At 62.6% G+C, this 57,091-nt stretch carries 49 protein-coding genes (1 of these 49 cut by a window edge); 25 read left to right on the top strand and 24 right to left on the bottom strand.

Annotated elements, in window-relative coordinates:
• The 4 genes from MKZ91_RS17235 to MKZ91_RS17220 all read left to right on the top strand — a co-directional run.
• On the top strand, positions 1-483 hold the 3' portion of the coding sequence (locus tag MKZ91_RS17235) for a hypothetical protein (RefSeq protein WP_336172293.1). The gene continues 456 nt to the left of window position 1, outside the view; the window shows 483 of its 939 coding nt (coding positions 457-939); its start codon lies off the left edge, out of view; its stop codon occupies positions 481-483.
• Between the two features lie 5 nt (positions 484-488).
• Positions 489-926 carry a hypothetical protein gene (locus MKZ91_RS17230; RefSeq protein WP_336172292.1) on the top strand — a complete coding sequence of 146 codons (438 nt, stop codon included), beginning with the start codon at positions 489-491 and terminating at the stop codon, positions 924-926.
• Positions 927-1,133, top strand: a complete 207-nt coding sequence (locus tag MKZ91_RS17225) for a hypothetical protein (protein ID WP_336172291.1) — start codon at positions 927-929, stop codon at positions 1,131-1,133. It begins immediately after the preceding gene.
• 178 nt (positions 1,134-1,311) lie between these two features.
• Complete coding sequence (locus MKZ91_RS17220) at positions 1,312-1,623, top strand: hypothetical protein (protein ID WP_336172290.1); 312 nt, start codon at positions 1,312-1,314, stop codon at positions 1,621-1,623.
• A 1,311-nt stretch (positions 1,624-2,934) separates the two neighbouring features.
• Here the strand turns inward: MKZ91_RS17220 and MKZ91_RS17215 are convergent.
• Positions 2,935-4,317, bottom strand: a complete 1,383-nt coding sequence (locus MKZ91_RS17215) for a tyrosine-type recombinase/integrase (RefSeq protein ID WP_336172289.1) — start codon at positions 4,315-4,317, stop codon at positions 2,935-2,937.
• A 103-nt stretch (positions 4,318-4,420) separates the two neighbouring features.
• On the opposite strand from MKZ91_RS17215, the gene MKZ91_RS17210 reads away from it, so the two are divergent.
• Positions 4,421-5,839, top strand: a complete 1,419-nt coding sequence (locus MKZ91_RS17210) for an aminotransferase-like domain-containing protein (RefSeq protein WP_336172288.1) — start codon at positions 4,421-4,423, stop codon at positions 5,837-5,839.
• 91 nt (positions 5,840-5,930) lie between these two features.
• Positions 5,931-6,512, top strand: coding sequence for an acyloxyacyl hydrolase (locus tag MKZ91_RS17205; RefSeq protein WP_336172287.1), 582 nt, complete (start codon positions 5,931-5,933; stop codon positions 6,510-6,512).
• A 43-nt stretch (positions 6,513-6,555) separates the two neighbouring features.
• Here MKZ91_RS17205 and MKZ91_RS17200 read toward each other — a convergent pair whose 3' ends face one another.
• Complete coding sequence (locus MKZ91_RS17200) at positions 6,556-6,723, bottom strand: hypothetical protein (RefSeq protein ID WP_336172286.1); 168 nt, start codon at positions 6,721-6,723, stop codon at positions 6,556-6,558.
• On the opposite strand from MKZ91_RS17200, the gene purL reads away from it, so the two are divergent.
• The 6 genes from purL (at position 6,710) to MKZ91_RS17170 (ending at position 13,348) form a co-directional block, all read left to right on the top strand.
• Complete coding sequence (purL, locus tag MKZ91_RS17195) at positions 6,710-8,941, top strand: phosphoribosylformylglycinamidine synthase subunit PurL (RefSeq protein ID WP_336172285.1); 2,232 nt, start codon at positions 6,710-6,712, stop codon at positions 8,939-8,941. The two genes, MKZ91_RS17200 and purL, sit on opposite strands and share 14 nt — an antisense overlap.
• Positions 8,942-9,175: 234 nt before the next feature.
• Positions 9,176-9,409, top strand: a complete 234-nt coding sequence (locus MKZ91_RS17190; protein WP_057248940.1) for a BolA family protein — start codon at positions 9,176-9,178, stop codon at positions 9,407-9,409.
• 6 nt (positions 9,410-9,415) lie between these two features.
• Positions 9,416-9,661, top strand: coding sequence for a hypothetical protein (locus MKZ91_RS17185; RefSeq protein WP_336172284.1), 246 nt, complete (start codon positions 9,416-9,418; stop codon positions 9,659-9,661).
• 238 nt (positions 9,662-9,899) lie between these two features.
• Complete coding sequence (gene grxD / locus MKZ91_RS17180; RefSeq protein WP_336172283.1) at positions 9,900-10,238, top strand: Grx4 family monothiol glutaredoxin; 339 nt, start codon at positions 9,900-9,902, stop codon at positions 10,236-10,238.
• A 477-nt stretch (positions 10,239-10,715) separates the two neighbouring features.
• Positions 10,716-11,954 carry a multidrug effflux MFS transporter gene (locus MKZ91_RS17175; protein WP_336172282.1) on the top strand — a complete coding sequence of 413 codons (1,239 nt, stop codon included), beginning with the start codon at positions 10,716-10,718 and terminating at the stop codon, positions 11,952-11,954.
• 101 nt (positions 11,955-12,055) lie between these two features.
• Positions 12,056-13,348: a multidrug effflux MFS transporter gene (locus MKZ91_RS17170; RefSeq protein WP_336172281.1), complete on the top strand. Its 1,293-nt coding sequence runs from the start codon at positions 12,056-12,058 to the stop codon at positions 13,346-13,348.
• A gap of 79 nt (positions 13,349-13,427) precedes the next feature.
• Here MKZ91_RS17170 and MKZ91_RS17165 read toward each other — a convergent pair whose 3' ends face one another.
• From MKZ91_RS17165 to MKZ91_RS17145, 5 genes are all read right to left on the bottom strand, one after another.
• A complete protein-coding gene (locus tag MKZ91_RS17165; protein ID WP_336172280.1) occupies positions 13,428-14,252 on the bottom strand; it encodes an inositol monophosphatase family protein in 825 nt (274 codons plus the stop codon).
• A complete protein-coding gene (gene ttcA / locus MKZ91_RS17160) occupies positions 14,249-15,133 on the bottom strand; it encodes a tRNA 2-thiocytidine(32) synthetase TtcA (RefSeq protein WP_336172279.1) in 885 nt (294 codons plus the stop codon). The genes MKZ91_RS17165 and ttcA overlap by 4 nt, the downstream gene beginning before the upstream one ends.
• 213 nt (positions 15,134-15,346) lie before the next feature.
• On the bottom strand, positions 15,347-16,294 hold the full coding sequence (locus MKZ91_RS17155; RefSeq protein ID WP_336172278.1) for a glutaminase: 948 nt from the start codon (positions 16,292-16,294) through the stop codon (positions 15,347-15,349).
• Between the two features lie 152 nt (positions 16,295-16,446).
• The gene (rpsD, locus tag MKZ91_RS17150; protein ID WP_327515093.1) at positions 16,447-17,064 is read right to left on the bottom strand and encodes a 30S ribosomal protein S4; all 618 of its coding nucleotides are present in this window, start codon (positions 17,062-17,064) and stop codon (positions 16,447-16,449) included.
• A 227-nt stretch (positions 17,065-17,291) separates the two neighbouring features.
• Positions 17,292-17,819, bottom strand: a complete 528-nt coding sequence (locus tag MKZ91_RS17145; RefSeq protein WP_336172277.1) for a MarR family winged helix-turn-helix transcriptional regulator — start codon at positions 17,817-17,819, stop codon at positions 17,292-17,294.
• A gap of 111 nt (positions 17,820-17,930) precedes the next feature.
• Here MKZ91_RS17145 and MKZ91_RS17140 point away from each other — a divergent pair, with 111 nt between their 5' ends.
• Positions 17,931-18,266 carry a cupin domain-containing protein gene (locus MKZ91_RS17140; protein WP_336172276.1) on the top strand — a complete coding sequence of 112 codons (336 nt, stop codon included), beginning with the start codon at positions 17,931-17,933 and terminating at the stop codon, positions 18,264-18,266.
• Positions 18,267-18,326: 60 nt separating this feature from the next.
• On the opposite strand, the gene MKZ91_RS17135 is transcribed toward MKZ91_RS17140, so the two are convergent.
• On the bottom strand, positions 18,327-19,844 hold the full coding sequence (locus MKZ91_RS17135) for an ATP-binding protein (protein ID WP_336172275.1): 1,518 nt from the start codon (positions 19,842-19,844) through the stop codon (positions 18,327-18,329).
• Between the two features lie 311 nt (positions 19,845-20,155).
• Here MKZ91_RS17135 and MKZ91_RS17130 point away from each other — a divergent pair, with 311 nt between their 5' ends.
• Positions 20,156-20,341, top strand: a complete 186-nt coding sequence (locus tag MKZ91_RS17130) for a hypothetical protein (protein ID WP_336172274.1) — start codon at positions 20,156-20,158, stop codon at positions 20,339-20,341.
• Positions 20,342-20,371: 30 nt separating this feature from the next.
• Here MKZ91_RS17130 and murI read toward each other — a convergent pair whose 3' ends face one another.
• From murI to MKZ91_RS17115, 3 genes are all read right to left on the bottom strand, one after another.
• Complete coding sequence (gene murI, locus MKZ91_RS17125; RefSeq protein WP_336172273.1) at positions 20,372-21,220, bottom strand: glutamate racemase; 849 nt, start codon at positions 21,218-21,220, stop codon at positions 20,372-20,374.
• On the bottom strand, positions 21,204-22,037 hold the full coding sequence (locus tag MKZ91_RS17120; protein ID WP_336172272.1) for an RNA methyltransferase: 834 nt from the start codon (positions 22,035-22,037) through the stop codon (positions 21,204-21,206). The genes murI and MKZ91_RS17120 overlap by 17 nt, the downstream gene beginning before the upstream one ends.
• Before the next feature lie 73 nt (positions 22,038-22,110).
• Entirely contained in the window at positions 22,111-24,087 is a 1,977-nt protein-coding gene (locus MKZ91_RS17115; protein WP_336172271.1) for an FUSC family protein, read from the bottom strand.
• Between the two features lie 381 nt (positions 24,088-24,468).
• Between MKZ91_RS17115 and MKZ91_RS17110 the strand changes: the two genes are divergently transcribed.
• Together MKZ91_RS17110 and MKZ91_RS17105 are read left to right on the top strand one after the other, a co-directional pair.
• On the top strand, positions 24,469-25,683 hold the full coding sequence (locus MKZ91_RS17110; protein ID WP_336172270.1) for an NADP-dependent isocitrate dehydrogenase: 1,215 nt from the start codon (positions 24,469-24,471) through the stop codon (positions 25,681-25,683).
• Positions 25,684-25,705: 22 nt separating this feature from the next.
• Positions 25,706-26,302: a demethoxyubiquinone hydroxylase family protein gene (locus tag MKZ91_RS17105; protein ID WP_336172269.1), complete on the top strand. Its 597-nt coding sequence runs from the start codon at positions 25,706-25,708 to the stop codon at positions 26,300-26,302.
• A 42-nt stretch (positions 26,303-26,344) separates the two neighbouring features.
• Here the strand turns inward: MKZ91_RS17105 and MKZ91_RS17100 are convergent, their stop codons facing one another.
• From MKZ91_RS17100 to recA, 4 genes are all read right to left on the bottom strand, one after another.
• Positions 26,345-27,340 (bottom strand): carbon-nitrogen hydrolase family protein, encoded by a 996-nt coding sequence (locus MKZ91_RS17100; RefSeq protein ID WP_336172268.1) that lies wholly within the window; start codon positions 27,338-27,340, stop codon positions 26,345-26,347.
• Between the two features lie 209 nt (positions 27,341-27,549).
• Positions 27,550-28,401 (bottom strand): AraC family transcriptional regulator, encoded by an 852-nt coding sequence (locus MKZ91_RS17095; protein WP_336172267.1) that lies wholly within the window; start codon positions 28,399-28,401, stop codon positions 27,550-27,552.
• A gap of 344 nt (positions 28,402-28,745) precedes the next feature.
• Positions 28,746-31,409 carry an alanine--tRNA ligase gene (alaS, locus tag MKZ91_RS17090; protein ID WP_336172266.1) on the bottom strand — a complete coding sequence of 888 codons (2,664 nt, stop codon included), beginning with the start codon at positions 31,407-31,409 and terminating at the stop codon, positions 28,746-28,748.
• 231 nt (positions 31,410-31,640) lie between these two features.
• On the bottom strand, positions 31,641-32,729 hold the full coding sequence (gene recA / locus MKZ91_RS17085; RefSeq protein ID WP_336172265.1) for a recombinase RecA: 1,089 nt from the start codon (positions 32,727-32,729) through the stop codon (positions 31,641-31,643).
• A gap of 318 nt (positions 32,730-33,047) precedes the next feature.
• Between recA and MKZ91_RS17080 the strand changes: the two genes are divergently transcribed.
• Positions 33,048-33,995: a carbohydrate kinase family protein gene (locus MKZ91_RS17080; RefSeq protein WP_336172264.1), complete on the top strand. Its 948-nt coding sequence runs from the start codon at positions 33,048-33,050 to the stop codon at positions 33,993-33,995.
• 31 nt (positions 33,996-34,026) lie between these two features.
• Positions 34,027-34,956: a pseudouridine-5'-phosphate glycosidase gene (locus MKZ91_RS17075; RefSeq protein ID WP_336172263.1), complete on the top strand. Its 930-nt coding sequence runs from the start codon at positions 34,027-34,029 to the stop codon at positions 34,954-34,956.
• Positions 34,957-35,079: 123 nt separating this feature from the next.
• Here MKZ91_RS17075 and cckA read toward each other — a convergent pair whose 3' ends face one another.
• Positions 35,080-37,713, bottom strand: a complete 2,634-nt coding sequence (gene cckA / locus MKZ91_RS17070; RefSeq protein WP_336172262.1) for a cell cycle histidine kinase CckA — start codon at positions 37,711-37,713, stop codon at positions 35,080-35,082.
• 267 nt (positions 37,714-37,980) lie between these two features.
• Between cckA and MKZ91_RS17065 the strand changes: the two genes are divergently transcribed.
• Positions 37,981-38,958, top strand: coding sequence for a histidine kinase (locus MKZ91_RS17065; protein ID WP_336172261.1), 978 nt, complete (start codon positions 37,981-37,983; stop codon positions 38,956-38,958).
• 114 nt (positions 38,959-39,072) lie between these two features.
• Here MKZ91_RS17065 and dksA read toward each other — a convergent pair whose 3' ends face one another.
• The gene (gene dksA / locus MKZ91_RS17060) at positions 39,073-39,492 is read right to left on the bottom strand and encodes an RNA polymerase-binding protein DksA (protein ID WP_034794589.1); all 420 of its coding nucleotides are present in this window, start codon (positions 39,490-39,492) and stop codon (positions 39,073-39,075) included.
• Positions 39,493-39,905: 413 nt separating this feature from the next.
• Here dksA and MKZ91_RS17055 point away from each other — a divergent pair, with 413 nt between their 5' ends.
• The 3 genes from MKZ91_RS17055 to MKZ91_RS17045 all read left to right on the top strand — a co-directional run bounded on the left by MKZ91_RS17055 (position 39,906) and on the right by MKZ91_RS17045 (position 43,148).
• On the top strand, positions 39,906-40,421 hold the full coding sequence (locus MKZ91_RS17055) for a SixA phosphatase family protein (RefSeq protein WP_336172260.1): 516 nt from the start codon (positions 39,906-39,908) through the stop codon (positions 40,419-40,421).
• Positions 40,422-40,569: 148 nt separating this feature from the next.
• The gene (locus MKZ91_RS17050; RefSeq protein WP_336172259.1) at positions 40,570-42,066 is read left to right on the top strand and encodes a YcjX family protein; all 1,497 of its coding nucleotides are present in this window, start codon (positions 40,570-40,572) and stop codon (positions 42,064-42,066) included.
• Positions 42,063-43,148 (top strand): YcjF family protein, encoded by a 1,086-nt coding sequence (locus MKZ91_RS17045; protein WP_336172258.1) that lies wholly within the window; start codon positions 42,063-42,065, stop codon positions 43,146-43,148. Before MKZ91_RS17050 ends, MKZ91_RS17045 begins: the two co-directional genes overlap by 4 nt.
• A gap of 16 nt (positions 43,149-43,164) precedes the next feature.
• On the opposite strand, the gene MKZ91_RS17040 is transcribed toward MKZ91_RS17045, so the two are convergent.
• Complete coding sequence (locus MKZ91_RS17040) at positions 43,165-43,956, bottom strand: molybdopterin-binding protein (RefSeq protein WP_336172257.1); 792 nt, start codon at positions 43,954-43,956, stop codon at positions 43,165-43,167.
• Positions 43,949-44,809: a cytochrome b/b6 domain-containing protein gene (locus MKZ91_RS17035; RefSeq protein WP_336172256.1), complete on the bottom strand. Its 861-nt coding sequence runs from the start codon at positions 44,807-44,809 to the stop codon at positions 43,949-43,951. The genes MKZ91_RS17040 and MKZ91_RS17035 overlap by 8 nt, the downstream gene beginning before the upstream one ends.
• A gap of 246 nt (positions 44,810-45,055) precedes the next feature.
• Here MKZ91_RS17035 and MKZ91_RS17030 point away from each other — a divergent pair, with 246 nt between their 5' ends.
• Positions 45,056-45,607 (top strand): hypothetical protein, encoded by a 552-nt coding sequence (locus MKZ91_RS17030; protein ID WP_336172255.1) that lies wholly within the window; start codon positions 45,056-45,058, stop codon positions 45,605-45,607.
• A gap of 100 nt (positions 45,608-45,707) precedes the next feature.
• Here the strand turns inward: MKZ91_RS17030 and folK are convergent, their stop codons facing one another.
• The 3 genes from folK to folP all read right to left on the bottom strand — a co-directional run bounded on the left by folK (position 45,708) and on the right by folP (position 47,562).
• Entirely contained in the window at positions 45,708-46,232 is a 525-nt protein-coding gene (gene folK, locus MKZ91_RS17025) for a 2-amino-4-hydroxy-6-hydroxymethyldihydropteridine diphosphokinase (protein ID WP_336172254.1), read from the bottom strand.
• On the bottom strand, positions 46,222-46,590 hold the full coding sequence (gene folB / locus MKZ91_RS17020) for a dihydroneopterin aldolase (protein ID WP_336172253.1): 369 nt from the start codon (positions 46,588-46,590) through the stop codon (positions 46,222-46,224). Before folB ends, folK begins: the two co-directional genes overlap by 11 nt.
• 120 nt (positions 46,591-46,710) lie before the next feature.
• Positions 46,711-47,562, bottom strand: coding sequence for a dihydropteroate synthase (gene folP, locus MKZ91_RS17015; protein WP_336172252.1), 852 nt, complete (start codon positions 47,560-47,562; stop codon positions 46,711-46,713).
• Between the two features lie 107 nt (positions 47,563-47,669).
• Between folP and MKZ91_RS17010 the strand changes: the two genes are divergently transcribed.
• On the top strand, positions 47,670-48,299 hold the full coding sequence (locus MKZ91_RS17010; RefSeq protein ID WP_336172251.1) for a DUF922 domain-containing Zn-dependent protease: 630 nt from the start codon (positions 47,670-47,672) through the stop codon (positions 48,297-48,299).
• Positions 48,300-48,746: 447 nt separating this feature from the next.
• Here MKZ91_RS17010 and MKZ91_RS17005 read toward each other — a convergent pair whose 3' ends face one another.
• Both MKZ91_RS17005 and MKZ91_RS17000 read right to left on the bottom strand, forming a co-directional pair.
• A complete protein-coding gene (locus tag MKZ91_RS17005) occupies positions 48,747-49,067 on the bottom strand; it encodes a 2Fe-2S iron-sulfur cluster-binding protein (protein WP_336172250.1) in 321 nt (106 codons plus the stop codon).
• A gap of 221 nt (positions 49,068-49,288) precedes the next feature.
• Positions 49,289-49,657: an Hpt domain-containing protein gene (locus MKZ91_RS17000; RefSeq protein WP_336172249.1), complete on the bottom strand. Its 369-nt coding sequence runs from the start codon at positions 49,655-49,657 to the stop codon at positions 49,289-49,291.
• A gap of 539 nt (positions 49,658-50,196) precedes the next feature.
• On the opposite strand from MKZ91_RS17000, the gene MKZ91_RS16995 reads away from it, so the two are divergent.
• Positions 50,197-56,841, top strand: coding sequence for a kinesin (locus MKZ91_RS16995; protein WP_336172248.1), 6,645 nt, complete (start codon positions 50,197-50,199; stop codon positions 56,839-56,841).
• Positions 56,842-57,091 lie beyond the last annotated feature (250 nt).

Genomic DNA, 57,091 nt, shown 5'->3' with positions numbered 1-57,091 from the left:
GAACATGAGCAGGAAGTCCGCAAGGCCTTGGTGAACTCAATGATGGCGAATGGTATCGACGTCGCATCCTTGCTCACAGGCGGCCACAAGCCCGCAGCAAAGGGCGATCCGATCCTAGGTAAGCAACTCAAGACCATCCGCGAAGAACTCGCCCTGTCGCCTGAGGAAGCTGGCAAGCTGGTCGTTAAGTTCGATCATGCAGCCCTGTCTAAGAGCGACGTGACAGGCATTGAGAGCGGGCGGATTGCCGACGTGGCCCTTGTCGACAGTTACACCGTCGCGTTGCGCGCGGCCAAGGCCAAAGCACGTGTCGCCCAGAAAATCGATGCGAAGATTTTCGAGGCGAAGGCCATCGAGCAACACGGGCAGCCCCTCACCGCAGGCGAAACGGCCACGATCGCCGCAAACGTCAAATCCAAATCCAAGTCCACAGCCAAACGCGGTGACCCGATCGCCGCAGCCACAACCCCAATTCAGGAGTGAATATTATGAGCACTACACAACCCGGCTACGTTGGTAAAATCGACCTCGACCGTGGCGTCACCATGAAACAATCCTACATCTCGGCCACTCGGGTCTACATGTACAAGGACGAGCCAGGTTCGTTCTACGATGACTTTGGGCGCTCGGTCAGTGAAGCCGTGGCAGCCGCAGCTGGCTTTGACGTCGTGGCCCTCGGACGGGTCAAGTTTTTGAGCGATAAGAAGGCACAATTCCAGGCTGAAATTGATGCCGCCCTCAAGGAGGCAGCTGGCTCGCTGACGGAAGAGGTCGTCGCCTCGTCAGAGACGGGCTTCACGATGTTGGGGCTCGGCGGCGGTCGATTTAAAATCGTTGACATCGACGGGACCATGATCTCGCCACGGCCCCTCAACAAGGAAGACGCTGACCGTCTGTTTGAACTCCTCACGCAGGAGGAGGCCTAAATGCGCTCGATCGACCGCAAGCTTCAGAAGGCCATCGACAACGCCGAGACAGCCGACGATCTGGCCGACGACCTGCTAGACCTGTTCGATGAGGCCGACGAAACCGACGCTGAAGCCGCAGCCCTTGCAATCGCCAAGCGCCTTCTAAACGCCGCTGACGAGGGCGACGACGATGACGATGACGCGTCCGGCCCTGAAGCAGCCTAGCGGCCAAAAGGCCCCGGCGTTTGTTTTCCTTTCTGCCGGGCCAAGGCTGACGGTGCTGGTCACATCGTTAGCCACGGTGGCCGGGGGGTCCGTCTCCTAGCTTTCCGGCCACCACCACCACCACCCACCCACGCATACACAGGCCGGTTTGTCCCGGCCCTTTGAGGAGGTCCCATCTATGGCCCATCTCACAAACGCCGAACGTCTGACCTCAACTCCAGTGTTGAGCGCCATAGCCGGATCGTCAGTGGTCAAGCTGCGTCAGCTTCCAGACGGTCGCCTCGTCCTCACATCCACGCTGATTGGGACACGTCAGGCTGAGATCGTCGGCGGCCCCTACCAACCCAACGCCAAGATGCGAGCGCTGGCCTTCAGCCGTTTCCACCAAGTCGTCAAAGCCAAGACCCCTCGCCGCCACTATGTGTACGACACGACGTCGACCGCCGACGCTCCACCTGCGTCCACGGCCAAGGCTCGCATGCAGCACTAGTCATATGCGTCCATGTTGGCGTGGCTCCGCCGACGTTGGCCAGCAAGGCCCCTTCGGAAAGAAAACCCTTATGGACATTGCGGCCAGAGACAAACGCTCGTCTGTGGCCGCGTATTTGCACCCGACTAGTCGTGTTAAGGATGTTAAGGGACTCAATGCCCTGTGACGCAAGGGTTTGGGGGCCTGAAAGTGGCCGGCAGACGCGCGCAGATTGACGTGGGCGGTCCCGGATGATCGCCCGGCCCTCATATGCTTCAGGCGGGACGTAGCGGAGCGTTCGGCGATGGGATGGACGCGTCACAGGGTCGAGGGCGAAGCCCGAGAGCGGTAGCGTGCCCTTGACGCTAGGCCAGCACAGCGGCGTCACTGGCTCCGCGTCCCGGCGAAGCCGGAGGGCCCACACCGACCCAAACGGCCAAAATCATAGCGTAAGAAATTTGGCGCATGGGCCATTCACGGCACAAGCGAAATACACAGCCAAAAAATCGTTATTGTTGTGCTACTTAGCCGCAGATTAACTCCAAGGGGCACGGCCCCGTCAGGGGCCACGGGTGCGCACCAAAGGCCCGGAAAACCGGGAAACTGTGGCCGGCCTCATGGCGCAAGGGCTTGGGGCATGTTTTGGGGCCTGTCACGTTTGGCTAAGCCATAGAAAACATTGAGGAATTTTGCTCGTGGCCGTTTCGGTATCAAAAAGGGGCCGCACAGAGGGGGAAAGTCGAACATTTTCAAATAGTTAGCGAAAAACGCCATTCTGGAGGCTGTTCAGTGTCCGTAAAGGGGGCCCAGTACCTCCCCCGCCACCGGGGCCCCTTTGGGGGGAAGCCCCGCCCCCTCCCGGCCCCGTCCACACCGGGCGACGACTACCCGGACACGGTGCCTTTTTTACCCGAGTGGCGCAGCAGGGTAAAACGAACGAGAAGCTAAATAATTGATATCACTAGATATACCTGCACCCGCCTATTTGACACATCGACAAATACACACCCGTGTCACGCCCCCGTCACGCTCCAATAACAACGGAGGACTTCGCGTGAGCTATGCGTCTAGCGCATGGTTTTATTGGGAGATATGCAAAGCGGACATGTGGTGGGGCCATTCCGCATTGACGTTAACGTCAATTGATCTAAATTACACAACACAGTCATATACTTACGACTAGATAAAACCGGCCCAATCACCGACCCGCCTGTATCTCTCTGCCGTGTCAGCTTCCACGCTGCCCTACGGGCCCGTCAATGACAAAGAAAAGGGCCGGTACGCCTACGCGCCCGACCCCATGAAACTCGCTGCACTGCCCGCTATGGCCCGTTAGGCGGTTATCTCGGCAAGGTACTGCCCCCATCGTTCAAGCGCTTCAATCCGCGCGTCGGTGAACTTGCTTTCCCGGTAAGCTTGGTCGCTATTCGATCCCACGGCGTGTTGCTGTATCGCCTTGGTCACATGCGGCAAAATGTGAAGTTCATTTTCCATGATATTGATGGCCGTGGCCTGTAGCCGTTTGTAAGTCCAAGGTTCAAGCGACGGCTTACCCGCCACGTGCGCGGCCTTGTTAGCCTTGGCATCTAGTTTGTCCTTCGGTCGCCAGTGCCGGTTCAATGGCCGCTTCTCGTTGCCACTAGGCTGGAACAGATAGCCGCTTGTCGTCGGCAGCTGGGCAATCAGCCACAGGGCCATTTCGCTCAACGGCACCATGTGATCGCCCATGCTCTCAACCTTCACGTCTGCCGCCTTGATGTGCCATTCCCGCTCCGCAAAATCGAACTGTCCATAGCGGGCGTCAAACGTCATTTCCGGGCGTTGGGCCGTGGTGAGGATCAACAGTGCCCCCAGCCCATACGGATCAGGATCAGCCATGACGGCCTGCCACAGGGCACGAATCTCCCACGGCTTGAGGAACCGGCTACCGGGCGTTTCGCGGTCCTGGGTCTTGCGCTTCAGCCCGGCAAACGGGTCCATGGTGACATAAGGCGTGCCGTTCGCCCCGTGCTCAGAGGCCCAGCTGCTGAAGATCTTGAGGGCGGAGCGGGTGCGGTTGCGGGAGACCTTCGGCATGCCGCTTAGGACGTCGTTAGCGTCGACCTTCGTAAGCACTGGCGTCCCGTCATAGCGGCTAAAGACCCTGCCCCGCCACCGGCCAAGCACGCCTTTGCCCGCGCCCCTTGGCTCCCAGCCGTCCATGCCGTCCGGCTTCAGGCCCAGCCAATAGGCCGTTTGCTCTTTGGTGGTCTCGCGGTTGGGCTGATACCACTGCATGAACTTCGTAAGTAGCTCCTCATACGTCCAACCGTCCGCCTTGGCGGCACGCTCCATATCGGTCGTGCCAGCTTTTAGTTCTTTGACGGCCATGGCCGGGTCGACCTTGCGCTTCAGCATCTTGCGGCAGACTTGCGCCAGTTCCTTCGCCCCGTCGAGGTCGAGCGGTTCACCAAAAACAGGCTCTACGATCGGTTGGGGGACATTCACATCAATGCTGCCCACCGTCAGGCTGAGGGGGCCGAGCGTGAGCTTGGTCGGCTTGTGGGTCACAGGGGAACGGTAACGATAAGCCCACGATTGATTGACACTGCCTTGCTTGTTCGGGGGCTGAGATATTACATACAAACCGGGACAATCCTTTATTCGTGTCTCGTCACGCTTACCGGATTGTCTCGCAAGCTTGGCACCTTCGATCGCTGCTTTCGATACGGTCATGGTCCCGGCCTCCTCGGGGTAAGATTGGGGTAAACAAATCTACCATTATGTGAGGCTGAAAGCACGGTAAAATAAGGGTTCTTGTGGAATTTTATCTGACACTATGACAAATTGGCTCCCAGACATTCAGCAGGGTCACGGTCCGCTCTATGCGCGGATCGCCGATCAGATCGAACAGGCAATCGGCAACGGCGCCCTGCCCGTTGGCGCGAAATTGCCCCCGCAACGCAATCTCGCCTATGATATCGGCGTGACAATTGGCACGATCGGTCGGGCCTACAATATTGTTCGCGAACGCGGTCTGGTGAGTGGCGAGGTTGGACGCGGTACCTACGTGCTCGATCATCCCGAAAGCCGGCCGCCGGAACAATCCGATCCCCTGACCACCTCCCTCGCCGGCACCCGTCCCCTTGTCGCGCCAGCCGGCAAGTTGCGGTTCGACAGCACCGCGGCACCGGATATTGGCCAGGGTACGGTCTTGAGCGAGTTGTTGGGCGAGATCAGCCAGGATCACCATGCCGACATTGCGAGCTATGCCCGCAACTTTCCGGACCATTGGTTCGAGGCCGGGTGCCAGTGGCTGGCGCGCGGCGGCTTTCGCCCTAAACCGGAAAACATCGTGCCGACGCTCGGCGCCCACGCCGCCGTCGTTGCCGTCATTGCCGCGGTGACGGCGCCGGGCGATCGCATTGCCTTCGAGACGCTCACTTACTCGCAGGTGAGCCGCAGCGCCGGTCTCATTGGGCGGCGCACGACACTTGTCGAAACGGACGAGTTCGGCATGATCCCCGAGGACTTTGAGCGTGTTTGCGCCCAGCAACACCCGAAACTCGCCTTCGTGATGCCGAGCGCCCACAATCCGACCGTCGCGATCATGCCGCTTGCTCGTCGCCAGGCGATTGCCGACATTGCCCGCAAATACGGCGTTTGGCTGGTCGAGGACGACCTCTATGGCGCCATGACCGGCGACCAGACGCCGCCCTTGGCCGAGCTTGCGCCCGAACGCACCTTTCTGGTCGGCGGTCTCTCGAAGTCGGTCGCCGCCGGCGTTCGCGGCGGCTGGGTCGCCTGCCCGCCCCATTTCAGCCAGCGCATTCGCATCTCCCACAAGATGGTGAGCGGCGGCCTGCCCTTCATCCTGGCCGAGCTTTGCGCCCGGCTCGTGCTCTCCGGTTCAGCGACGATCCTGCGCGCCAAGGGTATCGAAGAGGTACGCGCCCGCGAGGCCATGGCGCGCGAAGTCTTCGAGGGCATCGAGTTTACCTCGCACCCCTCAATTCCCTTCCTCTGGATGAAGCTGCCCGACCCCTGGCTGTCGGGCACCTTCAAGCAGGCAGCATTGCAGGAGGGTGTGCTCGTCGATGACGAAGACGAGTTCAAGGCCGGCCGCACCGACCGTGTCTTCCACCGTATCCGTATCGGTTTCTCCTCGCCCCGCGATCGTGCAGAGGTAAGGGGCGGCTTCCAGACGCTGAAGCGGCTGCTCGACAGCGGGCGCACCGGCTACGACAGTTTCGAGTGACGAACGAGATCCGCGGGGTGACTTTCGCTCAAGGCTACGCATCATACTTCTTTAGCAGTCTTGCGTATTTGATTCGCTTCAATGATTCCGCATGCCGCTATCGTCCTGCCCCGCCTCGACGCGTCGCATCGCATCTCTCCTTGTTGTCACGACCACGTTGACTGCCGCCGCCCCGGCGCTTGCCGCGGATGGCCTTTTCGACGAAATGCGTTTCGGTGTGACGACGTCGATCGCCAGCGGCGACAAGCAGGAAGACGGCGTGTTTCCATCGTTCACCGTCTATTTCGACCCGCTCGATGCCGATGGCGCGGCGGATCTTGGCGAGAAGCTGCTGCGTCCACGTATCTACACCGGCGCTGCAGTTGCGACGTCGTCCAACGGCGTCAATCAGGCTTACGGGGGCTTGAGCTGGACCTTCGACATGACCAAGCGCCTCTTCGTCGAGTTCGGCGCCGGCGGCACGGTTCATGACGGCGACCTCGACGATCCTGATGGCGACGGTCCGCAGCTTGGCTGCCGCTTCCTGTTCCGTGAATATGCCGCCGCAGGTGTTCGCCTCGACGACCATTGGAACGTCTCGGCCACTGTCGAACACGCATCGCATGCCAATCTCTGCGACGGTCCGAACAGCGGCCTGACGTGTGCGGGCCTCGCGCTCGGCTACAAGTTCTGACGAAGGCCGACGCACCGGCCTTTCGCAAATCCTCATGCGGGCATCAACCGCTGTTGATCGCCGGTATTTTTCTGTCGCGCCGCGCCGCAGCATAGGCTAAAGAAGCCGCAAAGCGCCCCCTGTTTCTGTTGCGGTTCGCACGCGCCATATCCTGCTCACGTGGATTGCGCGCCGCCCGAAGGATTTGACGGTCGACGATGACGATTTCCAACACCCGCCCCATCACCCCGGACCTCATCGCATCGCACGGGCTGAAGCCCGACGAATACGAGCGCATTCTCGGTCTGATCGGACGCGAGCCGACCTTCACCGAGCTCGGCATCTTCTCGGCGATGTGGAACGAGCACTGCTCCTACAAGTCCTCGAAGAAGTGGCTGCGCACGCTGCCGACCAAGGGTCCGCGCGTCATCCAGGGCCCGGGTGAGAACGCCGGCGTCGTCGATATCGACGATGGCGATTGCGTCGTGTTCAAGATGGAAAGCCACAATCACCCGTCCTACATTGAGCCCTACCAGGGGGCGGCGACCGGCGTCGGCGGCATCCTGCGCGACGTCTTCACCATGGGCGCACGTCCGGTGGCGGCCATGAACGCGCTGCGTTTCGGCGCGCCCGACCATCCGAAGACCCGCCACCTCGTCTCCGGCGTCGTTGCCGGCGTCGGCGGCTACGGCAATTCCTTCGGCGTCCCGACCGTCGGCGGCGAAGTCGAGTTCGATGCCCGCTACAACGGCAACATTCTCGTGAACGCCTTTGCCGCCGGCCTCGCCAAGAGCGATGCGATCTTCTACTCCAAGGCCGAAGGCGTTGGCCTGCCCGTCGTCTATCTCGGCGCCAAGACCGGCCGTGACGGCGTCGGCGGCGCGACCATGGCGTCCGCCGAATTCGACGAGTCGATCGAAGAGAAGCGCCCGACCGTCCAGGTCGGCGACCCCTTCACCGAAAAGTGCCTGCTCGAAGCCTGCCTTGAGCTGATGCAGACCGGCGCCGTCATTGCCATCCAGGACATGGGCGCGGCCGGCCTCACCTGCTCGGCCGTCGAGATGGGCGCCAAGGGCGACCTCGGCATCGAGCTCAACCTCGACAGCGTGCCGGTGCGCGAAGAGCGCATGACGGCCTATGAAATGATGCTGTCGGAAAGCCAGGAGCGCATGCTCATGGTGCTGGAGCCCGCCAAGGAAGAGGTCGCCAAGGCGATCTTCGTCAAGTGGGGCCTCGATTTCGCGATCGTCGGCAAGACCACCGACGACCTGCGCTTCCGCATCCTGCACCAGGGTGAAGAAGTCGCCAACCTGCCGATCAAGGAACTGGGCGACGAGGCGCCGGAATATGATCGTCCCTGGACGCCCGCCAAGACTTCGGCACCGCTCGCAACCAACGACATCCCGCAGGCGGACGTTGCTGAAGCGCTCCTCAAGCTGGTCGGTTCGGCCAACAACTCCTCGCGCCGCTGGGTCTATGAACAATACGACACGCTGATCCAGGGCAATTCGCTGCAGCTGCCGGGCGGCGACGCCGGCGTCGTGCGCGTCGAGGGCCATGCCACGAAGGCGCTTGCCTTCTCCTCCGACGTGACGCCGCGTTATGTCGAAGCCGATCCGTTCGAAGGCGGCAAGCAGGCGGTCGCCGAGTGCTGGCGCAACCTGACGGCTACGGGTTCTCTACCGCTCGCCGCCACCGATAACCTCAACTTCGGCAACCCGGAACGCCCTGAAATCATGAGCCAGTTGGTTCATGCCATCAAGGGCATCGGCGAGGCCTGCGCAGCACTCGACTTCCCGATCGTTTCCGGCAACGTCTCGCTCTACAACGAGACCAACGGCCAGGCGATCCTGCCGACCCCGACCATCGGTGGCGTCGGCCTCATCAAGGACTGGTCGAAGATGGCGCGCATCCGCTTTGCGGCCGAAGGCGAAACCATCCTTGTCGCCGGCGCGCCCGCCGGTCTCGGTTCGCACATCGCCCAGTCGGTCTACATGCGCGATGTTCACGGCCGCACAGACGGTCCGGCGCCGCATGTCGATCTCGCCCATGAGCGCAAGGTCGGCGATTTCGTCCGCGGCCTCATCGTCGATGGCCTCGTCACCGCCGTGCACGATTGCTCGTCGGGTGGTCTGGCGCTCGCGGTTGCCGAAATGGCGATGGCCTCCGGCATCGGCGCCACCGTTGACGCCGTCACCGGTCATGACCCGATCGCCACCTTCTATGGTGAAGACCAGGGCCGCTATGTCGTGACGGTTACTGCTGGCGCGCTCGACGCCGTTGCCGCCCGCGCCACGGCCGCAGGCGTTGCCCTGCCGGTCATCGGCAAGACTGGTGGCGATGCCGTCAAGCTCGGTGATGCCAAGGCCGTTTCGGTCGCAGACCTGCGTTCGGCGCATGAGGGCTGGTTCCCTGAATTCATGCAGGGTGACCTCGCCCCCGAAAACTAAGAAATCGATGACGGGAGCGGCTTTGGCTGGCTCCCGTCTCGTTCACACGCGTCTCTGAAGGCGCTGTGTGCGAACAATTGCGACCCCGTCATCGGATGGTTTCGCTGTCCACCGCTCCCCTCCCTCACCCAATTCAGCAATTGCGTTCCGCCCCTGAATCGTGGTTCCCTCATCTCATGGACAACGTCGGCGGGCTGCTAACGTTGCAGAATAAGAAAAGGGAGTTGGCGTATCATGCCCATGACACCAGGCGACATCGAAGACATGATCAAGGCGGGGATTCCCGGTGCCAAGGTCACGATCCGCGATCTGGCCGGTGACGGCGACCACTATGCCGCCGAAGTCGTGGCCGAGGCGTTTCGCGGCAAGACCCGCGTGCAGCAGCACCAGATGGTCTACAATGCTCTGAAGGGCAATATGGGCGGTGTCCTGCATGCCCTCGCACTGCAGACAAGCGCGCCGGAGTAAGCCTTAATGGCTGACCTGATCAAGGAACTTGTCAGCGGTGTCGTTGACAGCGCGCTGAAGGAAATCCTCCGGAAGACCGGCGTCAAGCGATCCTCGACCAAACGTACTAAGCGCCGGACGCGGACAACCTCCACCGGCGGCGGCATCCTCGGAGATATTCTCGAGGCGGCCATCCGCAAACCGGCGAAGAAACAGGTCAGTCGGCGCAAGACATCGGCCGCTCGCAGCAAGACCCGGCGGCGCACCGCGTGACGACTGCATGTTTCCTTGGATCCCGACCGATCCAGGGATGGAAACATGCAGCAAGGGAAGGTGTTGCAGCGAGCTTTCGCGCGTCTGACAGGACGCGCGATGCTGTAGTGGTAATAAAACCACATCTTGAGGCCCATCAATATTTGTTGCGATTGGGTGGTGAAAATCACCAATATGCATGCTATCTAGAATGCAATTGATATCCGGCCCTTGAAGCCGGCGCAGGAAGGAAGACAAGATGAGCGGAATTCACGAATTCATCGACAACGAAGTCAAGACGAACGATGTGGTGCTCTTCATGAAGGGTACGCCGCAGTTCCCCCAGTGTGGCTTCTCCGGTCAGGTGGTCCAGATTCTCGATTACATCGGCGTCGACTACAAGGGCATCAACGTGCTCGCCGACGCGGACCTGCGCCAGGGCATCAAGGACTATTCCAACTGGCCGACGATCCCGCAGCTCTACGTCAAGGGCGAGTTCATCGGCGGTTGCGACATCGTGCGCGAGATGTTCCAGGCCGGCGAATTGCAGTCGCACCTGGAAGCGCAGGGCGTTGCCGTCAAGGGCGCTGCCGCTTAAGTCCAAGGACGCCTTGTCCCGATCGATCGGAGAAGGCGGGCAACCGCCTTTTTTGATTCGGACGTTTGTCCGGATCTCGGTTTTTGTTGTCTTTCCAGAGGCTTTGCGCGTTCGGTTCATGCAAGTTTCGCTCGGATGTTGTGAAAGCATGCTCCCGTCCTGAACGCGGTTTCGCGCTCGGAGATGGAGCTGGGGCCGAACTCCCGGCCTGTCATGAAGCAGTCGCGATCGTTCGGCATAAGCAGCCGACAGAGGTTCCCGCCTCGGCCATTCCGGCACTTAAGTTGCCCGGCCGCTGCCGTTCGACGTTTTCTTCGCTTCATGCAGGCCCGACCCATGCGGTGCGGCTGCCCGGTCGCTGCTGCCTGAAATCCCTATGCCGACCGGCATGACGCCAGCCGACATCCGTCTTTTCCGGATCTTGTCCGGACCAAACCTGTTTCGCCTGCGCCCTGTGCGCCGCTAGGACATTTGAAAATGACAAGCATGACCAACGACGCCGCTCTGCCAGGCCTCACGAAATTTCAGTTCATCGCCCTGATGGCGATGCTGATGGCGACCAATGCGATTTCGATCGACATCATGCTTCCCGGCCTGCAGCAGATCGGGGCGAGCCTCGGCGTCGCCTCGGAAAACGAACGGCAATACATCATCACCGCCTATCTGCTTGGCATGGGGGTGGCGCAACTGTTCTTTGGTCCGCTTTCGGACCGGTTCGGGCGCAAACCGCCGCTTCTCGGCGGTCTCGTCCTCTACGCCATCTGCGCACTGGCTATTGCCGTCGTGCCGAGCTTCGGCCTGATGCTGGCTTTGCGCTTCATCCAGGGTGCGGGTGCTGCAGCGACGCGCGTCATCACCATCTCGATCGTTCGTGATGTCTATGGCGGCCGGCAGATGGCGGAGGTCATGTCACTTGTCATGATGGTGTTCATGATCGTGCCGGTGATCGCGCCCTCGGTTGGTCAGCTGATCATCAGCCTTGCCGAATGGCACATGATCTTCGTCGTCGTTGCGCTTTACGCGGTGATGAACATCGCGATCGTGTTGTCGAAGCTCGGCGAAACGCTCGATCCGGCCCATCGTCGCGCCTTCACGCCGTCCGTGATCCTCAACGGCTTCCGCATCGTGCTGACCAACCGGCTGTCTCTGCTCTATACGCTTGCCACCTCGGTGATCCTCGGTGCGCTCTTCGGCTTCATCAACTCGGCGCAGCAGGTGCTCGTAGGCGTCTACGACCTTGGCGTGTGGTTTCCGCTTGTCTTTGCGGCGTTCGCCAGTATGATGGCGGTCGCTTCCTTCACCAACTCCCGCCTCGTCCGCCGCTTCGGCATGCGGCCGCTGTCCCATGCGGCGCTCGTCGGCTTTACGCTTGCAAGCTTCGTCTGGATGTCGGCCTCGATCTATGCGCCGCTGCCTTTCCCGGTCTTCGTGGTCCTCTACTGCGCCACGATGTTCCAGTTCGGGCTGATCGCTCCGAACTTCAACGCCATGGCCATGGAGCCGCTCGGCCACGTCGCCGGCACCGCATCCTCGGTGCTCGGCTTCATGCAGACGATCGGCGGCAGCGTGATCGGAGCCTTCATCGGCCAGTCCTTCGACGGCACGGCCACACCGCTTGCGACCGGCTACTTCGCCGTCGCTGCGATCGGTCTGGTTTTCGTTCTCATCGCCGAACGCGGCAAGCTTTTCAAGCCGCACAATCAGCCGGCCGGCTGATCCCTACAGCGCCACGCGTCTGTGAAGACGCGTAAAGGTCGCTGTAGCGCTCCAAACTGCCGGCCAATCATTTCAAGAAGATTGAACTACGGGTTTTCCCAATGTCCACCATCACCAATCAATCCGAACATATCGACGGGGTTTCGGGCGCCGAGCGCCTGAACATGGGCCTCTTCGAATTCATCATCACCATCGCCGTGATGACCGCGAGTGTTGCCGTCGCCATCGACAGCATGCTGCCGGCGCTGCCGTCGATCGGCCAATCGCTGAGCGTCGCCAACACCAATGACACCCAGCTGGTGATCGGCGTCTTCTTCCTCGGCTTCGGCGTCTCGCAGATCTTCTTCGGCAGCCTTTCCGACACGTTCGGCCGACGCCGCGTGCTTCTCGGCGGCCTGGCCTTCTTCACGGTGTCGATGTTCGCCGCGGCGCTCACCGAGAGCTTCGAGACGCTGCTGATCCTGCGCTTCATCCAGGGCATCGGTGCGGCAGCGATCCGCATCACCACCATGGCGATCGTGCGCGACTGCTTCGGCGGCCGCGAAATGGCACGTGTGATGTCCTATGTCATGATCGTCTTCATGATCGTGCCGATCGTCGCGCCCTCGATCGGCCAGTTGGTGATCCTCTATGCCAACTGGCACTGGATCTTCATCCTGATCGGCGTCATCGGTGCCATTCTGTTCGTCTGGGCCTTTGCGCGGATGAAGGAGTCCCTGCCCCATGAAGAGCGCATGCCGCTTTCCGTCGGCGCTGTTGCCTCCGGCTTCAAGACGGTGCTCACCAATCGCATCACCTGCGGCTACATGATCGGCATGACGCTGTTTACCGCCGTCATCTGCGCCTACATCGTCACCGTCCAGCAGATCTTCGGCGAAGTCTACGGCCTCGGCGACTGGCTGCCGATCGCCTTTGCGGGTACTGCGGGCGGCATCGCTGTCGCGAACTTCGCAAATGGCTTCTTCGTGCGCAGCTTCGGCATGCGCCGTATCTCGCACGTCTCGATGATCCTGTTCACGCTGATCTCGGTCGCCGGTTTCGTCATGTCGCTTTCGGGCACCCCGGCTTTCGTCGTCAGCTACCTGATGTTCTCGGTGCTCTTGATGTTCTTCGCCGTCATTGCGACGAACTTCACCGCGATCAGCCTTGAGCCGATGGGGCATCTTGCCGGCACGGCCACGGCCATCACCGGTTTCGTCTCCACGACAGGTGGAGCGCTGATCGGCGGTGCGGTCGGCCAGCTCTTCAACGGCACGCTGCAGCCGCTCTTCGGTGGCTTCGCGCTCTTCGGCCTGCTGACGATCCTCGCGACGCTCTGGGCGGAAAAAGGCAAGCTCTTCACCCATCCCGGCGACAAGGACGTCTCCATGGATCACGGCGGCGGCCATATGTAAGCGGTCTGGCTGCGAAGCATCAAAAAGCCCGCCCGGAGCGATCCGGGCGGGCTTTGTCGTTTTCGCGGCTGTGGCGCGCTCAGACCGTGAAGACCTCGCGCCGCAGCGTCTCCCAACTGTCCTTGTCCGTCGCCAGCAGCAGGCCGCCATTGAGGTGCTGCGGGAGATAGGGCGAGCCGTCGAAGCGCGCGGCATAGGCGCCGGCCTCCTGCGCGATCAGCGTGCCGGCCAGATGATCCCAGGGCATCAGCTTCTGGTACATCAGGAAGTGGATGTGCCCGGCAGCTAAGATGCGGTATTCGTGTGCGGCGCAGCGATAGCTGGTGGCGATGCGGACCTTCGCCATGTTCGCCATGACCTCGCGGCGCGCTTCCTGCGCGTAAAAGCCGGTAGAGGCACCACCGACCATAGCTTCGAGCGGCACGCCCGCCGTCACTGACAGGCGCTCCTGCGAGCCATCCGGGCGGCACATCCAGGCGCCCGAGCCCTTTTCGGCAATCACCCAGTCATTGCCGAGCGGATCGTAGATGATGCCGGCGACCGTCTCGCCCTTGGCGACGACGCTTGCCATGACGCCGAAGAGCGGTAGGCCGGCGGCAAAGTTGAAGGTGCCGTCGATCGGGTCGACGACGACGGCAAGATCCGCACCAACAAGCTTGTCGAGCAGCGCCGGATCAGCGGCAACGGATTCCTCACCCACGAACAACGCGCCCGGCGCCACCTCTTCGATCCGCGACTTGATCAGCCGCTCGGCCGCCTCGTCGCCTTCGGTCACGAGGTCGATCGCTTCCGATTTCATCCGGACATCACCGGCGTCGAGGTTGCGGAACCGCGGCAGGATCTCTTTGACCGCCGCTTCCTGCAGGAGATTGGCAAGGCCGGCGATGTCGACGGAATGGCTCATTCTTTGGGCTCCGGTGTGAGGAACTGGAAATCGAACAGCTTGGGATCGAGCAGATGCGACGGGTTCACGTGGCCGAGCGCGCGCAGCATCGTGTCCTTGCGGCCGGGCATGCGCCGCTCAAGATCGGACAGCATCGCCTTCATCGCGTTGCGCTCGAGACCGTCCTGCGAGCCGCAGAGATCGCAGGGGATGATCGGGAACTCCATCGCCGCGGCGAACTTGGCAAGGTCATCCTCGGCCGCATAGGCAAGCGGCCGCAGCACCATCAGGTCGCCCTCGTCGTTCAGGAGCTTTGCCGGCATCGAGGCGAGCCTGCCGCCGTGGAAGAAGTTCATGAAGAAGGTCTCGAGGATGTCCTCGCGATGGTGACCGAGCACCAGCGCGTCGCAGCCCTCCTCGCGGGCGATGCGGTAGAGGTTGCCGCGGCGAAGCCGCGAACAGAGCGAGCAATAGGTGGCGCCGGTCGGCACCTTTTCCTTCACGATCGAATAGGTGTCGCGATATTCGATGCGGTGTTCGACGCCGATCGAAGCGAGGTATTCCGGCAGGATGTGCTTCGGGAAGTTCGGCTGGCCCTGGTCGAGATTGCAGGCGATCAGCTCCACCGGCAGCAGTCCGCGCCACTTGAGATCCATCAGGAGCGCCAGCAGGCTGTAGCTGTCCTTGCCGCCGGAAACGCCAATGAGCCAGCGCTTCGCGCCCTTAAGCATGCCGAAATCGTCAAGCGCCTGGCGGGTCTGGCGCAAGAGGCGCTTGCGCAGCTTGTTGAACGACACCGACGACGGCATGCGGCTGAAAAGCGGATGTGCGCCGGCGTCGATCTCGGCCTCATCGAAAAGGGTTTCGACCTGGTCTTGCGACGGCTTGAGCGAAAGGTCCATGTTGGGGATCCTGTGCGGCGGCCAGGCGCATTCGGTGCCCGGCAAATCTTGGGCCAGCACTTGCCCGCTCCAGCTGTCAAGATCAAGGGAAATCGGCCAGGGCCGGCCCTTTACGGCATGTCGCGCAAAAGTGTGCAGCGGTCTTGCGATAACGACATGCGAAAAATCAAGAGCTTAAAGCGCGGAAGCGCATCTGAAAGATCGCAATGCGCTTTAGGGGCCGAACACCGACCAGCCGGTGCGGGCAGCAAGCATTTCGAGCGCGAGCGAGCCGAGCAGCGAGTTGCCGTTCTCGTTGAGGCCCGGCGACCAGACGGCGACCGAGGCCTTGCCTGGCGCAACAGCCATGATGCCACCGCCAACGCCGCTTTTGCCCGGCAGACCGACGCGATAGGCGAAATCGCCGGAGCCGTCATAGTGGCCGCAGGTGAGCATCAAGGCATTGATGCGCCGCGCCCGCTGGCGCGAGACTACATTGTGCCCCGTGAGCGGATTGGTGCCGCCGGCTGCCAGGAACAGGCCCGCCTTGGCGAGCTGGCTGCAGGTCATAGACAGCGCGCAATGGTGGAAGTAGACACCGAGCACGTGCTCCACCGGATGGTCGAGCCGGCCATAGGAGCGCATGAAATTTGCAAGCGCGAAATTGCGGAAGCCGGTGGCCGTCTCGGAACGTGCGACCTCGTGATCGATGACGATCTGGTCGTCATCGGCAAGATAGCGGATGAACTGGACGATTTCGCCGATCAGTTCGCGCGGCGTGTGGCCTGCCAGGATCAGGTCGCTGATGGTGATGGCGCCGGCGTTGATGAAGGGGTTGCGCGGCTTGCCGCCCTCATGCTCGAGCTGAACAATCGAATTGAAGGCCGAGCCGGACGGTTCGCGGCCAACCCGGTGCCAGATGTTTTCACCATGCTTGCCGAGTGCCATGGTCAGCGTGAAGACCTTCGAGACGCTCTGGATCGAAAATGGTACCTCCGCGTCGCCGACCCGATAGATCTTGCCATCGGTGGTGACGATCGCCAGGCCGAAATGCTTGGCATCGACGCGGGCAAGCTGCGGGATGTAGTCGGCGACCTTGCCCTGCCCGAACCTCGGGCTTAGCTCCCGGTGGATGTCCTCGATGATCGCCTGCAGGTCCTGCGGCACGTTCTGCTCGGGCATCGGCTTCCCTCTTGATCACCACCTTCGGGTCGAAGGGATGAAATCGCCATGATCGGAGTGCGGCTGTTCGAAGTCGGCAGGTGGGTGCCACCGACAAAAAAACCGCCCGTTTCCGGGCGGTTTTCGATACATCACAAGGCGTGAGCCCCGGATTAACGCGAATAGAATTCGACGACCAGGTGCGGTTCCATGACGACGGCGTACGGAACGTCAGACAGAACCGGAACGCGGACGTAGGTCGCAACCATCTTGTTGTGGTCGACTTCGATGTAGTCCGGAACGTCGCGTTCAGCCAGCGAAACCGATTCGAGAACGGTTACGAGCTGCTTGGACTTTTCCTTGACTTCGATGACGTCGCCCGGCTTGCAACGGTAGGAACCGATGTTGACGCGGACGCCGTTGACCTTGACGTGGCCGTGGTTGACGAACTGACGGGCAGCAAAGACCGTCGGAACGAACTTGGCGCGGTAGACGATCGCGTCGAGGCGCGACTCGAGCAGGCCGATCAGGTTTTCCGGGGTGTCGCCCTTGCGGCGGTCGGCTTCAGCGAAGATCGCGCGGAACTGCTTCTCGCGGATGTCGCCGTAGTAGCCCTTGAGCTTCTGCTTGGCGCGCAGCTGTACACCGAAGTCCGAGAGCTTGGACTTGCGGCGCTGGCCGTGCTGGCCCGGGCCGTATTCGCGGCGGTTTACCGGGGACTTCGGACGGCCCCAGATGTTTTCGCCCATACGGCGGTCAATTTTGTACTTGGACGATTCGCGCTTGCTCATCGCATTTCCTTTCAAACGGTTACACCGGTCTGCTTCCAAACCGGATCAAGGAAACACGCCCTCCTCTGAACCCATTTTCGGGGTTCTGACAGGCTTCTCACGATCACGCAGACGGAGAAGCCACGGGACATGTCAAATAAAACACCGGACATTTCTGCCCGGCGTTGGGGCGGCTTTAGTGCTTCCGCCCGGCATTGTCAAACGAAATCGCTGCTTTAAGCACCATTTCAAACCGGATCGATGGTCTGTCCGGTTTCCAGGGAAATCAGCAGCTTCTTCAAGAGCCCAGCCAGCGCGGCACGCTCTTCCCGGTCAAGGCCCTCCAGATAGCGTGTTTCGCTCGCCATGTCAGCCCGAAACGCCCTCTCCGCAAGCGCGATACCGGCCTCGGTCAACCCGACCACGCTGCTGCGGCCGTCCGATGCTGATCGCTCGCGCACGATAAGCCCAGCCTTCTGCAGCCTATCCAGTCGATGGGTCAGGCCGCCGGACGAGATCATCAACAGCGTATAGAGATCGGTCGGCGTCAGCCGATAGGGCGGGCCGGAGCGCCTGAGCGTCGAAATGACGTCGAATTCGCCACGATCCAGGCCGAAGGACGCAAACGTCTCCTCGATAGACGGTCGCACAAGGTTCGAGAGCCGGTAAGCGCGGCCGAGGATCGCCATTGGTTCAGTATCGAGATCGGCTAGCTCACGCGCCCACTGCGCGCGCAGCCGGTCTACATGATCTCTCTCCTCGTTCTCATTTCCCATTGTTCACTCCATGGATCCGGCAAAATATCTTGACGAGAAGATAGTTTCAGATAATATCTTCTTGTGAAGATAAATCATTCCCGTCATTGAGCCAAGCCGATGGAGGCGAGCATGTTTCACGTCATTCCGCGTAACGAGCAGAAGCAGAGCCCTAACCGGACGATCCTGTTTGAAGGCGGCGCGTACGGCACGCCGATTTCGCTTTTCCTGATGGATGCGGCACCCGGCCAGGGCCCGGCGCTGCATGTTCATCCCTATCCTGAGACCTGGCTGATCCATTCCGGCGAGGCGGAATTCACGGTCGGTGAGCAAACGCTCATCGGTAAGGCCGGCGACATCATCGTCGTCGACCCTGGCACGCCGCACCGCTTCGTCAACACCGGCACCACCCAATTGCAGATGACATGCATCCACGCATCCGAGCGCGTTATTCAAGACTGGGTTTGAGACAGGTCGTGACCGGCCAGCAACTGATTTTCAGGAAAATCGATGCCTTGGCGGCCGGGCTCACTCAGCCGCAGCGGCGGCGGGATCGACCACGTCCGGTCCGTTGGCATCCCCCGGCGCGGTTTCGCAGCCGAGGTCCGGGAAGGCGACGATGCGCTTGCCGGAGAAGTCGGCATGAATGACGATCAGCCCATGCTCCTCGAAGTAGCCGAGCAGACGCCGCGCACGGCGAGCCGAATGCGTGCCATAGGCGCGCGCGATCATCGCGTCGGAAGGGCAAGGCAAGCGCCGCACGGCGGATTGCGCCATCATCAGGAACACCGCCTGCAGGTCTTCAGTCACGCGATCGGCGAGTTGCAGCGCCTGCGCCCAGGTCTCGGTCGCAGCAGTTTCCGGATCGACTCCCGAGCGGGCGACGGCCATCTTGCGGCGGAACGCGCCGAGAGATAGCGCCGCTCCTGACGGCAGGCGGCGGATGCGGCAGCGCACCAGGAAGTCCTGGAAGAGCTCGGCATCCGGCCGGAAGGCCGCTTCCGGATTGGCAAGGATTTCCAGGAAGACGCTGTCGAGCAGCCCTTCCCGCTCTTCGGCGGTCAGTTCCGGCTGGGCCGGTCGCGCTTCGACCGGGGCAATCGGTTCGGGCCGAGGACGTGACAGTTCAGCCAGGATATCCGTGGCGGGGCGCGGTGGCGGCGCTGCGCGCCGCATGATCGGACGGGTCAGTTCATCCGGATCCGGCGTGAAGATCAGATCCTCGACGTCCTGCGGTGCCTCCGGCAACGGCATCAGCTTCGGGCTCGTCGAACGGGCCGAGGTCTCGACGGTTCCGATCGTCACCTTGAGCGGCCGCCGCGATAGGGCCGGACCGAGTGCCACGAAGGATCCGCGCTTCAGGTCACGGAACATTTCCGCCGTGCGCCGGTCCATGCCGAGCAGATCGGCGGCGCGCAACATGTCGATGTCGAGGAAGGTCCGGCCCATCAGGAAGTTGGAGGCTTCCGCCGCCACGTTCTTGGCGAGCTTTGCCAGGCGCTGGGTGGCGATGACGCCGGCAAGCCCGCGCTTACGACCGCGGCACATGAGATTGGTCATGGCGCCAAGCGAAATCTTGCGCACCTCTTCGGTGACGTCGCCGGCAACCGAGGGCGCAAACATCTGCGCTTCGTCGACGACCACCAGCACCGGATACCAGTATTCGCGGTCGGCATCGAACATGGCATTCAGGAACACGCCGGCATTGCGCATCTGCTGCTCGATATCGAGCCCTTCGAGCGACAGGACGCAGGAAACGCGATGCTGGCGAATGCGGTTGGCGATGCCGATCAGCTCGGCGTCGGTGCGCTCGCCCTCGACGACCACGTGGCCGAACTTGTCGGCAAGCGTGACGAAGTCACCCTCGGGATCGATGATGCACTGCTGCACCCAGGGCGCGGACTGCTCCAGGAGCCGGCGCAACAGGTGCGACTTGCCCGAACCGGAATTGCCCTGCACCAGGAGACGGGTGGCCAGAAGCTCCTCGATATCGAGCGAGGCCGAGGTCCCTTCGGACGTCGCTCCCATGTCGATGCCGACCTTCATTTCCACCTCTTCGCGTTACGCTCGCGCATTTCCGGACGCAAAATCGCTGCTCACTCTTGAAATGCTCTGGACTGATTCGCGGTCATATGGACACCGCCCATCGGGCGACACCTAGCACGGTTTCCCGGAAAATCGTGCCTCCGACACAGAAAACCCACAGGGAATACGCGCAGGAGCACCTCGCCGCGCAGAGCCGAATGCAGATTTCGTATCGCCGCAAGATAAAGTTGAGATTATGTGGCGATCGTACTTTTACGAGCAGAAAGGAATGCCCATATGTTTTTGGTCGGAGCGATTTGCCAGGGGCATAAATGGAACACTACGAGACAGAACAGCAAATGGAGTTGCACAATCTCGATCAGCGCATGCGCGACGCTTACAAGGACACGCAACGGGTCAACTCGAAAGGCGACGCGGCGCGTGCCAGCCGCATGCGCTTTCGCGACGCCTGCGTGTTGGCCGTTCTGATCGGCCTGTTGCTGGCAATCTTTTATTAGAGAGCGGTTCGGTTCAAAGAACGCAGCGTTCTAGCCGATCGCTTCGGCGCGCCCTGCACTTTCTTCCGTTGTGACGTCCAGCGCCACCGTCAGACCGAAGCCCTGCATCAGCCGTCGTGTCGCAAAATCCGGCTTGCCCGAGGTGAAGATGGCCGGATCCTGCCCGTTCAGCGGCTCAAAGCCGTTCGGCAGCGGCACCAACGACCGCGCCCGCCGGGCAATGGCTTCGGCCGGATCCAGCCAGTCGACCGGCCATGGCGCCAGCCTGCGAAAGACATTGGCCATGAAGGGGTAGTGGGTGCAGGCAAGGACAACGATATCGGTCTTCCTGCCGTCCATTTCGACGAAGCACGGCGCGATCTCGGCGAGAACAGTATCGTCGTCGAGCTTCTCGCCGCGGATATAGGCCTCCGCCATCTTCGCAAGGTTCTCCGAGCCGACCAGGCGCACGTGGCATTGGCTGGCGAAGGACTGGATCAGATCGCGGGTATAGGCGCGCTTGACCGTGCCCGGTGTCGCCAGAACGGAAACGAGCCCCGAGCGAGTGCGTTCCGCTGCCGGCTTGATGGCAGGCACCGTGCCAACGAAGGTCATCTGCGGGAATGCTGCGCGCAGGTCGGCGCCGACAAGCGTGAAGGCGGTGTTGCAGGCGATCACGCAGATTTCCGGATCGTGCTCGGCAAGCAGCTTGCCGAAGAGGGCGATGACCCGCTCCTTCAGCGCCGCTTCTTCCCAGCCGCCATAGGGAAAGCCGGCGTCATCAGCGACGTAGATGAAATGCCTCTCGGGCATCAGCACCCTCGCCTCACGCAGCACGGTCAGGCCGCCGATGCCGCTGTCGAAGACGAGGATGGGTTTCAGTTCACTCGCTACTGTCACCTTTGTCTCGCGCTTTCCTGCTGTGCTCGCCCGGAGCGCCCGAGCCGCGCGGATTTTCCCGCGTGAACCGGTCGAGCGAAGAAATGACGCCGCGCAGCACCTGGATTTCGGATTCGGTAAAGGATGGTCTGGTCAGAACAGCGCGCAGGTTTTCGACCAATTTCGGCTTTTTGTCGGCGGAGCGGAAATAGTTGCGCGCATCGAGTGCCTCCTCAACATGCTCGAACAGTCCCTGCAGATGTTCCTTGGTCGCCGGTCGCTGCTCGATCGCCTGGAACGAGGTCTGGTCTTCCGATTCCATGCCCGTCTTCAGCCACTCATAGGACATCAGGAGCACGGCCTGGGCCAGATTGAGCGAGGCGAAGGCCGGATTGACCGGAAAGGTCACGATCTCGTCGGCAAGCGCGACTTCCTCGTTGGTAAGCCCGGTGCGCTCGCGCCCGAACAGGATGCCCGTCTTTTCGCCACCCTGGAAGCGCTGGCGCAGCGTGCGCGCCGCAACGATCGGCGAGCGCACTGGCTTGTAGCCGTCACGGTCACGGGCCGTCGTCGCATAGACGAAATTGAGATCGGCGATCGCCTCTTCGACCGAACCATAGAGCTTGGCAGCGTCGATCACGTGGTCGGCGCGGCTCGCGGCAGAGCGCGCCTTCTCGCTCGGCCAGCCGTCACGCGGATTGACGAGCCTGAGCTCCGCCAGGCCGAAATTGGCCATGGCACGGGCCACCATGCCGATGTTTTCCCCGAGCTGCGGATAGGCGAGAATGATCGCCGGTCCTTCCGCCAGAAGTTCGCGCTCGCTGTTCGTACCTGCCATTTCAGTGCCTTCGTCCTTGGTTCGGCGCTTCCCTTGCACAAATGCCAGCGAAATTAAAGTCCAGCTTCCGTTTCTAAAGGTGCAGGCGGTTCAGCGATACGCCGATCATCTCCAGTCCAAGCTCAGCGTCGTCCCTTGAAATCGGCAGGTGCCGGTCGACCGGCGCGCCGATCCGGCCGACCTCGTAGAAGTAGGACGAGGCCTTTTCACGCACATATCCAACCCGTGCGATGCTCTCATCGAGTTCGCCCGCAAAGTCGGAACCATCTTCCACGGCGTCCGAGCCGATCCGACGAGCAAAGACACGCGCCCAGTAGGTGCAGGCAAGGAAGATCGCGAGTGTCTGGCGAACGTGACCAGGACGGGTGACCAGCTGCCAGGGCAGTCCCAGAGGCTTTGCCGCTGCCGCGAGATCGCGATAGGCGCGATCGAGCGCCTGTGACCTGCCGATCAGCACAAGACCGGACGCCCCGTCTCTTGCCGCCTGCAGCAGCCCTGCCAGCTCGGTGCACCACGCAGCCACGGCGGCATCGAGCGTCGTGCGGGTTCGCGTCGGGAAAACGAAGAAGGCGACCGCCGCCCCGGCGATCGAGCCGATCAAGGTCTCCTCCAGCCGAAGCTGCAAGAGCTGTGGTGTCAGTACTCCCATCAGGCTGTAGAGCAGCGACAGCACGACCGAAACGAAGAAGGTCATCGTCGCATAGGAAACGACAAGGAAGTAGAAGGCGAGAAAGATACAAAGCGCGCTGAGCGGCAGCACCAGATAGATGTTCCCGCCAACAAGCGTGCCGGCAACGATGCCGACGACGATGCCGAAGAGCGTGCCCGCCGAACGCTGCAGCGCCTTGATCGCCGTATCACCGCGCGAGCGCGTATTGGTAAAGACGAGAAAGGCCGCAAGCACCGCCCAAAACCATCGCTCGCGCGACAGCATCAGTCCGAACACCATGGCGATACCGGCCGCCAGAGTGATCTGAATGGCGCTCTTCAATGCGGGATCATCAAGCGACGGCTTCCAGCGGGCAACGGCATTGCCTGTTGACGCTGTCGGCTCGTCGAGGTCTGCGGGTGTCAGGTTGGCAAGGCTTCGGGCGAGTCGTTGCCGAACATTGCGAAGCCAGAGAAGTGCCTTGACCGTCTCGTCGCGGCGCGGGCCCGCATCACCAAGTCGCGCAATCTCCGCGTCGATCTTCTCGCCATCGCGCGCGATCATCGCCTCCACCAGTGGCGGTGGCGGCATCGCCTGGAAACTCAGCACGATCACACTTTCGGCGGCAAGATGCAGATCGAAAAGATCGACCACGACATCGGCCGAGGCGAGGCCCGGTTCGGGTTCCGGCCGCCGGCTTTCCGTCGGGACGAAACTTTCGGCCATCAGCACCGCTTCCTTCAGGCGTTCCTCGGCGGAGCGCAGTCTTTGCCGATCGACCTCCGAGAGCACAGGTTTGCGGGCGATTTCAGAAAGCTGCACCAGCATCTGATCGACGCGACGCTGGACGCTTGCGGCCGCACGCAGCAGATCGCGGTAGCGGTCATCCGGCAGCAGTCGCGTGCGCACGAGATGCGCGACTGTTGCGGACAATGCTGCACCAAAAAAGAGCGCCGGCAACTGATCGACGGTCGGCCGCAGATAGGCGCCGGTAAAATAGGACATGAAGGCGAACATGCCGACGGCAAAGCCGCGCGGGCCGAAGGACCGTCCGTAGACCGCGAGGAAAATGATCAGCAGGAAGACAACGTCGGAGACGTAGCGATGGTTCTCAAGCAGCGAGGCCAGTCCGACCATCGAGACGCCGACAATGACGGCGATAATGCGGGTCAGCCGCTGTCCGGCAACGGTGCGGTCGCGCACCGCGAGGCCCCCCTCGATCGACAGCGATGCGGCAAGCCCAAAGGCCGCCGGAGGCATCGGCACGACGAGATAGTGCACGGCCATCAGGATCAGGACTGAAACAACGATCGTCGCGGTGATCCGCGACGCCTGGCGCAGCCGCGAGAAGGCCGGATCGTTGGCAAGGAGCCAATCACGCACACGGGAACGAAGTGCCATCGGATGCCTTTGCCTGTCTGCATTCGCCTCGGACGGGGCGGCCGCCTCACCCGTTCTCCCTGCATAGCGGCAGAAGCGATCTTTGCAAGGCCGGCAACCCCCAAAGCCTACAGCGCCGCGCGTCCTATAAGACGCGCAAAGGTCGCTGTAGCGCTTTGAATTGCTGCATGTTTTCATCCTCTAATCGACTGCGATTGAAGGAAACATGCAGTGGCCTGAAAGCCCTGCCAAACCCTTGGCCGTCGCCCTCCTCCGCCTCCATCCAAAGTTTCACCCAAGCATGCTTTGCGTTGCCGGTTCTGAGTGCTATAGGGCACAGGATTTTTCAGAGAGTGAAGGGACATCGCTCCCGCTGTCCCGCTTAAGCTACGAGGCATATTCATGGCAAAGATCAAGGTCGCCAATCCGGTCGTCGAACTCGACGGCGACGAGATGACCCGCATCATCTGGCAGTTCATCAAGGACAAGCTGATCCATCCCTACCTCGACATCGATCTGGAATATTACGACCTCAGCGTCGAAAACCGCGATGCCACCGAAGACCAGGTGACGGTCGATGCCGCCAACGCCATCAAGAAGCACGGAGTCGGCGTCAAGTGCGCGACGATCACGCCGGATGAAGCCCGCGTCGAGGAATTCAAGCTGAAGAAGATGTGGAAGTCGCCGAACGGCACGATCCGCAACATCCTCGGCGGCGTCATCTTCCGCGAGCCGATCATCTGCAAGAACGTTCCGCGCCTGGTTCCGGGCTGGACCAAGCCGATCATCGTCGGCCGTCACGCCTTCGGCGACCAGTACCGCGCCACCGACTTCAAGTTCCCGGGCAAGGGCAAGCTGACGATGAAGTTCGTCGGCGAAGACGGTAAGGAAATCGAATACGACGTCTTCGACGCACCGTCGGCCGGCGTTGCCATGGGCATGTACAACCTCGACGATTCGATCACCGAATTTGCGCGCGCTTCGTTCAACTACGGCATCCAGCGCAAGGTTCCGGTGTACCTGTCGACCAAGAATACCATCCTCAAGGTCTATGACGGCCGCTTCAAGGACATCTTCCAGCAGGTCTTCGACGCCGAGTTCGCCGACAAGTTCAAGGAACTGAAGATCTGGTACGAACACCGCCTGATCGACGACATGGTCGCGTCTGCTCTGAAGTGGTCCGGCGGCTACGTCTGGGCGTGCAAGAACTACGATGGCGACGTGCAGTCGGACATCGTTGCCCAGGGCTTCGGCTCGCTCGGCCTGATGACCTCGGTTCTGATGACGCCGGATGGCAAGACGGTTGAAGCAGAAGCCGCGCACGGCACGGTCACCCGCCACTACCGCCAGCACCAGAAGGGCGAGGAAACCTCGACCAACTCGATCGCCTCGATCTTCGCCTGGACCCGTGGCCTCGCCCACCGCGCCAAGCTCGACGGCAACGCCGAACTGGCCAAGTTCTCCGAAACGCTCGAGAAGGTTTGCGTCGACACCGTTGAATCCGGCTTCATGACCAAGGACCTGGCGCTGCTCATCGGCCCGGATCAGCCGTGGCTGTCGACCACCGGCTTCCTCGACAAGATCGACGAGAACCTGCAGAAGGCCATGGCCGCCTGATAAGGCTCGACCGAACGCACGTATGATCGCGCCGATTTCCCCGCGCAACGCCCTGACGATTGCTCGCATCGTCAGGGTCAATCACGCCGGGGAATTCGGCGCGATCCGTATTTATTCAGCCCAGATCGCGGTCGCGCGTCGGCTCCATAAGGATTGCGTGCCGATGCTTTCAGAAATGCTCGGCCACGAGATCGAGCATTGCGCGCTGTTTCGCGCTGCCATGCCGGCACGAAAGTCCCGCCCCTGCCGCATCATGCAGTTCTGGAGCTTGGGCGGCTGGTTACTTGGTTTTGCAACGGCGCTCTTCGGTCGCCGGAGCATATGGGCCTGCACGGCAGCCGTGGAAGCCGCCGTGCACCGCCATCTCGACGATCAGCTGCATTTCCTGGCGGACAAGGACGCAGAGCTCCACGCCCTCATCCTGTCGATCCGGGAAGAGGAGCTCGCTCATCTCGATCATGCGGAGGCGCAGCTCTCGGGCGACGACAGGTTCGCCGATGGCCTCCGCTCCGTCATTTCAATTGCCACCAATGTGCTCATCTGGCTTTCGACATGGGGCGATTCCTCGCGCATGGCAGTGGCCCTGCGGCAGGCCTTGGCACGATCCCGCCGACGCTAGTTGTTTAGTCTCGACCGCTGCAGCCACAGGGGCGCCGCACGCCTAGAACATGTCGCGGCTGCTGCTTCGAGGGTCATCGCCCACCATGTGCGGCTCGTAGATTCCGCCCCGGGCATGGCGGCGCCAAGGCCGCGCCGGATCACCGGGATCCCTGCCGATCTCTGCCAAGGCAATCGAAGGTCCGCCCGCTGTACACTGCGTTTCCCATTGCCCCTCGGGCGAGATGATCCCCGAGGGGGCGATCAGACCAGGCTGCGCAAGAACGGCAAAACTTGCCCAGTAACGGTTGCTCGATGCATGCCCCTGCACCTCGGCGGCAAACGCGAGGTCGTTCGGTGATGAGCCGCCCGTCGTTGAGAACAGAACGCAATCGACATTCAGCCGCTCGTATTCGATGAAAAGCTCGGGAAAGTGGCACTCGATGCCGAGCGCGCAGCCGAAGCGGAACCCGTCGACCTCGAAGGTCACCGGGATCGACCCAGGCGTATACATGTACGAGATCTTCGTGTGCGACAGCATGCGTTCGTCGTAGCGCGTCGCGACGAGCCCCTTATCCGAAATCACGTAGAGGCTGTTGTGCGGACGGTGAGGTTCGGTGAGCGGGTGAGCAGAGCCAAGGACCGTCCAAAGGCCAAGCGCCCGTGCCAGTGTTCGCGTCGCATCGAGTTCCTCGCGCAGAACCGTCCATTCGAACCGGCGCCAATCGGATGGGCCTATTTCGCGGGGACCGATGGCGGACATGATGCGCTTGTTCGGAAAACACATCGCTCCCTCCGGAAGATGCAGCACGCGCGCCCCTGCTCGATGCGCTTCGCGCATCAGGCGGCGGGTTCCGTCCCCGGCGAGGCGAAGTGCTGCCGCGTCTCTGGGGTCGTCGAAGTAGCCGGATTGCGCCACGGCCAGGCGCAACGAGTTTGCTTGCGGCGGCGCGTCACTCGCCTTTGCGTCGCGAAGATGCTTGAGCGCAGTGGTGTAGGATTCGCCGGTCGTGGCGGCACGGGCGCGAACGCGGCGTTTGAAGTTTCGGTTCTCAGTCATGTCGGGGCCTATCGCGTCTCGGGCAAGTTCCCCAGCAACCGGACCCGAAACGGTGGGACCAGGGTTGCGACCCGAGACTGAAGTCCCTTTGCCTCCGTGAAGGGATCGTGCTGGGGACGATCGTTGGAGGTTCGGCGCAGGCCACGCCGCCATAAAGGTGGCGGCGTGGCGCTGATTCGTCAATTCCGGCCAGCGAGACCGGACGGCCGTCATTTCAAGGGCAGGTAGATCTCGCTCAGAAGTTCCGTCGGTGCCACTTCGCGGGGATTGTTGAGATACTTCTCGAACATCAGGCTGTCGCGGATCTCGCGGCCCGATTGCGGCAACCAGGTGCCATAGAGCCATTGGTAGGCCTTGGGCATATCGGCATAGGGGCCCTTGTGACGAAGCACGGCGTAGCGGCCACCGTCGAGGCGTTGCTGCGTCAGCGGCGCTTGCGACGCCACAGGAGCCGGTGTGCTGACGCAGGCAAACGAGCGCAGCTTGTCGGTCGGCACCAGTTCCGGATCGTCGAGGTAGATGCCGATCATCTCCATGTCTGGCCGGAACAATTGCCGTGAAAACAAAGTGCCATAGAGCGTCTCGAATGCCTTGCCGATCTCCATATAGGAGCCGTTGTGGGCGACGCCCACGAGATCGAATGCGTCTATGTCCTTGAGGGTAACTTCATACATGTCGGGGATACCTTCCGTTGAGGCGGTTTCAAAGGCCACATGGCTCCCTTGCCTGCGGTAGCGCGCCGGCGGCAGTCCGTAGGATGCCTTGAAGGTGCGGTTGAAGGACTGCAGATTGGGATAGCCAGAGCGCCGCGCGATCGCTTCGACAGGAAGATCGGACTGGGCAAGATCGGCCGCGGCCCGCTGCAGGCGAAGCCGCTTGACGGTGCCCGCCAGCGTCTCGCCGTGGACGGCCCGGTAGATCCGGTGCCAGTGGTGTGGCGACAGGCAGGCGATCTCGGAGAGGCGATCGAGGTCGAGATCGCCGTCGAGATGGCCGTAGATATAGTCGCTCACCCGGTGCAGGCGCCGTTCATAGGTCGCCCACGCTGCCTGATCGTCCATGTCGAACCTTTCGCGCTGTGCTCACGGATCGGTAGACCATAGACCGATTTGACAAATCCTGCGGAGTTGAACGGGGCTGAGCACGGATTTTCGTGATGGTCGCTCCGGCAGATTGCGGAGGCAGCGTCGGTTGGCACTCGGCTGGCTTTTTCGCGACCGAACCGACTGCTCCGACATGGTCGGGCTTGACCCGAGCCGTTACAGGGCAAGGGGCACAAGCCCGGACCGAGTAAAGCGTGCGCTGCTTGTCGTCGGATCCTCGGGTGGACGCGCGCGATACTTTCGGTTTCGCAAACAAAAAGGGCGCCTCGATGGGCGCCCTTTTCATATTCAGTCATCAGCGATCAGCCGGCCAAGGCGACGGCCACAGCCTCGATCGCTTCGGCCGCTTTCTCGCCATCCGGACCGCCGGCCTGGGCCATGTCAGGACGCCCGCCGCCGCCCTTGCCGCCGAGGGCTGCAGAGGCGACGCGAACGAGGTCGACGGCGCTGAGCTTCGACGTCAGGTCGTCGGTGACGGCCACGACGGCGCTTGCCTTGCCGTCGCCGGAAACGCCGACAAAGGCAACGACGCCGGAGCCGAGGCTCTTCTTGCCATCATCAGCCAGGCTCTTCAGGTCCTTGGGCTCGACGCCCGAGACGACCTTGCCGAGGAAGCGCACGCCGGCGATATCGCGGGCCGCATCGGCGGAGCCCGCCTCGCCGCCACCGCCAAGTGCCAGCTTCTTCTTGGCTTCCGTCAGTTCGCGTTCGAGCTTGCGGCGCTCGTCGAGCAGCGCTTCGACGCGGCCGAGCACGTCGCCCGGCTGAACCTTCAGCGTGTTGGCGAGCGTCTTCACGCGCTCGTCCTGCTCGTTGAGGTAAGCGCGTGCGGCCTCACCGGTCAGCGCCTCGATGCGACGCACGCCGGCGCCGACGGCACTTTCCGAGACGACACGGACGAGACCGATGTCACCGGTGGCCGACACATGGGTACCGCCACAAAGCTCGACAGAGTACGCACGGTTGGCCTTGGAGCCGTGGATGCCGCGGCCCATGGATACCACACGCACTTCATCGCCGTACTTCTCGCCGAAGAGCGCCATCGCGCCCTCGGCAATGGCGTCGTCGACGCTCATCAGGCGCGTCGTCACCGGCGTGTTCTGGACGATGATCTCGTTGGCCATTTCTTCAACGACCTTCAGCTCGTCTGCCGTCATCGGCTTCGGATGCGAAACGTCGAAACGCAGGCGCTCCGGCGCGACCAGCGAGCCCTTCTGGGCGACGTGGGTCCCGAGCACTTCGCGCAGCGCCTCGTGCAGGAGGTGCGTTGCCGAGTGATTGGCGCGAAGGCGCGACCGGCGGGCGTGATCGACGTCGAGCTGGACGGCGTCGCCGGTCTTGACCGTGCCTTCAACGACAGTCGCGAAATGAACGAAGAGCCCCTCGCCGCGCTTCTGCGTGTCGGTCACCGTGAGCTTGCCGTGGTCGGTGGTGATCGTGCCGGTGTCGCCCATCTGGCCACCCGATTCGCCGTAGAACGGCGTCTGGTTGAGCACCACCTGGACGGTCTCGCCCTTGGCAGCCGAGGCAACGACGGCGCCGTCGCGCACGATCGCCTGGATCACGCCTTCGGCGGTCTCGGTGTCATAGCCGAGGAAATCGGTCGCGCCGTGCTTTTCCTTGAGTTCGAACCAGATCGTTTCGGTCGCAGCTTCGCCGGAACCGGCCCAGTTGGCGCGGGCTTCGGCCTTCTGGCGCTCCATCGCGGCCGAGAAGGCGTCGGTGTCGACGGTAATGCCCTTGGCGCGCAGCGCGTCCTGGGTCAGGTCGAGCGGGAAGCCGTAGGTGTCGTAGAGCTTGAAGGCGGTCTCGCCGTTGAACTGGTCACCTTCCGACAGATCAGCCGAGGCGTCCGAAAGCAGGTTCAGGCCGCGCTCCAGCGTCTTGCGGAAACGGGTTTCCTCAAGCTTCAGCGTCTCGGAGATCAGCGCCTCGGCGCGCACCAGTTCCGGATAGGCGCGGCCCATCTGGCCGACGAGCGCCGGCAGCAGCTTCCACATCAACGGGTCCTGGGCGCCCAGGAGCTGGGCATGACGCATGGCGCGACGCATGATGCGGCGAAGCACGTAGCCGCGGCCTTCGTTCGACGGCAGCACGCCGTCGGCGATCAGGAAGGCGGACGAGCGCAGGTGGTCGGCAATGACGCGGTGGCTGGCGCGACGGTCGCCTTCGGCCTTGACGCCGGTCGCCTCTTCCGAAGCGGCGATCAGGGCACGGAAAAGGTCGATGTCGTAGTTGTCGTGTTCGCCCTGCAGCACGGCAGCGAGACGCTCAAGCCCCATGCCGGTATCGATCGACGGACGCGGCAGGTTGACCCGCTCTTCCTTGGTGATCTGCTCGTACTGCATGAAGACGAGGTTCCAGATCTCGATGAAGCGGTCACCGTCTTCGTCGGCCGAGCCCGGAGGGCCACCCCAGATATGGTCGCCATGGTCGTAGAAGATTTCCGAGCACGGACCGCAGGGACCGGTATCGCCCATGGCCCAAAAGTTGTCGCTGGTCGGAATGCGGATGATGCGGTCGTCGGAAAAGCCGGCGATCTTCTTCCAGAGGCCGAAGGCTTCGTCGTCGGTATGGTAGACCGTGACCAGCAGGCGCTTGGCGTCGAGGCCGTATTCCTTGGTGATCAGGTTCCAGGCAAGCTCGATGGCGTTCTCCTTGAAGTAGTCGCCGAAGGAGAAGTTGCCGAGCATTTCGAAGAAGGTGTGGTGACGCGCGGTGTAACCGACATTGTCGAGGTCGTTGTGCTTGCCGCCGGCGCGAACGCACTTCTGCGCCGTAACAGCCGTCGAATAGGGGCGCTGCTCAAGACCGGTAAAAACGTTCTTGAACTGCACCATGCCGGCATTGGTGAACATCAAAGTCGGATCGTTGCGCGGCACCAACGGGCTCGACGACACGACCTCGTGACCGTTTCTGCGGAAATAGTCGAGAAAGGTCGACCGGATTTCATTCACGCCGCTCATCTTGCGTCCTATTCTTAAGCACCGATTCCGGCCCGGATCCGGCAAATGCCGTGCCGCTAAGCCATTGTCCTTTAACCCCGCAGCCACCCATGGCGGCCACGCCCTCCAACGCCTTCGGCCGCCGGAACCAAAGGCTTTTATCGCTCGCGTATCGTACTGTCCAGACGGCAGCAAAAAACCGGCCGCCAACGAGACGACCGGTTTCCGGTAGCTTCAGTAGACCGTGGCGACTTACGCCTCCGGGGCCTCGTCGCCATCGTCGGCTTCCGGTCCGCCATTCTCGAGGAACCGGTCGGCGATCAGGCCGGCGTTCTGGCGCAGCGCCGTCTCGATTTCGCGTGCCAGGTCCGGATTGTCGCGCAGGAACAGCTTGGCATTTTCGCGGCCCTGGCCGAGGCGCTGGCTGTTATAGGAGAACCAGGCGCCGGACTTCTCGACGATGCCGGCCTTCACGCCGAGGTCGATCAATTCACCGGTCTTCGATACGCCCTCGCCATACATGATGTCGAATTCGACCTGCTTGAAGGGAGGCGCCATCTTGTTCTTGACGACCTTGACGCGGGTCTGGTTGCCGACGACCTCTTCGCGCTCCTTGACCGAGCCGATGCGGCGGATGTCGAGGCGAACCGAGGCGTAGAACTTCAGCGCGTTGCCGCCGGTGGTGGTTTCCGGCGAGCCGAACATGACGCCGATCTTCATGCGGATCTGGTTGATGAAGATGACCATGCAGTTCGACTTGGAGATCGACGCGGTCAGCTTGCGCAGCGCCTGGCTCATCAGGCGGGCCTGCATGCCCGGCAGGTTGTCGCCCATTTCGCCTTCGATTTCGGCGCGCGGCACGAGCGCTGCAACCGAGTCGACGACGAGCACGTCGATTGCGCCTGAGCGCACCAGCGTGTCGGTGATTTCAAGCGCCTGCTCGCCGGTGTCCGGCTGCGAGATCAGCAGGTTTTCGAGGTCGACGCCGAGCTTGCGGGCATAGACCGGATCGAGCGCGTGTTCGGCGTCGACGAAGGCGCAGATGCCGCCCTTCTTCTGGGCTTCCGCGACCGTCTGCAGCGCCAGCGTCGTCTTACCCGAGCTTTCCGGGCCGTAGATTTCGACGATGCGGCCCTTCGGCAGGCCGCCGATGCCGAGCGCGATGTCGAGGCTGAGAGAGCCGGTCGAAACCGTCTCGATCTCGATGATGCTGTCCTTCCCACCGAGCTTCATGATCGATCCCTTGCCGAACGAACGTTCGATCTGGGAAAGTGCCGCTTCAAGTGCCTTGCTTTTATCCACCGATTTGTCCTCTACGAGCCGCAAAGAGTTTTGTGCCATTTGGTCCACCTTTAGGTTATTGAAGCTACCGAGGCAATGAAGCCGCCGCAGGAGTTTTTGTACACGTTTTGTTCCGTATTGGCAAGAGGAGGGCAACATATTGAAAACTAATCATGATTTCTATTTCGTTCTTTTCATGTTCACGGAACAAAACCGCTGGCTCGCGAATGGAGCAAGCGCAGCTTGAAACCCGCCGGGCAAGGCTGAGCCGATTCGTCTGGGGAAAAGAGATGGGGCGGCATCAGCGCTTCTATTCGGCACATCGACCATGGCCGCAAACCAACAGATTTTTGGCTCGCGCCAAGCAGAGGAACATTCATGACGGAAGCTGAAATCGCGGTCTTCGGCGGTGCGCATATCGACAGGCGCGGCCGCATATCGGGGATTACCGCACCGGGTTCCAGCAATCCCGGCACCTGGTTCGAAGAGGCGGGTGGCGGCGGCTTCAATGCAGCCCGCAACCTTGCTCGCCTCGGCCACAGCGTGCGCATGGTCAGCACCCGCGGCGGCGATGCGGCCGGCGAGATGGTCACGGCCGCCGCCGCCGAAGCCGGCGTCATCGACAGCCCCCTCACCTTCCTCGATCGCAAGACGCCGAGCTACACCGCTATCCTGGAGAAGGACGGCAATCTGGTCATCGCGCTCGCCGACATGGATCTCTACCGGCTGTTTTCGCCGCGGCAATTGCAGCGCCGCGCCTTGCGTGACGTCGTCGCCACAAGCCGGCTGATCCTGACGGACGCGAACCTGCCGGAGGAAACGATTGCCGCGCTGGTACGCTCGGCGGGCGGCGATCAGCGCCTGGTCGCCGGCATCGCCGTTTCGCCGGCCAAGGTGATCCGCTATCGCCCTTGCCTTTCCGATCTGTCGTTCCTGTTCATGAACGAGTCCGAGGCGCGCGCGTTGACCGGCAAGGAGGCGACTGACGCGTCGGATTGGGCGGGGCACCTGCGTGCCGCCGGCCTTAAGGGCGGCGTCGTAACGCGGGGCGGCCGCGCCGCCGTCGCCTTTGATGACAACAGCGTTTGTGTTGCCGTTCCGCCGGATCTGCCGGCCCTTGCCGACGTCACCGGCGCCGGCGACGCGCTCGCCTCCGGCTTCCTTGCCGCGTGCCTCGCCGGCCTCCCCCTTGCCGATTGCCTGCGACACGGCATCGCGGCCGCCGGAATCACGTTGCGCTCGCCGCTTGCAGCGTCAGAAGAGATGTCCGCGGCCAATCTCGAACAGGCGCTGGCCCTTGTGCCGGCGCCCCAATTGCTGTCATGACATTTGCCAGCAGAACTCCCAAGGAAAGACCATGACCAGACCCGCTTCTCCTTCCCTGCCGATGCAGTATTCCGACGAGGTCGCCGCCGCCAAGGCACGCGGCGCGCCGATCGTGGCCCTGGAGTCGACCATCATCACCCATGGCATGCCCTATCCGGGCAACCTGAACATGGCCCGCAGCGTCGAAGCGATCATCCGCGAACAGGGTGCCGTGCCGGCAACGATCGCCGTCATCCATGGCGTGCTGCACATCGGCCTTGACGATGCCAAGCTCGTGGAGTTGGCAAAGACCGAGGGTGCGATGAAGGTCTCGCGCGCCGACCTCGCCTTTGCAATTGCCGAGCGCCGCACCGGCGCGACCACCGTTGCCGCAACGATGATTGCCGCGGCGCGCGCCGGCATCCGGGTCTTTGCGACCGGCGGCATCGGTGGCGTTCACCGTGGCGCCGAACTCTCCTTCGACATTTCCGCCGATCTCGAGGAGCTTGCTCGCACCGCCGTCATCGTCGTCTGCGCCGGCGCCAAGGCGATCCTCGACATTCCGAAGACGCTGGAAGTGCTCGAAACCCGCGGCGTGCCCGTCGTCACCTATGACAGCGAGAACTTCCCGGCGTTCTGGTCGCGCGACAGCGGCCTGAAGAGCCCGTTGATGCTCAACAGCCCGGCTGCGATCGCCAACTTCCAGAACATGCGCGACCAGCTCGGCGTCGATGGCGGCATGCTGATTGCCAATCCCGTGCCGGAGGCAAACGAGATCCCGCGCGAGGAGATGGAGATCTACATTTCCCGCGCGCTCGACAATGCCGAAAGCGACGAGATCACCGGCAAGGCGGTCACGCCCTACCTTCTCGACAATATCTTCCACCTGACCGAGGGCCGCAGCCTCGAAACCAACATTGCGTTGGTCGAGAACAATGCGCGGCTTGCCGGCGAGATTGCGGTTGCGCTCAACGCCAAGTAAGCGGAGCGCAAGACGCGCCCAAGAAAAAGCCCGGAGCGCGAGCCCCGGGCTTTTTCATTGCCAGATTTATCACTTGAAGCGGACGCTTCCGGCAATCCTGGAAGGCTCCTCAAGCGGGGCGCTCTAGGAGTCTAGCATCTCGCGCACGGCAACCGCCAGTTGCTTCAGCGAGAACGGCTTCGGCAGGAAACCGAACTTGGCATCGGCCGGCAGGTTGCGGGCAAAGGCATCCTCGGCATAGCCGGAGACGAAGATGAACTTCAGGTCCGGGTACTTCTTCCTGAGTTCGGTCAGGAGCGTCGGTCCATCCATTTCCGGCATCACCACGTCCGAGACGACGATGTCGACCGCGCCGTTGAGCTCGTCCATGATGTCGAGCGCCTCGACGCCGGAGCCGGCTTCGTAGACGGTGTAGCCGCGTGTTTCCAGCATGCGCTTGCCGCCGCGCCGGACCGCCTCCTCGTCCTCGACGAGAAGTACGACGGCCGAATCCCCAGTGAGGTCGGCCGGCTCTTCCACCTTGGCGGCGGGTGCGGCAACAGCCTGCGCGGCCGGCGCCGGAGCGACGGCCTCCGCCATCGACCCGGCAAGCTGCGCGGGCTCCTCGGCAGCGACCGGTACTTCGATGTGGCGAGGCAGCAGGATCCGGAAGGTCGTCCCCTTGCCGACTTCCGATTCCGGATAGATGTAGCCGCCCGATTGCTTGACGATGCCATAGACCATCGACAGGCCGAGACCGGTGCCCTTGCCGACTTCCTTGGTGGTGAAGAACGGCTCAAAGATCTTGTCGAGAATTTCCGGTGCGATCCCCGTGCCCTGGTCGGAGACCTCGACCATGACGAAATCCTCGTCCGGCAGCTCGCGACGGCCAAAGGCGGCGACGTCTCCAGCCGGAAGGTTGCGCGTGCGAAGTGTGATCGTGCCGCCGTCTGGCATCGCGTCGCGGGCATTGACCGCCAGGTTCAGAAGCACCTGCTCGAACTGGCCGAGATCGGTCCTGACTGGCCACAGGTCGCGGCCGTAATCGACTTCGACCTTGACGTTGGTTCCGGTCATGCGATCGACGAGCATGCGCAGGTCGCCGATGACATCCGTCATGTTGAGCACCGTCGGGCGCATCGTCTGCTTGCGGGAAAACGCCAGGAGCTGCCGCACGAGAACCGCGGCGCGGTTGGCGTTGCGCTTGATCTCCATGAGGTCGGCGAAGCTCGCATCGGCCGGGCGCGCCGAAAGCAAGAGATGGTCGGACGACAACAGGATGGCGGTCAGCACGTTGTTGAAGTCGTGCGCGATGCCGCCGGCAAGGGTGCCGACAGCGTTCATCTTCTGGGTCTGCGCCATCTGGTTCTCGAGCGCCTTTTGCTCGGTAATCTCCAGCGCATAGATGATCGCCGCTTCTTCCGGCGCCTGATCGTTCTGGTCGATCACGGCGTTCACGTAGAAGCGGAAATGACGTTCGCCATCAGTCGGGTGCAGCGCGTCGATCGGCGCGATATCGCCCTGCCGATCCTTGGCGGCGGCGAGCGCCTCGTGCAGGCGGCCCTTTTCGGTTTCATGCACCACGGCCTCGATCAGCGCGCCGCGCTCGACATCGTCCTGCGAGACAAGGCCGGAGAACAGTTTCAGGAACGGCGCATTTGTGCGCAGGATCCGGCCGTTGCCGTCGACCGAGGCAATCGCCATCGGTGTGTTGTTGAAGAAGCGGGTGAACCGCATCGCAGCACTCGATGCCGATTGCTCGTTGTCTTCGCCGCCTTCTCGCGACATGACGATGGTGCGGCTTTCACCCGGCGCCCCGTCGCGCGTCGAGGAGACCCTATGGATCATGCGCACCGGCAGGCTCTGGCCGTTCATCTTGCGCAGATCAAGGTCGAGCACCTTGGTCTTCTTCAGGCCGGGCTCCGCCTGCACGGCTTGAACCAGCGTCAGCCCCTCGCCCGCCACCAGGTCGCCAATGCTGACCGAACCCGGCTGGAACTTGGTGAGGTCGATGCCAAGCCAATCGGCGAGCGTCGCGTTGATGTAGAAGATCTCTCCCTTGCGACCGGCCGAGAAGAAGCCGGCGGGCGCGTGGTCGAGATAGTCGATCGCGTTCTGCAACTCCTTGAAGAAGCGTTCCTGGTCGTCGCGCTCGGCAGTGATATCGGCAATCTGCCAGAGATAGAGCGGGTTGCGCTCGCTGTCTTCCAGCGGCAGCACCCGCGCCTTCAGCCGGAACCAGTGGGCGCCGGAGCCGCTGGAGGCGCCGCCGGTCGCCAAGGGCTTGAGCAGCCGGAACTCCTCGTGCCCCTGCTTGCCCTCGTGCAGGCCGTTGGTCAGGCGATAGATCGCCTCCGTTGCCTCGCGGTTGCGCGACAGGATCGTTTCGAGCGACTGGATGCCGGCAGCGGTCTTGGCGCCCGTGAGCGCGCCATAGGCGGCATTGGCGTAGATGATGCGGCCCTTGCGATCGGTGACGATTGTGCCGTCCTCATGCGCGTCGAGAAAGCCGCGCGCCAGTTCGTCCGGGCGCGACTGCGGCATGACCTCGATGAAGCCTATGACCGAGGAGACGAGGAAGAAGATGCCGACCATGGCGAGAACGCCGAGGATGCCGAGCACGATCTCGTTTTCCATCTCGTTCTTGAAGATTACGAAGGCGATCGCCGATACGGTGAGGACGATCGCCAGCAGCACGATCCGCAGCACGGTTCCGGGCCTGACGCCGCGGTCAACAACCGGCATCTGGTAGTCGCCTGACTGCCGCAATTTCGTCATCGGATCCTCTTATGCGGCCGGCACCGCGCACCGCGGGCCGGCATTTCCGGCCGGTATCTCCGCGCAATCCGCCGGGCGAAATCGGGCAATCCCGACAGGCCCTCGATCATTCGGACAAGAATCATCTTTAACAATCAGAGATAACAGCAAAAAGCACCTGTGCGGAAGCATTCGGGGCAATTCACAGGGAATGTCGGCAAAGCGCTTGTCCGGGCCCGAAAAAAGCCGTCAAATACTGCCACTTCGAAGGCAGAAGGAGTTCAGTCCATGTTGGAAACGATCGTTGCAGACAACGGCAGCCGATTCTTGATCGCCGCCGCAGCGGTCGTGGCCGGCCTCGTGTGCCTCGTGGCGGTGCTCTGGATCATCCGCAGCCGGCCGTCCTCGCCCTTCATAAGAGGTGGCAAGAACCGACAGCCGCGGCTTGCCGTGCTTGACGCGGCCGCCGTCGACACCCGGCGCCGGCTGGTTCTCATTCGCCGCGACGATGTCGAACACCTGATCATGATCGGCGGGCCGACCGATATCGTGATTGAAAGCCGGATCGCTACGGGCGACGAAGTGCCCGCCCCCGCTGAACAGAAGGTCGCCGAGCCGGCGGTTGCCCCCAGCCGCCCGGTTGCCATCGAGCCGGAGACACAAGCCGCACCCATGGTGCAAACGGAAGTCGCCGCCGTTCAGCCGGTCCAGCCGGTTGCCCGCCCGCTCATCCGGCCGGAGGAACAGCCCGCGACGCGCCTGGAGCCTGCTGCCCCGATGCGGGTCGTTGCCGAGCAACGCCCGGTCGTCGCGCCGACCGCTGCCACGGAGGCGCGCCCCGTTGCCCGGGCGACCCCTGCCGTGGAGGTTCCGTCGGTTGCCGTCGTCGAGACGCCGCAGGCCAATTTCGACATGCCGGTGACCCGTCCGATGCCGGTCGCCCAGCCCGCGCAGCAACCCGTGCAGGCGCAAGCCGTGCAGGCGCAACGCCCTGCGCCGGCCATGCAGCAGCAGGTTCCGGCTACCAGCCCTCTTTCCGACTTCGAACGCCTGCTCGACGCCGAGATCAGTGGCGACCTGCAGCGTCTTGGCCCAGCCGGCCCGGTGACGCCGTCGCTGGCACCCGAGAGCCGCACGGTGACGCCGGTTGGCCGCCAGGAGCCCCTGCTTGGCACTCCCGCTGCTGAAGGCAGCCGCCGGGAGCCGACGATCGAGGAAGAAATGAACCGAATGCTCGCCGACATCTCTGCCGGCCGGAAGCCCTAAGCATGCGCTGAGCGGGCAATGGGCGGCTCCGCTTCGACGCATGGGAAAGTAAGTAAGCAAGAAAAAAGGCGCGGTTTGACCCGCGCCTTTTTTGGTAGTTCGGAAAGCTGTTTGTCACTCGTCGCGATAGACCTTTTCCCGACGCTCGTGACGCTCCTGCGCCTCGATCGACAGGGTTGCGATCGGCCGGGCATCCAGCCGCTTCAGGCCGATTGGTTCGCCGGTTTCTTCGCAATAGCCATAGGTGCCTTCGTCAAGCCGCTGCAGTGCCGCATCGATCTTGGAGATCAGCTTGCGCTGGCGGTCCCGAGCTCTCAGTTCGATCGCACGGTCTGTTTCGGAAGAAGCCCTGTCTGCAAGATCCGGATGATTGGCGCTCTCCTCTGCCAAGTGATCCAGTGTCTCGCGTGCTTCGCGAAGGATGTCATTCTTCCAAGCGTTCAGCTTGGCCCGGAAATACGCCCGGTGGTTGGCATTCATGAATTCATCGTCCTCGGAAAGGACGAAGGTACTAAGATCGATCTTCTCACTCAACGCGATTCTCCTGAAGAACATCTCATTGCGGCGGTGTATAGACCTATGGAAGCCTTGATTCAAGCCTTCGAACAGACACTCAACCGTATTTTAATAATGCTTGCGATTCAGGCTAACTGACGAATATTTCATCAAAATTACAAATCAGATCTTGATATCCGGCTGGTGGGCGCCGCCGTTGCAGCCACGAGTGGACGAATTGCGGCGCTGATGCGTTTGCGCCATATCATCGCCTGTTCACGACCGCGGCAAAGCGCAGCACGTCAGCAACCCCTGGAAAAAAGCGGCAAACGGCTTGATCTTTGCGATGCGGGCAGGAAAAGGTGGGGATGCCTGCTGGCGGATGCAATGGTTGTCCGCCCGGCGGATCAGATTCCTGGCCACAAGCGCCAGGCAACCACCGGAAACGCCCGATGCTAGACAGCGCCTCAAAGGCCCTCCGCCTCTACCTTCTTCGGCATGCGCGCTCCGGCTGGGCGTTGCCCGGGCAGCGCGATTTCGACAGGGCGCTGGACGAGGCCGGTTATGTCGAAGCCGAGCGGCTCGCGCAGATGGCAGCCGATCAGGGGATCCGCCCGGACCGCATCCTCTGCTCGACCGCTGTGCGTTGCCGCGAGACCGCAGAGCCGTTCTTTCGCACGGTCGCCGAGGATCTCGACATCCGCTATGTCGACGCGCTCTATTCCGGCCCGACAAGCGTCTACTTCGATCTGATCGACGCGCACCGGCATGTGAATTCCCTGATGCTGGTCGGGCACAATCCGATGATCGAACAGTTGCTCTACCGGCTGGTCGGCGACGATGCGGCCCGAGACGCAGTACCCCATGGTTATCCGCCGGCCGGGCTCGCAGTCATCGATCTGCCCGCCGGAGCGGGCAACGGTGTCGATAGCGCGACGCTGGTGTCACTCCTGCTGCCCAATCAATAGGCGTGGCGGCGGGAAGAATTGTCGCGCCTGCGTTTGCGACTTCGCAAAGAGTGCCTATATCGCGGATTGCAACCCTCGCCGGACACGCTTCTGACAGGCTTGATGCTTAAGAACGACCACGGGAACACGCCGCAAGAAAGAGCAAGATTTGGCGCCTAACCTGACCAGTTTCAAAGATGACGCCCTGATCGCGCTCGACAATCTCGCCGATCGAGCCTCTGGCCTCGTCAATCCCTCCATCCGGCTGGGTGTCACCGGCCTTTCGCGCTCCGGCAAGACCGTCTTCATCTCCTCGTTGGTGCATAACCTCCTCAATGGCGGACGACTGCCGGTCTTCGAGCCTGTGCGCTCGGGCCGTGTCTCGAAGGTGCGGCTGGAACCCCAGCCCGACGACGCCGTACCGCGTTTCCAATACGAGGATCATATCGCAGCGCTGGTGCGCGACCGCATCTGGCCGGATTCGACGCGCGCCATCTCGCAGTTGCGCATCACCCTCGATTATGAAAGCGCCAGCGGCTGGAACCGGCTGTTTTCACCAGGGCGCCTGTCGCTCGATATCGTCGACTATCCTGGCGAGTGGCTGCTCGACCTGCCCTTGCTTGCGCAGGATTTCCGTGAGTTCAGCAACAATGCGGTCACCCGTGCCCGTGCCGCGTCCCGTACACAAGTGTCCGCCGATTGGCTCACGCTCGCCTCCTCGGCCGGGCCGACGGCCATCGCTGACGAAGCAAGCGCGCGACGGCTTGCCGAGAGCTTCACGGCCTACCTGAAGGCGTGCAAGGCTGATGAGCGCTCGCCCTCGACCCTGCCGCCTGGCCGCTTCCTGATGCCAGGTGATCTCGAGGGATCGCCGGCGCTTACCTTCTCGCCCTTGCCCGACCTTCCCGAAGGCCGCGCGCCGAAGGGCTCGCTCTGGGCGATGATGGAGCGGCGCTACGAGGCCTACAAGAAGCACGTGGTGAGCCCGTTCTTCCGCGAGCATTTCGCTCGCCTGGATCGCCAGATCGTGCTGATCGATGCGCTGCAGGCCATCAACAACGGGCCGGAGGCATTGCTCGATCTCGAGCAGGCGCTGGCCGACGTGCTTGGCTGCTTCCGCCCGGGAACCAACAGCTGGCTCTCGTCCTTCCTGACACGACGGATCGACAAGGTGCTGATCGCGGCAACCAAGGCGGATCACCTTCATCACGAAAGCCACGACCGGCTGGAGCGCATCGCAGCACGGCTCGTCGAGCGCGCCTCGCAAAGCATCGGGCTTAGCGGTGCCGGTCTTGAGGTGATGGCGCTCGCTTCCGTCCGCGCCACCCGTGAGGCGACGGTCAATCATGATGGCCATACGCTCCCGGTGATTGTCGGCACTCCTATCGCCGGCGAGAAGATCAATGGCGAGATCTTCGACGGAGAACGGAAAACAGCTATATTTCCCGGTGACTTGCCGGAGGACCCTGAAGTTCTTTTCAAGGCGATCGAGGCACAGCCCGGCAACACAGGCTTCGGCACGAGCGTCCAGCCGCTGCCGGAACTGAGCTTCGTCCGTTTCCGGCCACCGCATCTGGAGGAAACCAGCGGCGGCTTGAAGCTATCGGTGCCCCATATCCGCCTTGATCGCGCGATGCAGTTCCTGTTTGGAGATCGGCTCGCATGAGTGACGACACCAGCAATCGTGGCCGCCGACCCGGTTCCTTTTCCGTGGACGACGACAAGGCCAGCCAACCGAGCGCCGTCACCCGTGCGCCGCGGACCCCGGCGAGCTTCGACGACAACGTGGTGATGACACCAGATGCGGAAGATCCCTTCCGCGAGACGACGCTTGCGGTCGAGACCCTTGCTTTGCCGGAGGCAAGCCCGCGCAAGCGCCGCCTGTCCGTCGGCAAGGTGGCGATGGGCGCCTTCGGCATCATCCTGTCGCTCGCCGCCGGCCTGTGGGTCGATCGCCTGCTGCGCGATCTCTTTACCCGCGCCGACTGGCTCGGCTACACCGCCCTTGCCGTGGTCGCGGTCGGCCTCCTTGCTCTGCTGATCGTTGTCGCCCGCGAGCTTTCGGGGCTGATGCAGCTCACGGCCATCCAGAAGCTGAAGACGGAAACGGAGAGTGCAGCCGCTTCGGCCAATGCCAAGCCGGCGCGCACGGCCCAGGCGAAGCTCGTGCAGCTTCTTGCCGCCAATCCACGCACCGCCCGCGGCCGTGCGCGATTGAAGGAAAGTGATGGCGAAATCATTGACGGCCCGCATCTGATCGAGCTGACGGAACGGGAACTGCTGAGCCCGCTTGACCGCGAAGCACGAAAACTCATCCTGGCCGCCTCCAAGCGTGTTTCGATCGTCACCGCGGTCAGCCCGCGGGCGCTCGTCGATCTTGGTTACGTGCTTTACGAATCTGCCCGGCTGATCCGCGCCATGGCGGAACTTTATGGCGGCCGGCCCGGCACCATCGGCCTGTTGCGGCTGATGCGCGACGTCATCGCCCACCTTGCCGTCACCGGCTCCATTGCGGCCGGCGACAGCCTGATACAGCAGGTGCTTGGCCATGGCCTTGCCTCAAAGCTTTCGGCGCGGCTTGGCGAAGGCGTGATCAACGGGCTGATGACCGCGCGCATCGGCATCGCCGCCATGGATCTGTGCCGCCCGATGCCGTTCCGGGCCCTGAAGCGGCCGGGCATCGGTGATTTTCTCGCCGATCTCAGCCCCGGCGCCGGCCGTACCTCAAGCGAAAACGGCGACCGGTAGCACCGTTGGGCGAAGGCTAAATGCCCGCATACCAGTCGTAGCCGAGATCCTCCCAGTAACCGCCGCCGCCGCGGCCGAAGGGCGCAAGGTCGGACACGACCTCGATCGCACGGATATACTTCGCCATCTTGTATCCCAGCTGACGCTCGATCCGCGCGCGCAACGGAGCGCCATTGGCGACCGGCAGCGGCGCACCGTTCAGCCCATAGGCCAGAATCGTCTGCGGATGACGGGCATCGATCAGGTCGATCGATTCGTAATAGGCAACCGAGCCCGATAGCCCAAGCGGCATGCTGTCGAAACAATGGAAGACGACATAGCGTGCGCTCGCCTTCACCGCGGCTTCATCCAGCACGCGCGACAGCGGCACACCGGTCCACTTGGCAATGCAACTCCAGCCTTCGACGCAGTCATGCCGGGTGATCTGGGTTCGCGCCGGCATATTCTGAAGCTCCTGGAGTGACAACTGCAGCGGCCGCTGGACGAGACCCGAAACGCTGAGGCGGTATCCAGCGAACGCCTGATCCTTCAGTGCAAGATAGGTGGGGTCGGTCGGATCCGTGGAGCCATTCGGCCGCTGTCCCTGGCGGATCTCGCTTTCTGAAAACTCCGGCGCAAGCCGATCGGCGGGGATCAGCAGCCGTTGCGCGCGATAGGTCAGGCCGTTGGCGGATGCGAGAAAGTCACGCAGTGGCTGCCCGTAGCCGAGCAGCCCATCGAAGGCGTCGCACCCCGAAAGCGGCAAGGTCGAAACCGCAACGCCGGCAGCGGTCAGGAGGCCCCGGCGATTGATCACAAAACTACTCATGGCCGCTGCCTCCATCGGAATGGCTGCCATCGACGCGGTAGCGCCCGGTGATCATGGACCGCATCTCATTGAGCGGCCCGGCGGCAAACACCATGACGATGTGAACGGCGAAAAAGCCGACGATGAGCGCCATCACGATGAAGTGGATGGTGCGTGCTGTCTGCCGTCCGCCAAAGATGTCGACGAGCCACGGCCAGGCTGCGTCCATGCCCGGCGACATCGTCAGGCCGGTCAGGATCATCAGCGGGAAAAACACCAGGAGAACAGCGGCATAGGAGAGCTTCTGCAGGCTGTTGTACCGGCCGTCATGGTCGAAGCGGAACCGAAGGTGTTCAAGGACGGTCTTCGGCAGCGCGTTGAGGTCGGCAGCGCCTGGAAGGATGTCGCGGCGAAGATGGCCATTGATCACGCTCGCCAGCAGCCAGCTCAGGTAAACACCGACAAAGACCCAGGCGAAGAAGAAGTGCACCACCCGGCCGGTCGCCAGGTCGTGGTAGGACGGAATGGTCGCCCAGGCGGGAAAGGCGCTGTACGCGCGCCGCTCACGCGATCCGCTGACCCCGAGCACACCGGTCGTATCGAAACGGTGCCCCAACAGATAGGTCGACCCTCTGACGTCGCCGTCCTCGCTACGAATCGCCTGGATCGACAGGACCGCGTTGTCGAAGGCAAAGCCGGATTGCTGGCCGATATAGAGCGCGGGATGCGCGTTGAAGATCTGCAACCCGCTGAAGAGAAGAAAAAACAGCGCGACCGCCCAACCCCAATGGCTCAGCCGCGTCGCAACACCGTGGCGCCGGATCGTCACCTTCCGCGGCAGTTCCGAACCGGTCTCTTTGCTCGCAATGGACATGGAGAAACCTCCTGTTTCCAAGCGATACGTAGCGCCGGGCGGACAAGTTTCATCGCACGTGCGCGAGCTGTCGCACAAATGCGTATGTGGGTGTGCCGGTTGGTTTCATCGGTCCGAAAAACTTTGTGAACAATCACGCTCCTGCCACGAAGAAGCCTCGATACCGACCCACCAGAAACCGTCCATTAACCATTTGCGCGCAAATGTGACTTCCAGTTTCGGACGTTGACCCATCAAGGATCGCTTATGTTCTCGCGCCCTTCTTTGATCGCACGCGGCGCTGCCGCTTTCGCGCTTGCAGCCACCGTTGGCATTGCGACGCCAGCCCTCTCCGGCGCCAAGGACAAGGCTTTCTTCGAGAAGGTTTCAGGCCAGTGGAAAGGTCCGGGCGAGATCGTTGCCGGCAAATACAAGGGCACCAAGTTCACCTGCGACCTTTCGGGCGAACCGGTCGCCGGTGACGATACCGGCATCAAGCTCGACGGCTTCTGCCGCGTCGGCGTGTTCAAGCAGCCAATGTCGGCGCTGATCACCCAGAAGGGCAACAGCTACACTGGCAAGTTCCTCGACGGCGCCGACGGCAAGGGTCTGGATATCGTGTCCGGCAATGTCGCCAAGGACAAAGTGGTCGTCGGCATTAACCGCAAGAAGCTGAATGGCGCGATGATCGCCCGCCTGCAGGACGACCAGACGATGAACATCACCATCTCGGTCAAGGTCGACGAGACAATGGTGCCCGTCATCGGCGTCAGCCTCAACCGCCAGGTCGATACGATCGCGGTCGGCTCGATAAAGTAAGCTGTCACATCCATCAAACGACAAAGCCCCGGCGGTCACCGTCGGGGCTTTGTCGTTTCATTTGTCGGTTCACGGGACGTCGTACGGCTACGACCCCCGCTCACTCCTTGATACGCCACCAGTCCATGCCGTTATCGGCGATCTCGATGCCGGCGATATCCGCATCCTGCAGCCAGGCGCCGATCGTCCGGCCGCCGACACGCATCTCGGCCGCAATGTCGGCAAGCGGCATCAGCACGAAACCGCGTTCCGTCATGCGTGGGTGCGGCAATTCCAGCCGGCCGCCCGCCTGAAACACGCCCTCATAGGTCAGAACATCGATATCGAGCGTGCGCGGCCCCCAGCGCTCGTCGCGCACACGCTTCATCGCGCGTTCGATATCGAGACAGGTGTCCAGCAACGCCTCCGGCGGCAAGGTCGTCTCGATTACGGCGCAGGCATTGAAGAACCAGGCCTGGTCGGTCTTGCCCCAGGGGGGCGTGCGATAGAGCCGCGACACCGCAACAACCGCGCAATCAGCCCGGGCGTCCAGTCGCTGCAGCGCTTCGGCCATCGCCATCCTCGGATCACCCAGGTTGCCGCCAAGCCCCAGCGTGGCCTTGCGCCAACCAGCCTCAGACGACATGCTCGACCGTCACTTCGACATAGTCGAGAACGCCCGGTACCGGCGCGTTCGGCTTGCGGATAGACACCTTCGCCCGCTTGATCTGCGGAAACCGGACGCAGAGCGTCTTGGCGACTTCCAGCGCCAGCGCTTCGATGAGGTAGCGCCGCCGACCGGTGACGATGCGCTCGATCTCCTGGAAGGCGATGCCGTAATGCACTGTGTCGTCGATGGAATCGTCGACCAACGCCGAGCCTTGCTCCACCTCGAGTTCTGCGTCCACGAAGAAGCGCTGCCCGAGGAGTTCCTCCTCGTCAAACACGCCGTGGCGCGCGAAGAAAGCGCAGTTTTTCAGGGTGATGATATAGGTTGCGCTCATGCTTCTCCGTCCCGTCGACTGTTCTTGGATCACGATGTTGCTGGGGCAAGCTCTTCCCACACCATCACCGTGATCAATTCTTTTGTGCGAGAGCAGGATGTAGGCGGATAACCGGTCGCTTCATCCCGCTCTCGCGTTGAGCATAGCATCCGCCATTACCAGCGCATCCCTGCTGTTTGCGACATCGTGTACGCGGAAAATGGAGGCCCCGGCAACACGCAGCAGCGCCGTTGTCGCCGCGGTCGCCACATCCCTGTGCGCAGCATCCCGTCCGCTGACCGCGCCGACGAAGCGCTTTCGCGAGGTTCCGACCAGAAGCGGCAGATGGAAGCGGTGCAACTCTGAAAATCGCGCCATCAGTTCAAGGTTCTCATCCGTATCCTTGGCAAAGCCGAAGCCGGGATCGAGCACGATCTGTTCTCGCGCGACGCCGGCGGCCTCGGCAATCTCCAGGGAGCGGTCGAGGAAGTGGGCCTGATCGGCAATGACGTCGGCCAGTTTCTCGCGATCGCGTCCGGTATGCATGATGCAGAGCCCTGCCCCGGTCGTCGCCGCGACTGTGGCGATATCGGGTTCGCGCTGCAGGCCATGCACATCGTTGACGATATGGGCACCCGCCTCGACGGCGAGCCGGGCGGTCGAGGCCCGGTAGGTATCGACCGAGATCACCGCGTCGGTGTCACGCGCGAGTGCTGCGATCACCGGCAGGATGCGCTCCTGCTCTTCTTCCGCGCTGACAGGAGCGGCGTCCGGACGCGTGGATTCACCGCCAATGTCGAGGATCAACGCGCCGTCCTCGAGGCAGCGGATCCCTTGCGCAACTGCCGCGACGCTGTCGATGAAACGCCCGCCGTCGGAAAAAGAATCCGGGGTAACATTGACGATTGCCATCAAAACGCCACGGGGCCCGAGTTCGAGGCTGCGTCCATGCGCAAGCTTCCAGCTGAATTTCTGAAATGGATTGTAAGTCATTTTCCCTCACGATCCGCCTTCGGCCCGGAGCCTTCGATTTGCTGTTGCGCCGGCGCTGGCTATGCCCCAAGCTTGACTGAAGTTCAACCGAAGAGAACTACGCATTGATGTCCAGAGTACGCGTCCCCTTCAAAGCCGCCCTTCTCGCCCTCATGGTCGCCACCCCGCTCGCTGGCGCCTCCGGCGAAACCGTGGTCAACAAGACCTTCTCCTATTTCACGATTGGTGGCCGGACTGCGGAAGAACTGGACAAGGCGCTCTCGACGAGCGGCCCGATGATGAAGTCGACCGGCGCCCGCCATCCGGGCGCGACCCGCATCAAGTTCGGCGGCTCGATCACCTATGTCAATCGTGGCGGCCGCTGCGCCGTCGGCGAGGCGCGCGTCACCTTGAGCACCCGCATCATCCTGCCGCGCTGGAAGTATCGCCGCCAGGCGGGCCGCGACCTGGCGCTCGTCTGGGATACTCTGTCGAGCGACATCAAGCGCCACGAGGAACGGCATGCGGAAATTGCCCGCAACCATGCCCGTCGCATGGAGAAGATGTTCCTGGCGCTGAAGCCGGAACCGGACTGCGAGCGCATGCAGGCAGACGTTGCCCGGGTCAGCGTTACCGCAATCGAGGCCCACGACAAGGACCAGGCGCGCTTCGACCGCACTGAGGCTGCAAACTTCGACAAGCGCATGATCCGGCTGCTGCAGTATCGGCTCGAAGCCCTCAAGAAAACACAACAATAGGTAGCGCCTTCCAAACCCGGAAGAAGAGCCGGACTATAGTCAGCGATTGCCCGAATTTGCCGGCAATACCCACAGTATTTTATTGGTGAAATATAACGATGGCTGCCGGCCGCCGACTCATCTATATTCAAATTATGGAGCGAGGGGCCAGAATGAAGACTAGCCCCCGCTGAGTAAGCCGGTTAAGCGCGACGCCGCGGTTGCGAGCAAAGCTTATATGTTGCCATTACTTTAGTTTGGCCGACGTTGTTCAATATTGAAAAAGAAGAAACTGAACAACAGGGCCGGAATGGGTTCTCCTGGCGTGTCTTGGTGCAGCAGATGTTCCCTCCCTCATCTGTCTGCGATGCGCCCTCCTAGCCTCGCTTGTCCAACGACCGGCGAGGCTCTTTTTTGGCTGACAGCCACAAATGCTGATAGTCCTGTGAGCTGGCCCGGCGTTGAGCCTCAGGCCTGACGCTCCGGCACGTGCACCACGAGACCGTCGAGTGCAGCGCTCATCTTGATCTGACAGGAAAGCCGAGAGGTCGGCCGGACGTCATAGGCGAAATCCAGCATGTCTTCTTCCATCGCTTCCGGCGCGCCGACGGTCGCCGCCCAGGCGTCGTCGACATAGACATGACAGGTTGCGCAGGCGCAGGCGCCGCCACATTCGGCTTCGATGCCGGGAACCGAATTGCGAACGGCATTCTCCATGACCGTCGAGCCGTTCTCGACATCAAGTTCATGGCGCGCGCCATCAAAGGCAACGATCGTAAGTTTTGTCATGTCTCTTTCCGGAATGGACTGGTAGGGCTGGCCTGGAGCGCATGACCGCTTGAGAACGGACGCCGCCAGAACGCAAATTCAGTGGCAGTTCTTCCAACAAATCGGCCTGCCAGTCAACAACAGCCGTCCGAAGAAGGCTTCGCGCATGCATTCGACGGTGCCCGCGCGAAGGTGGTTTTCGTGACCTTTTGAGGGGTGTGGAGCCGTTCGGCCGATTGCCGTCAGCGGCAAAGCTTCAGGATGAACAGCTCGGCTTCAAGCACTGCGGCGGAAAGATCGCCCGGCAGCGACATGTCGCTCGGGTCGTGCTCAATTGCGCCGGCGGTCTTGGCGACATCGACGGCGCCGACGGCCAGGGCCGCGCCCTTGAGGCGGTGGGCCGCCTGCGCGCGCGCCGTGCCCTCGCCTTCGACGATGTCTTTCATGATCTGTCGCGCCTGGCGCGCGAAAAGCTGCAGCACTTCGATTTCGAGCGCCTTGTCACCCATCGTCTGTACCGAGAGATGCGCAAAGTCGATCGGCTTTCTGCCAATTGCGGCAGAGTTACCCGGGCTGTCCGGAGCTTCGAAGGCAATCCTGAGGGCCGCCATGAGCCAATTTCCCTATTATTTATTAGATGTTGATCATATTTTAGGTCGCCACGTTTGAGCGGCACCTGTATCCTTACCGTCTGGATCGATATCCTGGCGGGCGGGGCGCTGCTATCAGCCTAAATCGGGGCGCAATATAGGCAGGAATTTGGGAAAATGGTTAACGGGCGTTAAACCGGCTGATTTCTTTATCTTTTCGGGCGTAGACCGCCTTGCGGCATTAAGAATTCATTAGGATTTTAATCAAGCGATTGTGCTCTGAATTGTAAGAACTCGGCTAATGTGTCACTACGATACGGTTAGGAACGTGCTTGCGTGCGAAAATGGCAACCGTTCCGGTGGATAAGCTCGACGCGTGGTCCCTTTCGGCCACAAATGCGACTATCCGTCGAGGCAATGCAGTGGGTGATCAGTAGGGTATTGCGTAGATCCAAAGCGCGTACTTTGCCGTCACCGCCCGATGAGAAAGACACCCGGCCCGTCCTTTGCGGGCAAGGCCGTCGTTTCATCGCTGGCAAGAGGTAATGAGGCGTATCCCTATGGCGACGAAAAAGAGCAATGAGTCGATCGACGAAAAGGCCTTCCAGGCTCTGGAAGCTGCCCTGAAGATCGATTTCGACGAGCTTGACGCGAGCCCTAACGACAAGACTTCCTTGGATGATCCGGAGGAAAATGTGTCTCAGCCCACCAATCAGGCGGCCACGCCCGATCAAAACAAAAGAGCAAAGCCTCAGCCGGAACCATCCCGCGCCGCGCGTGCCGCCGAAGCGGCAAAGACGCTCGCCCCGGAACCTGCGCCGAAATCCCCTGCCCTGGCCGCTGCCAATGATGACGGTCGCCGTTCGCCGGCCGCGATGCTGCGCGCGCTCGACGTGCGCTCCAACCGCGCCGCCATCCGCGTGGCCGCACTTGTATCGGTGATCTGGACGATTGCCGGCCTCGGCGTTGCCAACCTGCTTTACGGCCCCGGCATCTGGCAGATCCGTTCGCTGGGCGACCTGGCCGCAACCCCCGGCGCCATCGGCGTCGCGATCGGCATCGCACTGCCAATCATGCTGTTCTTCTGCTTCGCCATCATGATCGCCCGCGCGCAGGAACTGCGCAACGCCGCCCGGTCGATGGCTGAAGTCGCACTGCGCCTCGCCGAGCCGGAAACGGCCGCGGCCGATCGCGTCATGACCGTCGGTCAGGCCGTCCGCCGCGAAGTTTCGGCCATGAACGAGGGCATCGAGCGCACCATCGCGCGTGCCACCGAACTGGAAACCCTCGTCCATTCCGAAGTCAACGCGCTCGAGCGCAGCTACAGTGAGAACGAACTGCGTGTTCGCACGCTCGTCCAGGAACTTGGCCTTGAACGCGAAGCAATCATCGGCCACTCCGAACGCATTCGCTCGGCGATTTCGGGCGCCCATGGCAAGCTGAAGGACGATCTGGAACAGGCAAGCGAGGACATCGCCTCGCGTATCGCAATTTCGGGCGAAGCCTTTGCCTCGCTGATCGATACCCGTGCGGCAGCCCTCAGCGAAAAGTCTGACAGCGCCCTGCAGTCGATCAGTTCCATGCTGTCGAGCCGCACCGACACGCTGCTTTCCGGCCTGACAGCTGCCGGCCTCGGACTGAGCACGGAATTCGATACGCGGCTTGACCAGTTGAGCGAAACGCTGACGAAGCGTGGCGACGATATCCTCAGCCAATTCGAGACGCGCGCCTCCTCGCTCGACGCAAGCACCGAAAAGCTGAATGCGGCGCTGAACGAGCGCGCCCGCCAGCTCAACGAGACGCTGATCGCCCGCACCCGCGACCTCAACGAAAGCCTGAGCGTCGGCCACCAGGCCATCACCGGTGGCCTCGACCACGTGCTTACCTCGCTGAACGCCACGCTCGACGAGAAAGGCGCAAGCTTCCGCCAGAGCCTTCGCTCCAGCGCCGACGACGCGATCATGGACCTCGACCTGCGCGGTGGCTTCTTCGAAGAGAAGCTGCAGACGACGGTCGGCCAGCTCGCAACCGCCTTCGACGAACGCTTCCACGAATTCGCATCCGCCTTCGACAAGCGTGCAAGCCTGCTTGACACCAAGCTCATGGAAAGCCTGCACCGCATCAACGAGACCGTCTCCGGCGGCTCTGAAGCCATCGGCGGTGCGCTCGACAGCAGCATCGAGAAGATCGGCTCGGCCCTCTCCGATCAGTCGCTCACGCTGGCGGCCACGCTCGGCGCCACCCAGGACTTCCTCGAAGAGACGATCACCAGCCGGACCTCGGAACTCAGCAGCCTGGTCGGCGACGCCCACAGCCGCATCGACAGCGTCCTCTCCGAAAAGACCAGCGGCCTCATGGGCGCCCTTTCCCAGGCCCAGGAGCGCATCGAAAACGGCTTCGGCCAGCGTGCCGACGCGCTTGCAAGCGCACTGACCACCAGCGAACAGCGCCTGACCGACGGTCTCGACACCCGCACGGCCGCCTTTGTCGACGGCCTGCATGCGGCCCATGCGCGCATCGAACAGACGCTGCATGGTTCGACGGACGAGATCACCAGCGCCATTGCGGCCAGCCAGCACCGGCTCGACAATACCCTTTCGGAACGAACGCTCGCGCTTTCGACCATCCTTTCGATGGGCGCAGACCAGATCGACAGCGCCGTCAGCGGTACCGCCGACCGGCTCGAGCGCGTTCTGTCCGAGCGTGGCGAAGCAATCTCGGATGCCCTGACCAACCAGACGTCGGCTCTCGACGGCGTGCTGGCCGAGCGTGCCGCCGCCATCACCTCGACGATGTCTTCGCGCGCCAACGAGATGGCCAACACGCTGAGCCGCCACGCCGAAGACGTGGCCGACAGCCTCACCTTCCGCGCAACCGCCGTCGCCGAGACCATGACGGACCGCGTCGGCGACATCGAGCAGAAGCTTTCCGACAGCGTTTCGGCAATCGCCGAAAACCTTGGCGGTCGCGTCAGCCTGATCTCCGATACGCTGACCGAGACCAGCGCCCGCATTGCCGAGGACCTCAGCGGCCGGGTTGGAAAGATCTCCGACACGCTCACCGAGACCAGCGCCCAGATCGCCGATGCGCTGACCGCACGCACCACCGAAGCGACCGCATCGCTTGCCGGCAAGGCAACGGAGATCGAGCAGACGCTGAGCGGCCGGGCCGAACATCTTCGCGATACGCTGTCGTCGACACACGAGCAGATCCGCGCCACGCTCGACGACCGGATCAGCGCCATCAATCTCGCCGTCGGCCAGGGCCGTGACCAGCTCGAAGGCATGCTGGCCGATCAGTCAACCGCCATCGCCACGACGCTTGCCACCAGCGCCAGCATGCTGGAGATGTCGCTCGAGGAACGCCAGTCGGCACTCGCAGGCGTCATCGACCGCAGCGGCGAAGTGCTCGACACCCGCATGCGTTCGACCACCGGTCACATCGCCGAGCGCCTGGCCGAGACCGCCAACCAGATCAGCCTGGCGGCCGACAGCCTGACCAACCGCGTCGACATGTCGATCAACGGCATCAACGACCGCCTCGACGATACCGGCCTGCGCATCGAGACCAGCCTTGGCGCTCTTGAGCAGCGCATGCGCGAAAGCGCCGGCAACATCGGCTCGATCGTCGACGAAACCGGCATGCACATCGAGACCCGCGTCGGCGTGCTGGAAGATCGTATCCGCAACACCGTCGGCAACGTCGGCACTGTTGTCGATGACACCGGTGCACGCATCGAAGGCAACCTCGGCGCGCTCGAAAACCGCATCCGCGGCAGCGTCGCCAATGTCGGTTCCGTCGTCGATGACGCAGCGGCCCGCGTCGACAGCGGCCTCAATGCCCTTGAAGAGCGGATCCGCGGCAGCGTCAGTGGGGTCGGCGCGATCGTCGGCGACACCGGTACGCTGATCGAGAACAGCCTCGGTGCCCTGCAGGATCGCATTCGCGGCAGCGTCAACGACGTCAACATGCTGGTTGATGACACAGGGCTGCGTCTCGAAGTCAGCCTCAGCTCGCTTGAAGAGCGTCTTCGCGACAGCGTCGGCGGCGTCAACGAGATCGTCGACGGCGCCGGACAGCGCATCGCCGACAGTCTCAGCCAGCGCGCCGGCGATATCGACCGCCTCAGCGAACTGGCGGCCCACCGGATTTCCGGCGCGATCGAATCCGGCGCTGAGCGCATTGCCGAACGCCTCGGCACCATGGACCGCGCCCTCAACATCGGTCTCGAGAACGTCAACCGGACGATCGAAGGCAAGGCCGCTGTGCTGGTGAGCAACCTGCGTGGGGCCGTCAGTGAAGCGACGCAGGATCTCGATGCGGAAGCCGTCCGTCTCGAGGGCAAGGCGAGCGATCTCGTCGGCAACCTGCGCAGCGCGGTTGGTGACGTGGCCAAGGAGTTTGACGCAGAAACGACCCGTATCGAGGGCACGGCTGCGGGCCTCGTCAGCACGCTTCGCGGCGCAGTTGGCAATGTCGCCGAGGAACTCGACGCAGAAGCCGCCCGCATCGAGGGCAAGGCTGCCGGCCTCGTCACCACGCTTCGTGGTGCAGTTGGCGACGTCGCCCAGGAACTGGACGCAGAAGCCGCGCGCATCGAAGGTGCGGCCGCTGGCCTGGTGACCAACCTGCGCGGCGCAGTCAGCGATGTCGCCCAAGAAATCGATGCGGAAGCGGCCCGTTCGGCAGCACTTCTGTCGAGAGCCGGCGACGAGTTCGCAACCGCCCTCGCCGCCCGCCAAGCGGAGTTTGCCAATACGATCGACCAGACGGCCGCAGCAACCTCTGCGCGCCATGCTGACTTCGCCAACACGATCGAGCAGAAAGCCGCCATCACCGCGGCTCGTCACGCCGATCTTGCCCGCTCGATCGCCGAGGCAGCCGACACGACCGCAACCCGGCTTGCCGCGACCCACAGCCAGATCGCCGGGCATGCCGACAGCATCCATCAGGGCCTTGCCGATACCGAGAAGGCACTTGAGGCACGTGGCGAAGCGATCCGCCACACGCTCGACGAACGCACCCGTGAGCTCAACTCGATGCTCGCCGGCCGCTCGCTCGAACTGTCGCGCCTGATCGACGAACAGGCCCGCCCGGTCATCGATCAGTATGCCGCAACCGGCCGCGAAGCCGCCGAGCGCATCGCTGCCGTGACCCAGGAAAGCTCCGACCGCCTGCGCGCCGAAAATGCAGCGCTGGTCAACGCCATTGCCGAGCGCACCGGCGAAACGCTGAACGCGATTTCGCATCGTGCCGAAGAAACGGCCAAGGCGATGAAGATGGTCGAGAACCGTCTGCAGTCGACGGCGATGGGCCTGATCGACCAGCTCGCCAACAACAACGCGGCGATCGCCACCGTGATCGACCAGGCAAGCAGCAACCTCGGCGAAATGGACCAGCGTCTGGAATCGACGATGGCCCGCGTTTCGGAAACGACCCGTCAGGCTACCGACATGCTGTCGACCTCGACCCGCCTCATCGAAGGCAAGGTCGATAAGCTGTCGGATATCTCCGCTGCGACGCTGTCGCAGATCGGCGGTATCGTCGGCCGCTTCGAGGACCACTCAAGGGTCCTCGGCCAGGCCTCCGACCTGCTCGGCGCCGCCCAGTCGAACCTCGTCAGCACGCTCGAGGAACGCCAGGACGCATTGCGCACCCTGTCGGTCGGCCTCGTACAGCGTTCCGAAGAGATCGAGCGTACGATGCGTGCGCTTGAAGGCTTCGTCGACGGCGCCTTCCAGCGTGCTGAAGAACGGTCCGGCCTTGTCGCAGGCAACCTGCGCAGCGGCATCCAGCAGTCCTTCTCGGATGTCGGTCGCCTTCTCACCAGCGCCGAGCAGCGTGCAGCCGAAGCCGCACAAGCCATGCGCAACACCCTTGCCCAGGCGGGCGACGAAGCCGGCGCTTCGGTCGAGCAGGTCTTCTCACGTGCCGAGGAGCGTTCGCGCCAGATCGCCGACACGCTGCGCTCGGGTGTCGAGACGTCGTTTGCCGACGTCAACAAGACGCTCTCCTCGGTCGAGGGTCGTGCGCTTGGCGCATCGGAAGCGCTGCGTCAGGCAATCGCCAAGGTTGGCGAAGATGCCGGCGCATCGATCGAAGGCGCTTTTGCCAATGCCGAGGAGCGCTCCAAGGAAGTGGCCTCGCGCCTGCGTGGCAGCGTTGCAGCCTCGGTGTCGGACATCGAGCGCATGCTCACCGACAGCGGCAAGAAGTCCGATGGCGTCGCCGTCCAGCTGCGCGAAGCGGTTCGCGTGGCGATCGACGAGGCGATTGGCCGCTTCAGCGGTGCAACCGACGAAATCCGTCGCTCGGCCGGCGAGATCCGCAAGGAACTCGACATGACCCGCGAGGAACTGAAGCGCGGCGCCTTCGACCTGCCGGAAGAGGCCAAGGAAAACGCCGCCGTCATGCGCCGTGCCGTCGGCGAGCAGATCAAGGCGCTGCAGGAACTGTCCGACATCATCGGCAAGTCCTCGACGCAGCTCGAAGTCGCCCAGCCGCTGCGCCAGCAGCCGGCAGCAGCGCCTGTGTCGCGTCCGGTCCAGCAACAACCTGTCGTCCAGCAACAGCCTGTCGTCCAGCAACAGCCGGTCGCTCAACCACAACCCGTCGCCCAGCAGCCCGCAGAGCAACAGGTACAGCCGGCGCCGGCCCTTCGCGGCAGCCTCGGCCTCGAGCAGCCCGCCATCCGCCAGCCGGCGCCGTCGCAGGCGGTGACCAGCGAAGTTGCCGAAGGCGGCGGCTGGATGCGGGATCTGCTGCGTGCCGCTTCGCGCGAGGAGGCTCCCTCGCCGGCACCCCAGCGCCCGGCAGAAGCGCAGCCTGCGGCCCGCGCCAGTGACAACCGCAACCCGCGCCACGTGGTCGAATCCCTGAACTCGCTCTCGGTCGATATTGCCCGTGCGATCGACCACGATGCCTCGGTCGATCTGTGGCGCCGCTACCAGCGCGGTGAGCGCGACGTCTTCACCCGTCGCCTCTACACGCTGAAGGGCCAGCAGACCTTCGACGAGATCAAGCGCAAATATGACCGCGAGCCGGAATTCCGCACCGCCGTCGACCGCTACATCGCCGACTTCGAAAAGCTGCTCGCCGATGTCGCCCGCAACGACCCGGACAAGCGCATCACCCAGACCTACCTGACGTCGGACACCGGCAAGGTCTACACGATGCTCGCCCACGCCGCCGGTCGCTTCAGCTAAGCGGCATTGGCACCGAATAACAAAACGGCCCCATCTCGCGATGGGGCCGTCAGACCGCTGACAAACCCGTCGATATTTTCGGCGGGTTTTTGTTTTTGTGGCAGGCATTTTTGTTCGGGCTGTTTTGTCGGAGAGAAAGAAGGGGGCCTTGGCTTACGCCATGCTGCGCTTTGGCGCTTTGGTCAGGGCCATTGCGATCTTCTTGATGTTCTGCGCTGCGGCTGCCAGCAGACACTGGCATGCGACGCGG

It is taken from the genome of Ensifer sp. MJa1, assembly GCF_037026475.1.
Classification (GTDB): domain Bacteria; phylum Pseudomonadota; class Alphaproteobacteria; order Rhizobiales; family Rhizobiaceae; genus Ensifer.
The sequence above is the reverse complement of the archived record's forward strand: the minus strand, read 5'-3'. Positions and strand labels throughout refer to the sequence as shown.

What these genes read in the sequence shown, in the direction of transcription:
- MKZ91_RS17225 (WP_336172291.1), top strand. Translation starts at nt 927, where the DNA reads ATGCGCTCGATCGACCGCAAGCTTCAGAAGGCCATCGACAACGCCGAG.
- MKZ91_RS17205 (WP_336172287.1), top strand. Translation starts at nt 5,931, where the DNA reads ATGCCGCTATCGTCCTGCCCCGCCTCGACGCGTCGCATCGCATCTCTC.
- MKZ91_RS17145 (WP_336172277.1), bottom strand. Translation starts at nt 17,819, where the DNA reads ATGGGAAATGAGAACGAGGAGAGAGATCATGTAGACCGGCTGCGCGCG.
- recA (WP_336172265.1), bottom strand. Translation starts at nt 32,729, where the DNA reads ATGGCACAAAACTCTTTGCGGCTCGTAGAGGACAAATCGGTGGATAAA.
- MKZ91_RS17155 (WP_336172278.1), bottom strand. Translation starts at nt 16,294, where the DNA reads ATGCCCGAGCAGAACGTGCCGCAGGACCTGCAGGCGATCATCGAGGAC.
- MKZ91_RS17045 (WP_336172258.1), top strand. Translation starts at nt 42,063, where the DNA reads ATGAGTGACGACACCAGCAATCGTGGCCGCCGACCCGGTTCCTTTTCC.
- folB (WP_336172253.1), bottom strand. Translation starts at nt 46,590, where the DNA reads ATGAGCGCAACCTATATCATCACCCTGAAAAACTGCGCTTTCTTCGCG.
- rpsD (WP_327515093.1), bottom strand. Translation starts at nt 17,064, where the DNA reads ATGAGCAAGCGCGAATCGTCCAAGTACAAAATTGACCGCCGTATGGGC.
- MKZ91_RS17190 (WP_057248940.1), top strand. Translation starts at nt 9,176, where the DNA reads ATGCCCATGACACCAGGCGACATCGAAGACATGATCAAGGCGGGGATT.
- folP (WP_336172252.1), bottom strand. Translation starts at nt 47,562, where the DNA reads ATGACTTACAATCCATTTCAGAAATTCAGCTGGAAGCTTGCGCATGGA.
- MKZ91_RS17055 (WP_336172260.1), top strand. Translation starts at nt 39,906, where the DNA reads ATGCTAGACAGCGCCTCAAAGGCCCTCCGCCTCTACCTTCTTCGGCAT.
- MKZ91_RS17230 (WP_336172292.1), top strand. Translation starts at nt 489, where the DNA reads ATGAGCACTACACAACCCGGCTACGTTGGTAAAATCGACCTCGACCGT.
- MKZ91_RS17215 (WP_336172289.1), bottom strand. Translation starts at nt 4,317, where the DNA reads ATGACCGTATCGAAAGCAGCGATCGAAGGTGCCAAGCTTGCGAGACAA.
- MKZ91_RS17065 (WP_336172261.1), top strand. Translation starts at nt 37,981, where the DNA reads ATGTTGGAAACGATCGTTGCAGACAACGGCAGCCGATTCTTGATCGCC.
- MKZ91_RS17115 (WP_336172271.1), bottom strand. Translation starts at nt 24,087, where the DNA reads ATGGCACTTCGTTCCCGTGTGCGTGATTGGCTCCTTGCCAACGATCCG.
- MKZ91_RS17170 (WP_336172281.1), top strand. Translation starts at nt 12,056, where the DNA reads ATGTCCACCATCACCAATCAATCCGAACATATCGACGGGGTTTCGGGC.
- MKZ91_RS17030 (WP_336172255.1), top strand. Translation starts at nt 45,056, where the DNA reads ATGTTCTCGCGCCCTTCTTTGATCGCACGCGGCGCTGCCGCTTTCGCG.
- MKZ91_RS17210 (WP_336172288.1), top strand. Translation starts at nt 4,421, where the DNA reads ATGACAAATTGGCTCCCAGACATTCAGCAGGGTCACGGTCCGCTCTAT.
- MKZ91_RS17130 (WP_336172274.1), top strand. Translation starts at nt 20,156, where the DNA reads ATGGAACACTACGAGACAGAACAGCAAATGGAGTTGCACAATCTCGAT.
- MKZ91_RS17080 (WP_336172264.1), top strand. Translation starts at nt 33,048, where the DNA reads ATGACGGAAGCTGAAATCGCGGTCTTCGGCGGTGCGCATATCGACAGG.
- MKZ91_RS17140 (WP_336172276.1), top strand. Translation starts at nt 17,931, where the DNA reads ATGTTTCACGTCATTCCGCGTAACGAGCAGAAGCAGAGCCCTAACCGG.
- MKZ91_RS17075 (WP_336172263.1), top strand. Translation starts at nt 34,027, where the DNA reads ATGACCAGACCCGCTTCTCCTTCCCTGCCGATGCAGTATTCCGACGAG.
- MKZ91_RS17135 (WP_336172275.1), bottom strand. Translation starts at nt 19,844, where the DNA reads ATGAAGGTCGGCATCGACATGGGAGCGACGTCCGAAGGGACCTCGGCC.
- MKZ91_RS17035 (WP_336172256.1), bottom strand. Translation starts at nt 44,809, where the DNA reads ATGTCCATTGCGAGCAAAGAGACCGGTTCGGAACTGCCGCGGAAGGTG.
- MKZ91_RS17000 (WP_336172249.1), bottom strand. Translation starts at nt 49,657, where the DNA reads ATGGCGGCCCTCAGGATTGCCTTCGAAGCTCCGGACAGCCCGGGTAAC.
- MKZ91_RS17175 (WP_336172282.1), top strand. Translation starts at nt 10,716, where the DNA reads ATGACAAGCATGACCAACGACGCCGCTCTGCCAGGCCTCACGAAATTT.
- MKZ91_RS17005 (WP_336172250.1), bottom strand. Translation starts at nt 49,067, where the DNA reads ATGACAAAACTTACGATCGTTGCCTTTGATGGCGCGCGCCATGAACTT.
- MKZ91_RS17110 (WP_336172270.1), top strand. Translation starts at nt 24,469, where the DNA reads ATGGCAAAGATCAAGGTCGCCAATCCGGTCGTCGAACTCGACGGCGAC.
- alaS (WP_336172266.1), bottom strand. Translation starts at nt 31,409, where the DNA reads ATGAGCGGCGTGAATGAAATCCGGTCGACCTTTCTCGACTATTTCCGC.
- MKZ91_RS17165 (WP_336172280.1), bottom strand. Translation starts at nt 14,252, where the DNA reads ATGAGCCATTCCGTCGACATCGCCGGCCTTGCCAATCTCCTGCAGGAA.
- MKZ91_RS17120 (WP_336172272.1), bottom strand. Translation starts at nt 22,037, where the DNA reads ATGGCAGGTACGAACAGCGAGCGCGAACTTCTGGCGGAAGGACCGGCG.
- purL (WP_336172285.1), top strand. Translation starts at nt 6,710, where the DNA reads ATGACGATTTCCAACACCCGCCCCATCACCCCGGACCTCATCGCATCG.
- MKZ91_RS17105 (WP_336172269.1), top strand. Translation starts at nt 25,706, where the DNA reads ATGATCGCGCCGATTTCCCCGCGCAACGCCCTGACGATTGCTCGCATC.
- MKZ91_RS17040 (WP_336172257.1), bottom strand. Translation starts at nt 43,956, where the DNA reads ATGAGTAGTTTTGTGATCAATCGCCGGGGCCTCCTGACCGCTGCCGGC.
- MKZ91_RS17095 (WP_336172267.1), bottom strand. Translation starts at nt 28,401, where the DNA reads ATGGACGATCAGGCAGCGTGGGCGACCTATGAACGGCGCCTGCACCGG.
- ttcA (WP_336172279.1), bottom strand. Translation starts at nt 15,133, where the DNA reads ATGGACCTTTCGCTCAAGCCGTCGCAAGACCAGGTCGAAACCCTTTTC.
- folK (WP_336172254.1), bottom strand. Translation starts at nt 46,232, where the DNA reads ATGTCGTCTGAGGCTGGTTGGCGCAAGGCCACGCTGGGGCTTGGCGGC.
- MKZ91_RS17220 (WP_336172290.1), top strand. Translation starts at nt 1,312, where the DNA reads ATGGCCCATCTCACAAACGCCGAACGTCTGACCTCAACTCCAGTGTTG.
- cckA (WP_336172262.1), bottom strand. Translation starts at nt 37,713, where the DNA reads ATGACGAAATTGCGGCAGTCAGGCGACTACCAGATGCCGGTTGTTGAC.
- grxD (WP_336172283.1), top strand. Translation starts at nt 9,900, where the DNA reads ATGAGCGGAATTCACGAATTCATCGACAACGAAGTCAAGACGAACGAT.
- MKZ91_RS17010 (WP_336172251.1), top strand. Translation starts at nt 47,670, where the DNA reads ATGTCCAGAGTACGCGTCCCCTTCAAAGCCGCCCTTCTCGCCCTCATG.
- MKZ91_RS17100 (WP_336172268.1), bottom strand. Translation starts at nt 27,340, where the DNA reads ATGACTGAGAACCGAAACTTCAAACGCCGCGTTCGCGCCCGTGCCGCC.
- MKZ91_RS16995 (WP_336172248.1), top strand. Translation starts at nt 50,197, where the DNA reads ATGGCGACGAAAAAGAGCAATGAGTCGATCGACGAAAAGGCCTTCCAG.
- MKZ91_RS17185 (WP_336172284.1), top strand. Translation starts at nt 9,416, where the DNA reads ATGGCTGACCTGATCAAGGAACTTGTCAGCGGTGTCGTTGACAGCGCG.